55 protein-coding genes and 1 tRNA gene (1 of these 56 running past the window's edge) are annotated in these 57150 nt (G+C 58.7%); 45 read left to right on the top strand and 11 right to left on the bottom strand.

Annotation, left to right across the window (positions count from 1 at the left end):
- Positions 1–258 precede the first annotated feature (258 nt).
- A tRNA-Arg gene (locus D3Z90_RS19460) sits at positions 259–335 on the top strand.
- A gap of 185 nt (positions 336–520) precedes the next feature.
- Here the strand turns inward: D3Z90_RS19460 and D3Z90_RS19455 are convergent.
- Positions 521–2062 carry an FGGY-family carbohydrate kinase gene (locus D3Z90_RS19455; RefSeq protein ID WP_136477561.1) on the bottom strand — a complete coding sequence of 514 codons (1542 nt, stop codon included), beginning with the start codon at positions 2060–2062 and terminating at the stop codon, positions 521–523.
- Between the two features lie 326 nt (positions 2063–2388).
- Between D3Z90_RS19455 and D3Z90_RS19450 the strand changes: the two genes are divergently transcribed.
- The 4 genes from D3Z90_RS19450 (at position 2389) to D3Z90_RS19435 (ending at position 7169) form a co-directional block, all read left to right on the top strand.
- Positions 2389–3387: a LacI family DNA-binding transcriptional regulator gene (locus D3Z90_RS19450; protein ID WP_136477560.1), complete on the top strand. Its 999-nt coding sequence runs from the start codon at positions 2389–2391 to the stop codon at positions 3385–3387.
- 189 nt (positions 3388–3576) lie between these two features.
- Positions 3577–4305: an SDR family oxidoreductase gene (locus tag D3Z90_RS19445; protein ID WP_136477559.1), complete on the top strand. Its 729-nt coding sequence runs from the start codon at positions 3577–3579 to the stop codon at positions 4303–4305.
- Positions 4306–4444: 139 nt separating this feature from the next.
- Entirely contained in the window at positions 4445–6103 is a 1659-nt protein-coding gene (locus D3Z90_RS19440; RefSeq protein ID WP_136477558.1) for a phosphoethanolamine transferase, read from the top strand.
- A 52-nt stretch (positions 6104–6155) separates the two neighbouring features.
- Positions 6156–7169, top strand: coding sequence for a diguanylate cyclase domain-containing protein (locus D3Z90_RS19435; RefSeq protein WP_136477557.1), 1014 nt, complete (start codon positions 6156–6158; stop codon positions 7167–7169).
- Positions 7170–7204: 35 nt separating this feature from the next.
- On the opposite strand, the gene D3Z90_RS19430 is transcribed toward D3Z90_RS19435, so the two are convergent.
- Positions 7205–8248 (bottom strand): LLM class oxidoreductase, encoded by a 1044-nt coding sequence (locus tag D3Z90_RS19430; protein ID WP_136477556.1) that lies wholly within the window; start codon positions 8246–8248, stop codon positions 7205–7207.
- 22 nt (positions 8249–8270) lie between these two features.
- Positions 8271–8906, bottom strand: coding sequence for a glutathione S-transferase family protein (locus D3Z90_RS19425; RefSeq protein WP_136477555.1), 636 nt, complete (start codon positions 8904–8906; stop codon positions 8271–8273).
- 128 nt (positions 8907–9034) lie between these two features.
- Between D3Z90_RS19425 and D3Z90_RS19420 the strand changes: the two genes are divergently transcribed.
- On the top strand, positions 9035–9931 hold the full coding sequence (locus tag D3Z90_RS19420; RefSeq protein ID WP_136477554.1) for a LysR substrate-binding domain-containing protein: 897 nt from the start codon (positions 9035–9037) through the stop codon (positions 9929–9931).
- A 92-nt stretch (positions 9932–10023) separates the two neighbouring features.
- On the opposite strand, the gene lpdA is transcribed toward D3Z90_RS19420, so the two are convergent.
- The 4 genes from lpdA to D3Z90_RS19400 are packed head-to-tail and all read right to left on the bottom strand — an operon-like array spanning position 10024 to position 14985.
- The gene (gene lpdA / locus D3Z90_RS19415) at positions 10024–11409 is read right to left on the bottom strand and encodes a dihydrolipoyl dehydrogenase (RefSeq protein WP_136477553.1); all 1386 of its coding nucleotides are present in this window, start codon (positions 11407–11409) and stop codon (positions 10024–10026) included.
- A gap of 2 nt (positions 11410–11411) precedes the next feature.
- Positions 11412–12692, bottom strand: a complete 1281-nt coding sequence (locus D3Z90_RS19410) for a dihydrolipoamide acetyltransferase family protein (RefSeq protein WP_136477552.1) — start codon at positions 12690–12692, stop codon at positions 11412–11414.
- Positions 12693–13751 (bottom strand): alpha-ketoacid dehydrogenase subunit beta, encoded by a 1059-nt coding sequence (locus D3Z90_RS19405; RefSeq protein ID WP_136477551.1) that lies wholly within the window; start codon positions 13749–13751, stop codon positions 12693–12695.
- A 1-nt stretch (position 13752) separates the two neighbouring features.
- On the bottom strand, positions 13753–14985 hold the full coding sequence (locus D3Z90_RS19400; protein WP_136477550.1) for a 3-methyl-2-oxobutanoate dehydrogenase (2-methylpropanoyl-transferring) subunit alpha: 1233 nt from the start codon (positions 14983–14985) through the stop codon (positions 13753–13755).
- Between the two features lie 202 nt (positions 14986–15187).
- Between D3Z90_RS19400 and bkdR the strand changes: the two genes are divergently transcribed.
- The 3 genes from bkdR to D3Z90_RS19385 all read left to right on the top strand — a co-directional run bounded on the left by bkdR (position 15188) and on the right by D3Z90_RS19385 (position 18617).
- A complete protein-coding gene (bkdR, locus tag D3Z90_RS19395; RefSeq protein ID WP_045189126.1) occupies positions 15188–15673 on the top strand; it encodes a Bkd operon transcriptional regulator BkdR in 486 nt (161 codons plus the stop codon).
- 262 nt (positions 15674–15935) lie between these two features.
- Complete coding sequence (locus tag D3Z90_RS19390; protein ID WP_178084220.1) at positions 15936–17177, top strand: glutamine synthetase family protein; 1242 nt, start codon at positions 15936–15938, stop codon at positions 17175–17177.
- A gap of 93 nt (positions 17178–17270) precedes the next feature.
- Positions 17271–18617, top strand: coding sequence for an MFS transporter (locus D3Z90_RS19385; RefSeq protein WP_136479001.1), 1347 nt, complete (start codon positions 17271–17273; stop codon positions 18615–18617).
- Between the two features lie 64 nt (positions 18618–18681).
- On the opposite strand, the gene D3Z90_RS19380 is transcribed toward D3Z90_RS19385, so the two are convergent.
- From D3Z90_RS19380 to flgA, 4 genes are all read right to left on the bottom strand, one after another.
- Positions 18682–19425: a flagellar brake protein gene (locus D3Z90_RS19380; protein WP_136477548.1), complete on the bottom strand. Its 744-nt coding sequence runs from the start codon at positions 19423–19425 to the stop codon at positions 18682–18684.
- 79 nt (positions 19426–19504) lie between these two features.
- Positions 19505–19972, bottom strand: a complete 468-nt coding sequence (locus D3Z90_RS19375) for a flagella synthesis protein FlgN (RefSeq protein ID WP_136477547.1) — start codon at positions 19970–19972, stop codon at positions 19505–19507.
- A gap of 45 nt (positions 19973–20017) precedes the next feature.
- A complete protein-coding gene (gene flgM / locus D3Z90_RS19370) occupies positions 20018–20329 on the bottom strand; it encodes a flagellar biosynthesis anti-sigma factor FlgM (protein ID WP_136477546.1) in 312 nt (103 codons plus the stop codon).
- Positions 20330–20497: 168 nt separating this feature from the next.
- Positions 20498–21250, bottom strand: a complete 753-nt coding sequence (gene flgA / locus D3Z90_RS19365; protein WP_136477545.1) for a flagellar basal body P-ring formation chaperone FlgA — start codon at positions 21248–21250, stop codon at positions 20498–20500.
- A gap of 70 nt (positions 21251–21320) precedes the next feature.
- On the opposite strand from flgA, the gene D3Z90_RS19360 reads away from it, so the two are divergent.
- From D3Z90_RS19360 to fliN, 36 genes are all read left to right on the top strand, one after another.
- Positions 21321–22250: a chemotaxis protein CheV gene (locus D3Z90_RS19360; protein WP_136477544.1), complete on the top strand. Its 930-nt coding sequence runs from the start codon at positions 21321–21323 to the stop codon at positions 22248–22250.
- Between the two features lie 51 nt (positions 22251–22301).
- On the top strand, positions 22302–23129 hold the full coding sequence (cheR, locus tag D3Z90_RS19355; protein ID WP_136477543.1) for a protein-glutamate O-methyltransferase CheR: 828 nt from the start codon (positions 22302–22304) through the stop codon (positions 23127–23129).
- Positions 23130–23311: 182 nt separating this feature from the next.
- On the top strand, positions 23312–23719 hold the full coding sequence (flgB, locus tag D3Z90_RS19350) for a flagellar basal body rod protein FlgB (protein WP_136477542.1): 408 nt from the start codon (positions 23312–23314) through the stop codon (positions 23717–23719).
- Positions 23720–23722: 3 nt separating this feature from the next.
- On the top strand, positions 23723–24166 hold the full coding sequence (flgC, locus tag D3Z90_RS19345; RefSeq protein WP_136477541.1) for a flagellar basal body rod protein FlgC: 444 nt from the start codon (positions 23723–23725) through the stop codon (positions 24164–24166).
- 13 nt (positions 24167–24179) lie between these two features.
- On the top strand, positions 24180–24881 hold the full coding sequence (locus D3Z90_RS19340) for a flagellar hook assembly protein FlgD (protein WP_136477540.1): 702 nt from the start codon (positions 24180–24182) through the stop codon (positions 24879–24881).
- A gap of 27 nt (positions 24882–24908) precedes the next feature.
- Complete coding sequence (gene flgE, locus D3Z90_RS19335) at positions 24909–26228, top strand: flagellar hook protein FlgE (protein WP_136477539.1); 1320 nt, start codon at positions 24909–24911, stop codon at positions 26226–26228.
- Between the two features lie 73 nt (positions 26229–26301).
- Positions 26302–26496, top strand: a complete 195-nt coding sequence (locus D3Z90_RS19330; protein ID WP_136477538.1) for a hypothetical protein — start codon at positions 26302–26304, stop codon at positions 26494–26496.
- 166 nt (positions 26497–26662) lie between these two features.
- Complete coding sequence (locus tag D3Z90_RS19325; RefSeq protein WP_136477537.1) at positions 26663–27403, top strand: flagellar basal body rod protein FlgF; 741 nt, start codon at positions 26663–26665, stop codon at positions 27401–27403.
- A 45-nt stretch (positions 27404–27448) separates the two neighbouring features.
- Positions 27449–28234, top strand: a complete 786-nt coding sequence (gene flgG / locus D3Z90_RS19320) for a flagellar basal-body rod protein FlgG (RefSeq protein WP_136477536.1) — start codon at positions 27449–27451, stop codon at positions 28232–28234.
- A 54-nt stretch (positions 28235–28288) separates the two neighbouring features.
- Complete coding sequence (flgH, locus tag D3Z90_RS19315) at positions 28289–28984, top strand: flagellar basal body L-ring protein FlgH (RefSeq protein WP_136477535.1); 696 nt, start codon at positions 28289–28291, stop codon at positions 28982–28984.
- 12 nt (positions 28985–28996) lie between these two features.
- The gene (locus tag D3Z90_RS19310; protein WP_136477534.1) at positions 28997–30106 is read left to right on the top strand and encodes a flagellar basal body P-ring protein FlgI; all 1110 of its coding nucleotides are present in this window, start codon (positions 28997–28999) and stop codon (positions 30104–30106) included.
- Positions 30107–30116: 10 nt separating this feature from the next.
- A complete protein-coding gene (gene flgJ / locus D3Z90_RS19305; protein WP_136477533.1) occupies positions 30117–31313 on the top strand; it encodes a flagellar assembly peptidoglycan hydrolase FlgJ in 1197 nt (398 codons plus the stop codon).
- 10 nt (positions 31314–31323) lie between these two features.
- Entirely contained in the window at positions 31324–33366 is a 2043-nt protein-coding gene (flgK, locus tag D3Z90_RS19300) for a flagellar hook-associated protein FlgK (RefSeq protein ID WP_136477532.1), read from the top strand.
- Positions 33367–33379: 13 nt separating this feature from the next.
- The gene (locus tag D3Z90_RS19295; RefSeq protein ID WP_136477531.1) at positions 33380–34945 is read left to right on the top strand and encodes a flagellar hook-associated protein 3; all 1566 of its coding nucleotides are present in this window, start codon (positions 33380–33382) and stop codon (positions 34943–34945) included.
- A gap of 290 nt (positions 34946–35235) precedes the next feature.
- Entirely contained in the window at positions 35236–36177 is a 942-nt protein-coding gene (locus D3Z90_RS19290; RefSeq protein ID WP_136477530.1) for a ketoacyl-ACP synthase III, read from the top strand.
- A gap of 265 nt (positions 36178–36442) precedes the next feature.
- Positions 36443–38167: a flagellin gene (locus D3Z90_RS19285; RefSeq protein WP_136477529.1), complete on the top strand. Its 1725-nt coding sequence runs from the start codon at positions 36443–36445 to the stop codon at positions 38165–38167.
- 74 nt (positions 38168–38241) lie between these two features.
- A complete protein-coding gene (locus tag D3Z90_RS19280) occupies positions 38242–38586 on the top strand; it encodes a flagellar protein FlaG (RefSeq protein ID WP_136477528.1) in 345 nt (114 codons plus the stop codon).
- A 77-nt stretch (positions 38587–38663) separates the two neighbouring features.
- Positions 38664–40028, top strand: a complete 1365-nt coding sequence (gene fliD / locus D3Z90_RS19275) for a flagellar filament capping protein FliD (protein WP_136477527.1) — start codon at positions 38664–38666, stop codon at positions 40026–40028.
- A 119-nt stretch (positions 40029–40147) separates the two neighbouring features.
- Entirely contained in the window at positions 40148–40537 is a 390-nt protein-coding gene (gene fliS, locus D3Z90_RS19270; RefSeq protein WP_136477526.1) for a flagellar export chaperone FliS, read from the top strand.
- 25 nt (positions 40538–40562) lie between these two features.
- Positions 40563–40859 (top strand): flagellar protein FliT, encoded by a 297-nt coding sequence (gene fliT, locus D3Z90_RS19265; RefSeq protein ID WP_136477525.1) that lies wholly within the window; start codon positions 40563–40565, stop codon positions 40857–40859.
- 170 nt (positions 40860–41029) lie between these two features.
- The gene (locus D3Z90_RS19260) at positions 41030–42505 is read left to right on the top strand and encodes a sigma-54 dependent transcriptional regulator (protein WP_136477524.1); all 1476 of its coding nucleotides are present in this window, start codon (positions 41030–41032) and stop codon (positions 42503–42505) included.
- A gap of 204 nt (positions 42506–42709) precedes the next feature.
- Complete coding sequence (locus tag D3Z90_RS19255; RefSeq protein WP_136477523.1) at positions 42710–43903, top strand: PAS domain-containing sensor histidine kinase; 1194 nt, start codon at positions 42710–42712, stop codon at positions 43901–43903.
- A complete protein-coding gene (locus D3Z90_RS19250) occupies positions 43900–45282 on the top strand; it encodes a sigma-54 dependent transcriptional regulator (protein WP_136477522.1) in 1383 nt (460 codons plus the stop codon). Before D3Z90_RS19255 ends, D3Z90_RS19250 begins: the two co-directional genes overlap by 4 nt.
- Before the next feature lie 119 nt (positions 45283–45401).
- Entirely contained in the window at positions 45402–45728 is a 327-nt protein-coding gene (gene fliE, locus D3Z90_RS19245; protein ID WP_010224994.1) for a flagellar hook-basal body complex protein FliE, read from the top strand.
- Between the two features lie 15 nt (positions 45729–45743).
- Entirely contained in the window at positions 45744–47525 is a 1782-nt protein-coding gene (fliF, locus tag D3Z90_RS19240) for a flagellar basal-body MS-ring/collar protein FliF (protein ID WP_136477521.1), read from the top strand.
- Positions 47518–48537 carry a flagellar motor switch protein FliG gene (gene fliG, locus D3Z90_RS19235; RefSeq protein ID WP_038613367.1) on the top strand — a complete coding sequence of 340 codons (1020 nt, stop codon included), beginning with the start codon at positions 47518–47520 and terminating at the stop codon, positions 48535–48537. The genes fliF and fliG overlap by 8 nt, the downstream gene beginning before the upstream one ends.
- Before the next feature lie 35 nt (positions 48538–48572).
- Complete coding sequence (gene fliH / locus D3Z90_RS19230) at positions 48573–49340, top strand: flagellar assembly protein FliH (RefSeq protein WP_136477520.1); 768 nt, start codon at positions 48573–48575, stop codon at positions 49338–49340.
- Entirely contained in the window at positions 49330–50697 is a 1368-nt protein-coding gene (gene fliI / locus D3Z90_RS19225) for a flagellar protein export ATPase FliI (protein ID WP_136477519.1), read from the top strand. Before fliH ends, fliI begins: the two co-directional genes overlap by 11 nt.
- 6 nt (positions 50698–50703) lie before the next feature.
- The gene (gene fliJ / locus D3Z90_RS19220) at positions 50704–51156 is read left to right on the top strand and encodes a flagellar export protein FliJ (RefSeq protein ID WP_136477518.1); all 453 of its coding nucleotides are present in this window, start codon (positions 50704–50706) and stop codon (positions 51154–51156) included.
- An 83-nt stretch (positions 51157–51239) separates the two neighbouring features.
- Positions 51240–51542, top strand: coding sequence for an STAS domain-containing protein (locus D3Z90_RS19215; protein WP_136477517.1), 303 nt, complete (start codon positions 51240–51242; stop codon positions 51540–51542).
- A gap of 8 nt (positions 51543–51550) precedes the next feature.
- Entirely contained in the window at positions 51551–53254 is a 1704-nt protein-coding gene (locus tag D3Z90_RS19210) for a fused response regulator/phosphatase (RefSeq protein ID WP_136477516.1), read from the top strand.
- A 25-nt stretch (positions 53255–53279) separates the two neighbouring features.
- On the top strand, positions 53280–53624 hold the full coding sequence (locus D3Z90_RS19205; protein WP_136477515.1) for an Hpt domain-containing protein: 345 nt from the start codon (positions 53280–53282) through the stop codon (positions 53622–53624).
- Between the two features lie 81 nt (positions 53625–53705).
- Positions 53706–54998 carry a flagellar hook-length control protein FliK gene (locus tag D3Z90_RS19200; protein WP_136477514.1) on the top strand — a complete coding sequence of 431 codons (1293 nt, stop codon included), beginning with the start codon at positions 53706–53708 and terminating at the stop codon, positions 54996–54998.
- Between the two features lie 165 nt (positions 54999–55163).
- On the top strand, positions 55164–55661 hold the full coding sequence (fliL, locus tag D3Z90_RS19195) for a flagellar basal body-associated protein FliL (RefSeq protein WP_136477513.1): 498 nt from the start codon (positions 55164–55166) through the stop codon (positions 55659–55661).
- Positions 55662–55670: 9 nt separating this feature from the next.
- Positions 55671–56639: a flagellar motor switch protein FliM gene (gene fliM, locus D3Z90_RS19190; protein WP_136477512.1), complete on the top strand. Its 969-nt coding sequence runs from the start codon at positions 55671–55673 to the stop codon at positions 56637–56639.
- Positions 56640–56687: 48 nt separating this feature from the next.
- Positions 56688–57150, top strand: the 5' portion of a protein-coding gene (gene fliN, locus D3Z90_RS19185; protein WP_136477511.1) for a flagellar motor switch protein FliN. Its footprint extends 5 nt past the window's final position; 463 of the gene's 468 nt are visible here — the first part of the coding sequence; the start codon lies at positions 56688–56690; the stop codon falls past the right edge of the window.

Genomic DNA, 57150 nt, shown 5'->3' with positions numbered 1-57150 from the left:
GAGAAGAAACTGCACACCACATGCCAGTGTTGTTTTGGATTATTTTCCTTAAAATTCAATGTCTTACATATGTTTTTGTTTGGCGCTTTCATGCAATCTGCAATAAGGGCCTACTGCCTTGTTGCAAAATGCCCGATTCTTTCCACGAAGAGAGCAAAGACCATTGGCAAAAAGCCCCACGGATGACATGACAAACGCCGGCCTGCTGGTTAACATGCACGCCGTCCTTTGTCGCGCAGCGCTCGTTGCCGGCTCTATGTCTCAGTAGCTCAATTGGATAGAGCATCCCCCTCCTAAGGGGAAGGTTGGCAGTTCGAACCTGCCCTGGGACACCATATTTTTCCTATTCCAACGCCACCGCCTAGCGGCCTCAGTGATACACGAAGGGCAAGCCCGCTCGATCTTCGATCTGCGCTCATGGCCTGTACCACAGTGCCGTCTTTTTCCCCTCTAGCTCTTCGAGAGTGAGGGGTTGATGGTTTCAAGCGATCACAAGCAGGCCAGTGCCAGGACTTCTATGTCATTCGCTCAACAGCGCCAAGGCATGCATGCTTGGTTTCAGGGCCAGGTAGATGTTGCAATATTGCTCGAACATAAGGTCATACATGCGCTTGTTTTCAGGGTTGGGCTGAGCGCGCGGGCGAAGCGTTCGCCAGTCCCGAACCTGCGCCAGCGTGTCGATGGCACCGATCGCCAAGGCCGCCAGCATGGCACCACCCAAGGGTGCTTCAACTTCCTCTTCAATGGTTATAACGGGATAACCCGTGACGTCGGCAATGATTTGCATCCAGAGGTCGGATCCAGATGCGCCACCTACCACGATCAGTTCGGGGTCCAATCGCCCAGATCCTCGTTGCCCGCACTCCATGTTGTGACGAAGGGCAAAGGCCAGTCCTTCAAGAACAGCCCGATACATATGTGCCTTGGTATGGAACAGCGAAAGCCCAACGTACGATCCGGAGGCTTGCGCATCCCAGACCGGACTGCGTTCGCCCATCAGGTAGGGAAGGAAGATCAGGCCGTTTGAGCCCGCTGGCGTTCCGATTGCTTCTAGTTCCATCAGATCGTGCACATCGACATTGGGCAGTAGGGCCGCCGCTTGTTTTTCCTGGGCGCAAAACTGATCCCTGAACCAACTGACCGATGCGCCGGCAGCAATAGCGCCGCCAAAAATGTAGAGGTCTCCGGCTGGATTGTGTACCGAGGGCATGCTGATCAGGCCGAAGTCAGCGTCGGTATTCTGATTGATAAAGCCCCAGCACATGCTGGTACCCATCATCGCCACGTGGTTGCCAGGTTGGACGACCCCGGCAGCTAATGTCGCCATCGCTGCATCGACCCCGCCTGCGACCACGGGCGTTCCTGCGGCGAGTCCTAGCTTGGTTGCGGCCTCGGGAAGCAGATGACCTACGATATCGCTGGATTCCACGAGCCGTTGCGGCATGAATTTCACGTCAATGCCGAGCGCTTCGAGCATGGGTACTGACCAGGTTCTCGCCTTGATGTCGTAGACGCCGCCAATGTTTCCGGCGGAGCTGTGATCGACGCTCAGCGCTCCGGTGAGGTGGTATTGCACATAGCTGTTGGGCGGAAGCAGATATCGCGTTCTAGCCCAAACCTCCGGTTTGTGGCGTTTGAGCCAAAGGATCTTGGTAAAACCGTAATAGCTGTCGATGCCATTCCCGCTTATTTGCTTGAGCTGTTGCTCATTGATGTTCTGGCGAACCCATTCCACTTCTGCCTGAGCTCGTCTATCCATCCATATCAGACACGGATGTAGCGCCCTGATGTTCTCATCTACTGCAATCCCTGACCCGCCGTACAAGCTGCTCACGCAGATGGCTTTAATCTCACTGACAGGCACCGAGCTCCTGGATACAGCGCTCGCTACCGACTCATACACCGCAGCGAGCCATACCTCCGGCCACTGCTGAGCCCAGAGAGGTCGCGGTTGCTCAATTTTGTAGGCAACTGACGCTTGGGAAATGATTGCGCCTTCGGTAGACATCAGCAGCGCTTTGGTGCTCTGAGTACCTATATCAACTCCAATCACGTAACTCATAATCCGCTTCATCGCATGGTGACCTTTACGTCGGGCGGGACTCATCTTTACTGCGCTTTTTCAAAAGGCAGGAATGATGAGAGGAAGGGTATTTGCTAATGACTAATGTAGACGTTTACATTTTTTGACTTAAAAAAACGCCAGTTAAAGTTCGAACCGTGTTGAAAGGCATGTTGATCCCGCACGGGAGTGAAATGTTAACGTGTACATTGGTTTCAAGCTAGCATAGGCATTTTGGCTTTACAATAGTTCTACCTTCCGCTTCCGGTACCATGGCAAAGCACTGAAAAAGGTCGTCAATGAACGTGAGTGTGGACAGTAATTTCATGAAAAAACCGAGCAAAGCTACAATCACTGACATCGCAAAACGGGTCAATATGACGACTGTCACTGTCTCCCGTGCATTGAACAGGCCCGAGAAGGTTAAGAAGGAGACCCTTGCGCAAATTTTGGAAGTGGCGCGTGAACTCAACTACGTACCTAACGCTTTTGCCCGAAACCTCAAAAGCCGGGAGAGCCGACTGTTCGGGTTGGTGACTGCAAGCCTGGACAACCCCTTTTACGGGGAGGTCATCAAAGCGATCACCCGTGAGGCGAAAAGGAGAGACTTTTCCCTGATGCTCTTTGACACAGACGGCTCGGCAGAGCTTGAGGCCAGAGCGATCGATACCTTGCTGAGTTATCAGGTCGCCGGAATCATTCTGTCAGTGGTCTCGGACGAGGATGACTACCATCCAAGCTACCTGCCCAAGCTTGAAATGGCTGGCATCCCCGTCGTTCAAATTGACCGAAAACTCGCGGATGCGCCTTTTGCTGGCGTTTATCTGGACAATCAGGAGAGCGGATACCGGGGGATCAGCGCATTGCTCGAACAGGGGCATCGTCACTTCCTGGTGGTGGGCGGCCCCGAGCGATCAAATATCACCTTGTCTCGCCTGGCAGGTATTCGCCGAGCACTGGATCAGTATCCAGAGCACACGTCATTGGATGTTCTGCACGGCGATTACACCCAGGGGCCTGCCCGTGAAGCGGTGAGTGAATACCTGGCACGCGGCAAGCGCCCGGATGCCATTTTTGGCCTGAATCTTTTGATCACCCTGGGTTCACTCGAAGCCATGCGCCAGCACGGGGTATCCCGGAATGACATTCAGCTATTCAGCATTGATCAGGTGCCTTACGCCCATCTCTACGGAGAGCCGATCCCTTGCATCAGTCATGACACCTACGCGCTTGGATTGAGCGCGATAAACATGCTGCTGAAAAAAATCGACGACCCTCAACACGTTCCGGCAGATGCGGTCGTGAAGGGGCAACTGCAGCCCTAGCGCTCTTTAGCGATTTTGCTGAAAGATGTTTCCTGTGGCTAATCGCTACAATGTTAACGTTGACATCGCGGAATACTGCCCCCTACATTCTCCCTCCAGACGTTTTGCAGTCTGAAAATGTAAACGTCAACATTACTCCCACAACAACAACGGTGCCTCGCCCAAGCGGGGGCCAAAAGGAGATTTCTGATGGCTAACGAACTCGTTGGCAAAGTCGCAGGCGTTACAGGGGCAGCATCGGGTATTGGCTTGGCGACTGTCGAAGCCATGATTACCGCCGGAGCTCGCGTGGTGTTGATTGATCGTGATGAGCCTGCACTGCAGCGCGCTTGTGACCGTCTCGGCAAAGCGGCTATTCCACTGGTGATTGACCTGTTGAATCCGCAGAGCTGTGCTTCTCTTCTGAGCGGCGTTTTGGATAAGGCAGGTCAGCTTGATATTTTCTATGCCAACGCCGGCAGCTACATTGGCGGTGATCTCATCGAGGCAGATGATGTCGGCATAGATCGTATGCTCAATCTCAACATAAACGCGGTCATGAAAAACATCCGTGATGTACTCCCCCACATGATCGAACGAGGGACTGGAGACATCGTCGTCACCGGTTCAGTGGCAGGTCACTTCCCCGTCTCTTGGGAGCCTGTATATGCTGCCTCCAAATGGGCTATCAATTGTTTTGTGCAGACGGTTCGGCGCCAGGTCAACAAACATGGCATTCGCGTTTCTGCGGTGTCGCCAGGGCCTGTGCTCAGCGCGCTACTCGCCGATTGGCCTGAAGAAAACCTGAAAAAAGCAAAAGAGAGTGGAAGTATTATCAACCCCTGTGAAGTGGCCGACGCAGTGATGTATATCCTGACCCGACCCCGTCATGTGACCATCCGCGACATGATCGTTCTGCCTTCTGCCTTCGACATGTAAAGACAGTGTTTGCAAGGTACCCGGTGCTGGACGCACCGGGTCATTTCTCGTTTACCTCGCCCCAACCCCCGTGGCATCGCGTGCAAACTGAAGCTACGCTTGGGGCAGCGAGCAGGTAATCCATGAGAATAATTAAAAGATGAAAACCTCAGCCAATGTGTTCGGTTTTGCAGTGAAAGTATTCAAGGCAGAGTGGCAAAACTTAGTGTTATGGGCGTACTTGCTATCGCCCTTGATCATTAGGCTGATTACAAATTATCAGTACTCACAAATTGATTTGCTGGCTTTTTATACCATGGGCATTTCATTGCTCTGGTTGTTGGCTATCAGGTTCGCCCCGGTCAGTCAGTTCAAACTTCATCTTGTTCTGCTGCCGTTTTACCTGCTGGCCGCCGTCGATTTGTTTCTGGTGCTGAATTTCAATTCAAGACTGACGGCTGCCTATCTTTTTATCGGTATGACCAACTACCGGGAGGCGGACGATTTCTTGCCGACCTATTGGCAGCCCATCAGCTTCGTGCTTGTCACCTTTTTAATTTGCTACGGGGCCGGGCTGATAGGGCTGTACAAGCGTGATCAGTATACAAATAAAGGTATTTTTGTTTTGACCCTTTGTGCCTTGGTGTTGGGCTATGGGGCGTACTTTTACAAGACCGTGAAGGTCAACTCTCTGGGAGCACACGCGGTGCTTGATCTGGTTGCCAAGGATCAAAGCACGCCGGTAGGTTACTTGTCCCAGGCAGGCCTGACTGCGCATATATACGGTGAATCCAAAAAACTGATCAAGCAACGGCAGGCATCGGAAGTAAAGTTGATGACTGTGCCGACCAAGCCACCCATAGAAACCCTGGTCTTCGTGATCGGTGAATCGTCGCGACCGCATAATTGGTCGTTGTACGGCTACGACAAAAAAACTACACCAAACCTGGATAAGCAAACAGGCATCTTCAAGTTCAATCGTATGTGTACGACCGCCCCCTACACAGCCGTGGCGGTACCCTCGATGCTCAGCCTGGAGCCCATCTCGGATTGGGATTCGATTGCCTCGACCAAATCGCTGGTGGGTATCTATCGTGCAGCCGGGTACAAAACCTATTGGTTGTCGGTACAGGAGGTCGATAGCTTCGGCGGTATCATTCCGCAAATAGCTGCAGAGGCCAACCACCGTCAATACTTTGAAAGAAGCTTCGATGGTGCATTGATTCCTGCGTACGAGAAAATCCTGAGCAACGGGGCGGGAGAGAAGCAGGCCATATTCATTCACGTGAAAGGCAGTCATTTCGACTACTCGCGCCGATACCCGGATGACTTCAAGCTGTTCACGCCATCCTCCAATAGTGCCAAGGAAAAAATTACCGCAGAGTATGACAATACGGTGCTGTACACCGATTGGCTGCTAGGGACAATTATCGACAGGCTCAAACGTAGCGAGAAGCCCTCACTATTGTTCTATTCCTCGGATCATGGCGAAAACTTGTTGGACGATAACCGCGAGTTGTTAGGCCACGGCATGGGTAATGAGTATGATCTGCTGGTCTCGGCATTCATTTGGGCATCGGACAATGTCAGGAGTCAGCCGTCACTTAACCTTATGAAGCTGAAGGATAGAGAACATCAGAAAATCAGCATATCGTCGTTGTCTCATACGCTGCTCGGCGCTACCGGGGTTCTGACCGATAAGTACAAAAGCTCACATGATCTGTTGAGTGATGATTTTGTCACCTCGAGTTGTCCGCACTTACTCGCTGGCGTCTATGTGCCCAAATTTGATTTTGAACTGTTGAACAGTGCCCGGTGAACGTTGCGCGGGCGGACTGGGGCGAAGTCGTCCAGGACAAGGGAGAGGGTCCATGAGTCAAGCACCTGAATCGGCAGTACCGAATGTTCCATCCGTTGCGTTTGAAGGCGCTCAACTGCAAACCTTGCTGGATTTGATCAGTGACGGTATCTGGGATTGGAATGCCAATACGGGCTATGTCTATCGCAACCCTGGTTGGTACAAGATGCTTGGGTATTCCAGCCACTCCTTGGATAACTCGGTGTTCACCTGGGAGAGTGTGATTCATCCTGAAGACTACCCACGGGTGATGGAGCATTTCGAGGCTTATATCACGCAGCGCGCTGAGCAGTACAAGGTGCAATACCGCTGTAAATGCCGGGATGGCAGTTACCTATGGATCGAAGACAGCGGTCATATTATTGCGCGCAATGCCGACGGTTCAGTTGCGCGGATGCTCGGGGCTCATCGCAACATTGATGCCAGCAAGCGCCTGGTTCAGCAGTTGGAGCATCAGAACTCCTCGCTAGAGGCATTGGTGGCGGAGCGCACGCGCGAGTTGTCCTGGGTCAATCAACAATTGCAGCGTCAGCTGGACGAGAATCGTGACCTGGCTGAGCGTGATGCGCTGACCTTGATCGCCAACCGCTATCGCCTGGAGAAAGTCCTGCAGCAGGAATGTGAACGCGCGCGGCGTTTTCGCCAGCCGTTGTCGCTGATTGTGATGGATGTGGATGATTTCAAGCCAATCAACGACCGTTACGGCCATGGCCGTGGCGACAGTGCGTTGATCGATATCGTCGGGCGAGTTCGAGAATGCCTGCACAGCACCGACCTGTTGGCCCGTTGGGGAGGGGATGAGTTTGTTGTGGTGATGGTCGACTCCTCGCTCGAGCAGGCCCGGCGATTGGCCGCCACCATTCGTCAGGCATTGGAACAGGCGCCCTCCGTGGGCGAGTACCCATTGACCATGAGCTATGGCGTGGTACAGCTTCAGGAGGGGGAAGACCACGCGCAAATACTGACACGCGCGGACCAAGCCTTGTACCGGGCAAAAGCGGCCGGCAAAAACAGGGTGTGTGAGTAGTTTCACCGCGATGTGCACAGGATTCCAGGCTGTGCCTACCAGTTCTGGTTCAGAGGTAAAGGTCCGGTGTGCGCGGGAAACAACGGCAGCACTTCTTCGCCCAGCTCCTGGATTATTTCTTGCGCGGGACGCTGGGCCAGGTGAATGCCTAGCGCTGCATGGTTCACACCGGCATCGCGCCATTCACCGAGCAATTCAATCAAGCCCTTGCGTCCGGTGCGCAGCACATATCCACCGCGTAGTGGTGTACGTGGGAAGTTCGCGTCTTCATCCAGATCGATCCATTCATTGGTAACGTGAGGGCGAAAGCCCTGGTCCGGAATCTGGCTGCGCCAGGCCTGAATTTTTTCTGCAAGTTGCCGTGGACCCGAAGCTGAGTGGGTGGCTTGGGGGTAGGTCAGCCAACCGTCGGCATGCTCGGCCAGCCACGGCATTGATTGACGGGATGAGCCGGTGACAAGCAAGGGAATGTTGCCAGTAGCAGGCCTGGGTAGTAGCTGCGCGGCGCTGAGGTTGCCCAGTGATGAGGCGATGTTCGTTTGGGTGCCTTGCAGCAGTTGCCGAAAGTAATCCACCGCGTCGGCGAAACGTTCGCCGCGCTCGCTGTGCTCCAAACCATACGCGGGAAACTCCACGGGACGGTCGCCCGAGGCGATGCCCATGACCAGGCGCCCACCGCTGAGTTGGTCGATGGTCGACGCGGCCTTGGCCAGGTCGATAGGGTGGCGCAGGGAAAAGATCGCGCTGCCAGTGGCCAGGGCGATTCGTTTGGTCTTCGCGGCCAGGTAGGCCAGGTAGGTGAAGGGGTCAAAAACTTGCCCGGCATCGCCGAAGGACGGATCGTACAGCGGAACGTCCCGTACCCAGACGGCAGCGAACCCAAGGCGGTCGATTTCGCCGACAAGATCGGCCTGGCCCGCAAGTACGCTCAGGTCGCCCTGATAAAAGCGTAATGGCAGAAACATGCCCAGGGTCAGTTCACCTGCAGCGAACATTCGCTGGTAGCCAGGGTGCGCAACAAATGCCGAAGCGCTGGCGCCGCTGGTAGCCGGGGTATTGCCAATTACAGTGTGGTTCATGTCGATGCTCTCCAGATGAATGTCACGGACCGGTTGCCGGTAGCGGCAAGCTGATGCCGCGCTGCACGGCGGGCCGTAGCTCCATGCGCTCATACCAGGCGTTCAGGTGTTTGAAACGACTGAAGTCGAAGTCGATGATGTGTGCGATGTGCATCCATCCGAAGGTGGCAATGTCGGCGATGCTGTACTCCTGGCCGGCCAGCCAGCGGTTGTGCTCCAACTGGTCGTTCAGGGTGGCGAAGGTCTCTTCCGTGAGGTGTCGATAGCGTTCGATAGCGGACTGGTGGGGAGGGTGCTCGAACAATTCGAAATGCACGCGTTGACCGAGAATCGGCCCCATGCTCGAGGCGTGGAACATCAGCCATTTGATAGCCGCCCAGCGCGAGGTCGGATCGCTTGGCAGCAGTCGACCGGTTTTTTCTGCCAGGTACAGCAGGATCGCCGCGGACTCGAAAAGGGTGATGCCCGAGTGCTGGTCCACCAGCACGGGAATGCGCGCATGCGGATTGAGTTGAAGAAACGCAGGGTCATGATGCTCGCCCTGATCGATGTGGACATGCTTGAGTGCGTAGGGCAAGCCGAGTTCTTCAAGGGCGATGGTGATTTTGAAGCCATTAGGTGAGCTATCGGTGTAAAGCGTCAGTGTGGGGTCGTTCATCGTTCGCTTCCTGCGCTGCATGGGCTATTCAGTTGATGTCGTGGCCTCTATCCTAGTGAGCAGCGGTAGGCTTGAAAAACGATGATTTCTCTTCTGTGGATTTAGAATTTCTAACCTGAGGTTGGCCTGTGGGAGCCGTTTTACCGTTGTTGGCATTGCGTGCCTTTACCGAAACCGGACGGCTGGGCAGCCTGAAGGCGGCGGCCGAACGTTTGGGCGTGACCCCAGGAGCGATCAGCCAGCAGATACGTTTGCTGGAGGAACGCGTCGGGGTTGTGCTGTTTGTGCGTGGCCATCACGGCGTCCATCTCACCGAGGCAGGAGCGCGGGTGCACGCCAGTCTGCTGCGTGGTTTTGATCTGATTGAGAAGTCCTACTCGACGCTGGAAAACTTCTCGTTAGAAAAAACGCTGACCATCAGCACAGTGCCTTCGTTTGCAGCGTCCTGGCTGGTGCCGAGGATCGGCGCTTTCAGTACCCAGCATCCGCACATTGAGGTGCGTGTCGAAGCTTCGGCCAAGCTTGTGGACTTCAATCGCGACCGCGTTGATATCGCTCTGCGTCACGGCCTTGGCAGCTACGCAGGGCTTGAGTCGATTCGGCTGATGGCGCCGGTACTCTTGCCGGTGGCAAGTCCACAATTGCTGGCCCAGGGCCCGGCTATCAAGGAGCCGGTTGATTGTCTGGATTACCCACTACTGCAAGACAGTGATCGTGCCGATTGGCCGCTGTGGTTGCAGGCCCATGGTGCGCAGGCAGGCGACGAGGCGCAGCGCGGGATGAGCTTCGAAGACGACTTGCTGCTGTTGCGCGCGGCGGCGGCCGGCCAGGGCATTGCGCTGGTCCAGGATACGCATGCTCAGGACGATATCGACTCCGGCAGGTTGATCGTCGCCCTGGACAAGCCCTGGCCCTCGCGCTTCGCCTACTACCTGGTCAGTCGTCCCGACATTATGCAGCGCCCTGAAGTGCAGGCATTCATCAACTGGATCAAGGCTGAAGCGCAACGTCTGCCGGTGCGTTGAACCACGGTAGTGGCGGGTAACGGCAAAAAAATACCCGCTGCGCGCTCGCACAGCGGGTCAAATCGGCCTTGGCCGCTTCAGTGTGTTACAGGTTACAGATGCAGGGCGTGACCAAGCGCCCGCAATGCCGCTTCCTGGACGGCTTCGCCCAGGGTTGGGTGGGCATGGATAGTGCCCGCCACGTCTTCCAGGCGTGCGCCCATTTCCAGTGATTGCGCAAAGGCCGTCGACAACTCCGAGACGCCGACACCGACAGCTTGCCAGCCCAGGATCAAATGATTGTCACGACGGGCGACGACACGGACGAAGCCACTTTTCGATTCCAGGGTCATGGCTCGGCCGTTGGCGGCAAAGGGGAATTGCGCGACGATGCAGTCCAGGCCTTCCTCTTCGACAGCGTTCGGGGTCTTGCCGACCACCACCAGTTCTGGGTCGGTGAAGCACACGGCGGCAATCGCAGTGGGTTCGAAGCGACGGGCTTTTCCGGCGATGATCTCGGCAACCATTTCGCCCTGGGCCATGGCGCGATGAGCAAGCATCGGTTCACCGCTCAGGTCACCGATGGCCCAGACGTTACGCATGCTGGTCTGGCAACGTTCATCGACGGCGACCGCTGCACCGTTCATTTTCAGCCCCAGGTTTTCCAAATTGAAACCTTGGGTACGAGGCTTGCGACCCACGGCGACCAACACCTGATCGGTTGCAATCTGCAGCATCGCCCCCGCTGGATCACGCACTTGCAGCAGCTTGTTGTCGGCGTCGAAGCCTTCAACACTGTGCTTGAGGTAAAGGGTGATGCCGAGTTTCTTGATCGACTCGGCGACCGGCGCCGTCAGCTCGCTGTCGTAGGTTGGCAAAATACGCTCGCGGGCTTCGACCACACTGACGTCCACGCCGAGTTTGCTGTAGGCGATTCCCAGTTCCAGGCCAATGTAGCCGCCGCCAACCACCGTCAGGCGTTGGGGCAAGGCGTTGGGAGCCAGCGCTTCGGTAGATGAGATAACCGCGCCACCCAAAGGCAGCATCGGCAATTCGACCGTGCTGGAGCCGGTTGCCAGCAACATGTGCTCGCACTGGATACGTTGGCCATCGACCTCAACACTTTTGCCATCAAGGATTTTTGCCCAGCCGTGGATCACCTTGACCCCGTGCTTTTTCAGCAGGGCAGCAACACCGCTGGTAAGACGATCGACAATGCCGTCTTTCCAGGCCACGCTCTGAGCGATGTCCAGGCTAGGCGGCGCAACCTTGATGCCCAGGTTCGAATGCTGGCTGTGCTGGCGAGTCTGGTGGAACTGCTCGGCAACGTGGATCAGCGCCTTGGAGGGAATGCAGCCCACGTTCAGGCAAGTACCGCCAAGGGCCTGACCCTCGACCAGAATGGTCGGAATGCCCAGTTGGCCTGCGCGGATGGCTGCGACGTAGCCGCCGGGACCGCCACCGATGATCAGCAACGTGGTGTTTTGAGTCTGTTGCATGGTTACTCCACAAACAGGCTGGCAGGTTGTTCGAGCAGGCCGCGAATGGCCTGGATGAAGAGTGCCGCGTCCATGCCATCGACCACGCGGTGATCGAACGAACTGGAGAGGTTCATCATCTTGCGAATAACGATCTGGCCGTTAATCACCATTGGCCGCTCGACCATGCGGTTGACGCCGACAATGGCGACCTCGGGGGTGTTGACCACGGGGGTGGAAACAATACCGCCCAAGGCACCCAGGCTGGTCAGGGTAATGGTCGAACCCGACAGCTCTTCTCGGCTGGCCTTGTTGCCGCGAGCCGCGTTGGCCAGGCGCACGATTTCACCTGCGTTGTTCCACAGGCTGCCGGCCTCGGCATTGCGTAGCACCGGCACCATCAGGCCGTTGTCGCCCTGAGTGGCAATACCGACATGCACCGCGCCGTGGCGGGTGATGACCTGGGCTTCGTCGTCGTAGGTGGCGTTGATCTGCGGGAATTCACGCAAGGCCACGACCATCGCGCGCACCAGGAACGGCAGCAGGGTCAGTTTGCCGCGGCTGTCGCCCCATTTCTTGTTCAGGTGTACACGCAGCTCTTCGAGTGCGGTGACGTCGATCTCTTCGACATAACTGAAATGCGCAACGCGGCGCTTGGCATCCTGCATGCGCTGGGCGATTTTGCGGCGCAGGCCGATGACCGGGATCTGTTCGCTGTCGGTGCGTTTGCTGTAGCCGGCAGATGCACCTTGGGTACTCTGGGTCGGCTTGGTCAGGAACGCGTCGAGGTCTTCATGCAGGATACGTCCGGCCGGGCCGCTGCCGTGGACGAAGCGCAGTTCGATACCGGCATCCAAGGCACGCTTGCGGATGGCGGGGGAGGCCAATGGGCGCTCGCCGGCCGCGCGCGGGACGATCGGGCTGGGCTGATGTGCCGAAGGGGCGGGTGGTGTGGGCTTGCTGGCTTCTTCGCGGGGCAAGCTTGCGCCCACAGGTTCTGCAACAGGTGGTGCAGGTGTGGGTTCAGCAGCTTTGCTGGCGCCTTCCTGGTGATTGCCGGCGCCTTCTACCTCGATGCGGATCAGCTCGCTGCCGACGGCCATGACCTCGCCGGGCTGACCGCCCAGGGCCAGTACCTTACCGCTTACCGGCGAGGGAATTTCCACCGTGGCTTTGTCGGTCATGACATCGGCCACGACCTGATCTTCGGTGACGGTATCACCGACCTTGACGAACCATTCCACCAGCTCGACCTGTGCGATGCCTTCACCGATATCCGGCATCTTGATGACGTGTGTGCCCATTCAGACCTCCATTACCCGTTTCAATGCCGCGCCTACCCGTGAAGGGCCTGGGAAATACGCCCATTCCTGCGCGTGCGGGTAGGGGGTGTCCCAACCGGTCACGCGTTCGATCGGGGCTTCTAGATGATGGAAGCAGTGTTCCTGGACCAGCGAGATCAACTCGGCGCCAAAACCGCAGGTGCGGGTGGCTTCGTGCACGACTACGCAGCGACCGGTCTTTTTCACCGAGGCAACGATGGTCTCCAGATCCAGCGGCCACAGGCTGCGCAGATCGATGACTTCAGCGTCGACGCCGCTTTCTTCGGCAGCCACTTGTGAGACGTACACGGTGGTGCCATAGGTCAGGACAGTTACATCGTTGCCGGGGCGAGTGATGGCCGCCTTGTCCAGCGGAACGGTGTAATAGCCATCAGGAACGGCGGCGGCAGGGTGTTTTGACCATGGCGTTACCGGGCGGTCGTGGTGGCCGTCGAAAGGGCCGTTGTACAGGCGCTTGGGCTCCAGGAAAATCACCGGATCGTCATTCTCGATCGAGGCGATCAACAGACCTTTGGCGTCGTAGGGATTCGAAGGCATCACTGTGCGCAGGCCGCAGACCTGGGTGAACATTGCCTCGGGACTCTGGCTGTGGGTCTGGCCGCCATAAATACCGCCGCCGCAAGGCATGCGCAACGTCAGCGGGGCGATGAACTCGCCAGCCGAGCGATAACGCAGGCGCGCCATTTCCGAGACGATCTGGTCGGAGGCGGGGTAGAAGTAGTCGGCGAATTGAATCTCGACCACCGGGCGCAGGCCATAGGCACCCATGCCCACGGCGGTGCCGACGATGCCGCTCTCGGAGATCGGTGCGTCGAACACCCGCGACTTGCCATATTTGCTCTGCAGGCCTTCGGTGCAGCGGAACACGCCGCCAAAGTAGCCTACGTCCTGGCCGTAGACGACCACGTTGTCATCGCGCTCAAGCATGATGTCCATGGCCGAGCGCAGGGCCTGGATCATGGTCATGGTAGTCGTCGCCATGGCGGTTTCCAACTGGATGGTGGTGTTGTGATCGTTCATGTCAGATCCCCAGTTCCTGGCGCTGCCGGCGCAGGTGCTCCGGCATCTCCTTGTAGACGTCTTCGAACATGGAGGCAGGGCTTGGCATCTGGCCGCCGGCCAGGGTGCCGTATTGCTCGGCTTCTTTCTGCGCCTTGATGATCTCGGCCTCGAGCTCGGCGGTAACCGCCTGGTGCTCTTCCTCGGACCAGTGGCCGATGGCGATCAGGTGCTGTTTGAGCCGGACAATCGGGTCGCCCAGCGGGAAGTGGTTCCAGTCGTCTGCCGGGCGATACTTGGACGGATCGTCCGAGGTCGAGTGTGGACCGGCACGGTAGGTGACCCACTCGATCAGGCTTGGGCCCAGGCCGCGTCGGGCGCGTTCGGCAGCCCAGCGCGAAGCGGCGTAGACGGCGATGAAGTCGTTGCCGTCGACCCGTAGCGAAGCAATGCCACAACCGACGCCACGACCGGCGAAAGTGGTCGATTCGCCACCGGCGATGGCCTGGAAGGTGGAGATTGCCCACTGGTTGTTGACCACGTTGAGGATCACCGGCGCGCGGTAGACGTGGGCGAACGTCAAGGCAGTGTGGAAGTCGGATTCGGCGGTTGCGCCGTCACCGATCCAGGCCGAGGCAATCTTGGTGTCACCTTTGATCGCCGAGGCCATGGCCCAACCCACAGCTTGTACGAACTGGGTGGCCAGGTTGCCGCTGATGCTGAAGAAACCAGCTTCGCGGACCGAATACATGATCGGCAATTGACGGCCCTTGAGCGGATCACGCTCGTTGGACAGCAATTGGCAGATCATCTCGACCAGCGACACATCGCGGGCCATGAGAATGCTTTGTTGACGGTAGGTGGGGAAGCACATGTCCGTACGGTTGAGGGCCATGGCCTGACCGCTGCCGATGGCTTCCTCACCCAGGCTCTGCATGTAGAAGGACATTTTCTTCTGGCGCTGGGCAACCACCATGCGGCTGTCGAACAGCCGGGTCTTGAGCATGTTGCGCATGCCCTGACGCAGGATTTGCGGGCTGATGTCCTCGGCCCACGGGCCCAGGGCATTGCCTTTGTCGTCCAGTACCCGGATCAGGCTATAGGCGATATCCGCGGTTTCGGCCGCGTCTACATCGACGGGAGGTTTACGGACCTTGCCGGCATCGTTCAGACGCAGGTAGGAGAAATCAGTCTGGCAGCCTGGCCGGCCGGTAGGCTCGGGCACATGCAGACGCAGGGGGGCGTACTCGTTCATGCTTTTTTACGCTCGCTCTGTCTTGTGTTTTTGTTGAGCTTTGAAGCGGTCGCTACTGAAACCCCGGCTTGTGACTAGGGAGTCAGTCTTGTCCTACATCATATTCGGGCGCCTGAAGAATATTTCTCTCAAGTTCATTGCCTTTGTTCCAGCTTGCGGATAAACATTCCTTATAAAGACAAAAAACAGGTGAAATTGTCTCATGCGTAAACTGGATCGCACTGATATCGGTATTCTCAACAGTCTTCAGGAAAATGCCCGGATCACTAACGCCGAACTCGCGCGCTCGGTAAACCTGTCGCCCACCCCGTGCTTCAACCGGGTAAAGGCCATGGAAGAACTGGGTGTCATTCGTCAGCAAGTGACCCTGCTGGCGCCGGAAGTGTTGGGTCTGGACGTTAATGTGTTTATTCATGTCAGCCTCGAAAAGCAGGTGGAGCAATCACTGCATCGCTTTGAAGAAGAAATTGCCGAGCGTCCGGAGGTCATGGAGTGCTATCTGATGACAGGTGATCCGGATTACCTGTTGCGGGTGCTGCTGCCGAGTATTCAGGCCCTGGAGCGCTTTCTGGATTACCTGACGCGCTTGCCTGGGGTAGCCAATATTCGCTCCAGCTTTGCCTTGAAGCAGGTGCGCTACAAAACCGCGCTGCCATTGCCGGCCAATGGCCTGACCTTGCCGGGGTGATTGCAAAGGCTATCGCCGGGCAAGCGCGCTGCTGCTGGTGCTGCTGTGCCTGTAGGAAATTTCGATCAGCCCCGTTCTGAGTGCTTGAAATTCCGAACGCAGCGCGCCTATGTTGTAGTCATCGCCTTTACCGGCATGCGACAACATTAAGGATAGTGTCATGACGACCAGTGGCCAGTGCTCCCTCGCCGAACGATTGACGGGCATTGATGAAATCGAGTGCATCACGCCGGATCTCAACGGTGTGCCCCGCGGCAAGGTAATGACGGCTGAAGGTTTTCTCGAGGGACGCCGATTGCAGATGGCCCGTGGCGTGCTGCTGCAGTGCATCATGGGTGGCTACCCGCCGGCACGTTTCTACGGCAGCGACGATGGTGACCTGGCGCTGGTTGCCGATGATCGCCACATTCATCGCTTGCCCTGGAGTGACGAGCCCCGCGCCTTGGCGATCTGTGATGCGGTGGAGCTGACCGGCGCCAGTTCCGGGTTGTCTACACGGGGTCTGCTCAAGGCGGTGATCGCCCGTTATGCTGCCCTTGGGCTGGCACCGGTGGTAGCGACTGAGCTCGAATTCTTTGTTTTCGCCCCCAACAGTGATCCTGACCAGGCGTTTCTCCCGCCGCTGGGCAAGGACGGTCGTCGCGAAGAAGGGCAGTCGGCCTTCAGTGTCAGTTCCAACAATGGCCTGCGTCCGTTCTTCAATGAGGTGTATCGCTGCATGGAAGCGCTGGGCCTGCCGCGCGATACTTTCATGCATGAAATGGGCGTCAGTCAGTTCGAGATCAACCTGTTGCACGGTGATCCCCTGCTGCTGGCCGACCAGACGCTGCTGTTCAAGCATCTGCTCAAGGAGGTTGCGCTCAAGCATGGCCTGATCGTGGTGTGCATGGCCAAACCCCTGGCGCATACGCCGGGAAGCTCCATGCATATTCACCAGAGTCTGGTGCAGATCAGCGATGGTCATAATGTGTTCAGCGATGCCGACGGTGCGCCGACCGCCACCTTCCGACATTTCATCGGTGGTTTGCAGGCCTGTATGGCGGACTTCACCGCGTTGTTCGCGCCCAACGTCAATTCCTATCAGCGCCTCTGCCATCCCTACGCCTCACCCAACAATGCCTGCTGGTCAGAGGACAATCGCGCTGCCGGTTTGCGTATCCCGGCCAGCTCGCCGGTGGCGCGACGGGTGGAAAACCGCTTGCCCGGTGCCGACACCAACCCTTACCTGGCCATTGCTGCCAGTCTTGCTGCCGGCCTGCATGGCATCGAACAGCAGCTTGAACCTACTGCGGCGATCCAGGGTGAGTTCGAGGTGCCGGATCATTTGAGCCTGCCATGTACCTTACATGCGGCCCTTGAGCGTCTGAAGCGCAGTGAGCTCGCTCGGGAAATGTTCGGCAACGAATTCATCGACGGCTACATCGCTACCAAGAGCATGGAGCTGACCAGTTTCTTTGATGAAATTACCCCGTGGGAGCGTCGAGTGCTGGCGGCACAGGCGTAGGTTTTTTTCGTTCCCGGGGCCTGCAGTACCGCTATTTTCACTTATGCTTTCATGCAGTTTTTCCACCTGCTCAAGGGGCCGTTCGGGACGCTGATGCGACAGATCTGGAAGTCTTTTCGCGCGCTGTATTTCGCTGCGCTGATGATGTTGATTGGTTCCGGCTTGTTGAGTACCTACCTGGCCCTGCGCCTGGCTGCCGACCATGTCGACAGTCTTTGGGTGGGTGCGTTAATGGCGGCCAACTATTTTGGCCTGGCCCTGGGTGGCAAGATCGGTCACCGCCTGATTGCCCGGGTCGGGCATATACGCGCGTACGCTACCTGTGCCGGTATCGTCGGCGCGGCAGTGCTTGGCCATGGCCTGGTCAGTTGGTTGCCGGCATGGCTGTTCCTGCGGGTTATCGTCGGCCTCGGTATGATGTGCCAGTACATGGTCATCGAAAGCTGGCTTAACGAGCAGGCCGATGCCAAGCAGCGGGGCGCAGTGTTCAGTGGCTACATGATTGCTTCGTACCTGGGGCTGGTGCTCGGCCAACTGATACTGGTTGCCCACCCGCAACTGGGACCAGAGCTGTTGATGCTGGTAGCGATGTGCTTTGCCTTGTGCCTGGTGCCGGTGGCGATGACTCGCCGCATTCACCCGGCACCTTTGCGCCCTGCGCCAATGGAGCCGCGCTTCTTTATCAAACGGGTGCCTCAATCCTTGAGTACGGTGCTCGGCTCGGGCCTGATCGTCGGTTCGTTCTACGGTCTTGCACCGTTGTACGCGGCCAAGCAGGGGTTGAGCACTGAATACATCGGTCTGTTTATGGGCTGCTGTATTTTCGCCGGTCTGCTGGTGCAGTGGCCTTTGGGTTGGTTGTCCGATCGCTATGACCGTGCCGTATTGATCCGCAGCGTGGCGGTGGGCCTGGCGATTGCGGCATTGCCCCTGGCGATCATGCCGACCGTGCCAATCGTGGTGCTGTTTGCTGCCGGCTTTATCGTGTCGTTGCTGCAGTTTTGCCTGTATCCCCTGGCGGTGGCTTTTTCCAACGACCATGTGGAAAGCGAGCGGCGCGTTTCGCTGACCGCCATGCTCTTGGTGACCTATGGCGTTGGCGCCAGTATTGGGCCGCTGGCAGCGGGGGTGATGATGAAGATGTTCGGCACCCAGATGCTCTATGCCTTCTTTGTCTTTTTTGCCCTGGTGCTGGTATGGCGGATCCGGCCTAAGGCGGTTACAGGTTTGCATCAGGTCGACGATGCACCGCTCAATCACGTGGCCATGCCGGCAGCCGGCTCGCCGCTATCGGCGGCGCTCGACCCGCGGGTCGATGAGCAAGTGGTGCAGGATCAGATGCAGGCGCCGGTGGCGGCTGAAGATACTGAACAGGAAGACGCCAGCGTCGAGGCAGACGATGTCGCAGGCGGGGGAGTGGGGAAGCCGGCGTCGCTATGAAGTCTTGCGTGGGACAAGCCGTCTCTACCGGATCCGGTAGGCGCGGACTTGCCCCGCGATACACTCAGTAATCGTCTTTATCGAACCGACGCGCTTCGCGCTGTAGCTGGTAGACGAAGGTTTCGATCTTGCGCTGCATCTGCCCGTTCAGGTTGTGAAAGCGCACACCGGCGAACGTGGTGTTGAAACGCTCTTCAAAATGCAGGTGGCGCAGTTCGACTTCCACCTGGGACAAGCCCAGCGGAGCGCCGGAAGCGAATTTTTCGTACACCTGACCCAGTTGCAGGCGTTCTTCGACATTGCCTTCAAAGCGCAGCTTGCAACCTGTGGCGGAAATATCCAGCAGTTTGCCACGCAACTCGCCATTGCCCTTGAGCTTGTCACCATCGAGCTTGATGTCGACCAGTTGCGACAGCTTCAAGGCGGCACGGAAGGCATTGCGACGTTGGTGATAGGCCACTTCGGTGGGCAGTTCACCGTGGTAGCAACGATGACCGTTGGCTTCGCTGATGCTCAATGGGGTGTTGCATTCCCAGGCAATGCGCACGCCTTCATGAAAACCCTCGATCCGGAACGGTTCGCCGTTTTCAAGGTAGCGCTCACCGTCGCGGGGGACCATCTCATCGAGTCCCAGACGGTTGTTTTCGCGGTCGACTTCGACGACATAGCTCTGGAAACGCTGGCTACGTTCGTGGAAGGTGATGATCAGCGGGTCATGGCTCTCTTGCAGCGACCGCAAGTTGGCGGCAATTTCCAAAGGCGTGCGAAGTACCTTTGGAGGCTGCGGAGCTTCTGCTTCATTGAACACGGGTAATCAATCTCCAGGCAAGACGGCACACGCAAGTAACAGCATTTTGCCAGTATGTTCTGTACCTTGATACAGGGAATTAAACCTGGCTGAGCGCCCGCGGCTTGGCGAGGGGCGAGGTCGACCCACGGGCGTTGTACAGCGAAGGTGATTCGCCGCCCATGAGGATTCTGATCTGATTGGCTGTGCTGCTCTGCTGAAGCTGGATCGAGCGGCCGTTGCGCTCGTTGACTGCCTGACAGTCGGCAAGCAGCTTGCCCAGTGTATCCAGTTGCTGCAACAGGCGTTCGCCAAGGTGGGACTGGCTGGCCAGTTGCGCAACACCTTCGCGGTCCTGACTCAAGCCAAGGCTGGCAAGCAGCTCACTGCGGCGTCGACCTTGCTGATCGAGAAGGATCACCAACGATTGCTTGCGTGCCAGAAGGTTTTCCAGCAGCGGCATATCGCGGCCGAGCAGGGCAATTGCTTCTGTCTCCAGCAACTCCAGCAGTTGTTGCGCTGGAGCAAGGTCGTCTTCGATCAATTGCAGCAAGGTAGTGTCGTGCATGGCTGGCTCTTTGGTTCAAGCGTCCTGAAGTCAGCGCGCCAGAGGCTAGCGCTGGGCTTCGAAATTAAGCAGTTTGCTGGCGACGCGGTTGCTGTCGACCTGGTAGCTGCCGTCGGCGATAGCCTGCTTCAACTCCGCCACGCGGGCGCTGTTGACAACCGGCTGGTCGCGCAGCTTGTCGCTGACCTTCTGCAACTGCTGGGCCTCATGGCTCAGGTGTACGGTTTCCCCGCTGGTGCTGCTGGTGGCGACAGGGTCGGCCTTGGCTGCTGCGGCGCCGGTGCTTTCCTGGCTGTTGCCAGGACGCGCGCCGGTAACCGACGGGGAATTATTCAAACGACTGAAGTCGATGACCATGATCAGAAAACCTCTGGGTATATGGACGCTTGCCTTGTTTTCGGCCGACCCGGAAAAAACTTTAGGCGCAATTGTTCCACATCATGCGCAATGCATTTTGGGCACCCAATGGGACACAGTTTAGGAAAAGCAGTTCCTGATCGCCAGCGTTAGTCGTTGTTTGCTCGCTTACATCGCTACTTCGACCTGGCCCGGCCCGGTAACCCTGGCCTTGACCACCCGTTTGGAATTCAGATTGCGTACTCGGATCTGTTCGCTCTGCCCGCCCTTGCTCAGGGCTTCGCCCGGCATACGTACACTCAAGGTACCACTGCGCGCGGTAATAACCACTTGGTCACCTTTGCGAACCACTTCTGCCTGTTCCAGATGTTGAGGCGTCAGCACCTGATCCATGACCGTTGGTCGGATTACCTTGAGACCGATGGCCTGATCCAGACTGCTCAAGAAACCCTGGTTGAGCAGCCCTACGTCGCGTTCGCGCAGGTTGACGTCCTGCTCACTGACGATGCTTTCGCGCTTCAGCGGTCGCACTACCGTCACTACATGACGAAAAAGACGTACCTGGGCGGGCACGAACACCGTCCAAGGTGAGCTACCTTCGCAACGAACCCTGATCGTCACGCGACCTATGGGCTGCGCCGGGCTTTCCAGGCTGGCATCCAGCTGGCGGTCGCACAGCGGCATGCGCAGGCGCGGGTCGAGGTTGTTGACCTGGATCTCGTAGCGTCCTTCGGTCTGGCTGCTGGCCAGGTAGTCTTCCACGGTGAATTCAAGAAACCCTTGGGTGACGCCGATAAGTTGTTCAGGCAGGGTGAAAGTGTCAGCCAGGAGTCGACCGCCAGGTGCCAGCAGGCACAGCGCAGCCAAATAGCTTGGCAGCAGGCGAGTCAGGCGTCGGGAAAATGGCGTTTTCATATTCATACGATTGAAATAGCAAAGCGCGTGCCGAGACTGGGTACGAAGTTCGAAGCGTTTGGTGAAGGAGTCTGGCATGGCTGGTGTAATGGATTCGGTGAACCAGCGCACGCAACTGGTGGGGCAGAATCGCCTGGAGCTGCTGTTGTTTCGCCTCAATGGCGAGCAGCTCTACGGGATCAACGTGTTCAAGGTGCGGGAGGTGTTGCAATGCCCACCCCTGACGGTGATGCCCAAGTCCAATCCGGTGGTGCGCGGTGTAGCGAATATTCGCGGGGCAACCATCCCGATCCTCGATCTGGCGATGGCGACCGGTATGCCCGGTCTGAGTGAAGATGTCAGCAAGAGCTTCGTTATCATCACGGAGTACAACACCAAGACCCAGGGTTTCCTGGTGCACTCGGTGGAGCGCATCGTCAATATGAACTGGGAAGAGATTCATCCGCCACCCAAGGGCACCGGTCGCGACCATTACCTGACCGCGGTGACACGGGTCGACAACAAAATGGTCGAGATCATCGACGTGGAGAAAATCCTCGCCGAAGTGGCGCCGACCTCCGAGTCCATCTCGGCTGGCGTGGTCGATGCCGAGGTGCAGGACAAGGCCGTATTGCTGCGCGTGTTGACGGTCGACGATTCGTCGGTTGCGCGCAAGCAGGTCAGTCGCTGCCTGCAGACGGTCGGCGTGGAAGTGGTAGCGCTCAACGATGGTCGCCAGGCGCTGCAGTACCTGCGCAATCTGGTGGAGGAGGGCAAGCGTCCGGAAGAAGAATTCTTGATGATGATTTCCGATATCGAGATGCCGGAGATGGACGGTTACACCCTGACAGCCGAGATTCGCAGCGACCCGCGCATGCAAAAACTGCACATCATCCTGCATACTTCGCTTTCCGGCGTGTTCAACCAGGCGATGGTCAAGAAGGTCGGGGCCGATGATTTCCTGGCCAAGTTCAAGCCGGACGACCTCGCCCAGCGCGTCGTCGATCGCATCAAGGCCACGCACTAACGGTCGGGGGTTCAGCCCCTGGCGGTTCACACGATTTAAGAGGCTGTACCATTGTCTACGGGTAATTTGGATTTCGAACAGTTCCGGGTCTTCCTGGAAAAAGCCTGTGGCATCCTGCTGGGCGAAAATAAGCAGTACCTGGTCTCCAGCCGTCTCAACAAGCTGATGGAGCAGCAGGGCATCAAGTCCCTGACCGAGCTGGTACAGCGTATTCAGAGCCAGCCGCGCAGTGGTTTGCGCGAGCAGGTGGTAGATGCCATGACCACCAACGAGACCCTGTGGTTTCGCGACACCTATCCCTTCGAAGTGCTGAAGAACAAGGTGCTGCCTGAGCAGATCAAGGCCAACCCCGGGCAGCGTCTGCGCATCTGGTCGGCTGCCTGTTCCTCGGGCCAGGAGCCGTATTCCATTTCGATGGCGATCGATGAGTTCGAGCGCAGCAACATTGGTCAGTTGAAGATGGGCGCGCAAATCGTTGCCACCGACCTGTCCGGAACCATGCTCACCAACTGCAAGTCAGGTGAGTACGACAGCCTGGCCATTGCCCGCGGTTTGTCCCAGGAGCGCCTGCAGCGCTACTTCGACGTCAAGGCACCCGGTCGCTGGGCGGTGAAGGCGCCGATTCGTAGTCGCGTGGAGTTCCGTTCGTTCAACTTGCTCGACAGCTACGCGAGCCTGGGCAAGTTCGACATCGTGTTCTGCCGCAACGTGTTGATCTATTTCTCGGCACAGGTCAAAAAAGACATCCTGCTGCGTATCCACAGCACGCTCAAGCCGGGCGGCTACTTGTTCCTTGGCGCCTCGGAAGCACTCAACGGCTTGCCGGATCACTATCAGATGGTCCAGTGCAGTCCTGGCATCATTTACCAAGCCAAATAAACACCTCCCCTGCGGAGGTAGGCATTGCCGCTTTGCTGGCGCCCGGCGGTAATCCTTTGCCGCTTTTCTGGCATTGCCGCCAGCGGCAAAGCGCTAAAAGCCCCGTATTTACGGGGTTTTGTTTTTTGGCATGGCTCTTGCTCTAGCTCAGTCAACGAAAAACCTTCGAAGGTTTCCCCGACATGAGCATCAGTTTCGATAAAGCGCTCGGCATTCACGAAAAGGCATTGGGCTTTCGCGCCCAGCGTGCCGAAGTGCTGGCCAACAATATCGCCAACGCCGACACGCCAAACTACAAGGCGCGCGACCTGGACTTCGCATCGGTCCTCGCCGCCCAGGCCGAGAAGACCAGCAAAGGCCACTTCGCACTGGATCGTACCAACACCCGTCATATCGAGGCTGAAGGCCTGAGCATGGGTGACGAGACGCTGCAGTACCGCACGCCGATGCAGCCCTCGATCGATCAGAACACCGTCGATGCCCAGCTCGAGCAGTCGAGCTATGCGGAAAATGCCGTGGGTTTCCAGGCCAGCTTCACGCTGCTCAACAGTAAATTCAAAGGGCTGGTATCAGCCCTGCGCGGAGAGTAAGTCATGTCCCTCGCCAGTGTATTCAACATTGCCGGTAGCGGCATGAGTGCCCAGACCACGCGTCTGAATACCGTCGCTTCGAACATTGCCAACGCCGAGACGGTCTCTTCGAGCATCGATCAGACCTACCGTGCCCGTCATCCGGTTTTTGCCACCACCTTCCAGCAAGCGCAGGGCGGTGTGGGTCAGTCGCTGTTCCAGGATCAGGGCGAGGCCGGTCAAGGTGTTCAGGTGCTCGGCGTGGTGGAGGATCAAAGCAACCTTGAAGCGCGCTACGAGCCGAACCATCCGGCGGCGAACAAGGACGGTTACGTGTACTACCCGAACGTCAACGTGGTCGAGGAAATGGCGGACATGATCTCTGCCAGTCGCTCGTTCCAGACCAATGCCGAGCTGATGAATACGGCCAAGTCCATGATGCAGAAGGTCCTGACCCTGGGTCAGTGACAGGAGTAGCCGTATGACCACCACCAATTCCACCGCCGGTGTCAGCAACGCGGTACTGCAGTCGCTGCAAAAGCCTGAAGCCAACAGCAATGCCAAGACCGGCAATGCTGGCAGCGCGCTGGGCAAAGATGCGTTCCTGCAGTTGCTGGTTACCCAGATGAAGCACCAGAACCCGCTCGATCCTCAAGAGAACGGCGAGTTCGTTGCGCAGTTGGCGCAGTTCAGCAGCCTGGAAGGCATGCAGACGCTCAACGATTCGGTCGCCACCATCGGCGGCGCCTTTCTCTCCTCCATTGCCCTGCAGGCGTCTTCGCTGGTGGGTCGCAATGTTGTGGTTGAAACCGACAAGTCGGTCGTCGATACCAGCAAAGAGATGAAGGGTTCGATCAACCTGACCTCATCCAGCACGCTCACCACTGTCGGTATCTACGACAGCGAGGGCGAGCTGGTGCGCACCCTGGATCTGGGCAGCCAGAAGGGTGGCAAAGTGGACTTCACCTGGGACGGCAAGGATAGCGACGGTGAGATTGCTCCTGCTGGTACCTACACCTTCAAAGCCTCGGGCACCATCGATGGAACCGCCAAAGCCATGACGACCAATCTGCCGGCCTCGGTCAGCAGCGTGACCATGGGTGGCAATGGTTCGGAGATGATGCTGAATCTGGCGGGGCTGGGCAGCATCGCGCTGTCGAAAATTCAATCTATTGGAATCTAGGGCCGATAACGCGGCAGGAGTGAGCACATGTCTTTCAATATCGGCCTTAGCGGTCTTTATGCAGCAAACAAGGCCCTCGGCGTAACCGGCAACAACATTGCCAACGTTGCCACCACTGGCTTCAAATCGTCGCGTGCCGAATTCGCCGACCAGTATTCCTCGTCGATTCGTGGCACCAGTAGCCGTACCGCCGTGGGCAGTGGTGTGACCACAGCCGCGGTATCGCAAATGTTCACCCAAGGTAACTTCAGTGGCACCGGTCAAAGCCTGGACCTGGCGATCGACGGCAACGGCTTTTTCGCCATGAGCGACAACGGCTCGAAGATCTACACCCGTGCCGGTGCGTTCTACAGCGACAAGGCTGGCTACATCGTCAATGCCCAGGGTTCCAACCTGCAGGGTTATGCCGTCGACGGCGACGGTAAAGTGATCAAAGGTGTGCTCACCGATCTGAAGATCGATACGTCCAACCTTGCGCCGAACCCTACCGGACGCATCACTGAAACCCTCAACCTGAACTCCAGTGCCACGGCACCGAAGATCGCTCCGTTCGATCCTACCGAAGTGGGTAGCTACAACTACACCTTCAACACTGACGTCTACGACAGTCAGGGTAATGCCCACCAGATGAACCAGTATTTCGTCAAGGATGCGGGTACCAACTCCTGGACCATGTACACCACTGTCGATGGTCGCAATCCGGCCGACCCGACACTGACCACGCCGCTGGTGAACAAACTGCCGTTCAAGTCCGATGGCAGCCTGGATACTGCAGCCATGACGCCAGGCGCAGTAGCTGGTGGCTTGACCATTACCGACACCAAGACCTTCCAGCTCTCGGGCTGGAAGCCAGCCGAGAAAAACGCGGCAGGCAACTGGGTAGAGAACGGCGCCACTGCCAAGGTTGGTGGTATCTCCCTGGATATGTTGGCCACCACCCAGTACAACGCGGCCTCGGCCACGACTGCCAAGAACCAGGATGGCTACGCCACCGGCGAGCTCAGCGGCTTGACGGTCGACCAGAGCGGTAACCTGTTCGCCAACTTCACCAATGGCCAGGACAAAGTGATCGGTCAGGTGGCAATTGCCAACTTTGCCAACGTCCAGGGCTTGACTCCGGTCGGCGGGACCAGCTGGAAAGAGTCCTATGCTTCGGGCGTGCCTATCGTCGGTGAGCCTGATAGCGGCACCCTGGGCAAGATCGTTGGCGGCTCGCTGGAAGACTCCAACGTCGACCTGACCGGCGAGTTGGTCAACCTGATCAAGGCGCAGAGCAACTATCAGGCGAACGCCAAGACCATCTCCACCGAAAGCACCATCATGCAAACCATCATTCAAATGACTTGATAGTTAGCGTTGTGCTCAGCCCCTGCTCGCAGGGGCTTTTTTTCGTCGCACGTTCAGCGAAGAGGGGGTTGGGGTGAGGAAGCGGGTGTTGATGGTCGGGGTGTTGCTGATGGGGGCCATGCAGTATTCGGTCATGGCGGCGCCGGCGCCCTGGTATCAATGGCAGAGCCTGGCTACCGGGCGCTACATGTGCTCGCAGGTCAACCCGGGTGAGGGTTGGGTGCGGCATTCGGGGCCTTATAACAATGCCGGTTGCCGCACCTACTGAAATTACCCTTGCCGCAGGCGGCAAGAGTTCGCCGACAAACTGACGGCGCTTTGCCTGCACTTACTCTTGAAGCCCCGTAATACGGGGCTTTCGTTAGTCTGGTTCGATAATTGCTTAAAGCTAGCCAAGGTGGCAGCGCGACGACGGTTCGCGCAGAGGAGATCCTGTGGACAAGATGCTTTACGTGGCCATGACCGGCGCCAGCCAGAACGCGCTGGCGCAGAAGGCCCATGCCAACAACCTGGCGAACATTTCTACCAACGGTTTTCAGCGTGACCTGGAGCAGGCGCGCTCGATGCCGGTATTCGGTGACAGCTTTCCGGCGCGCGCCTATGCGATGACCGAACGCCCTGCGACCGACTTCACTCCAGGCTCGTTGCTGGAGACTGGCCGTGATCTCGATGTGGCCATTGGTGGCGATGGTTTCATTGCCGTGCAAGCGCCTGATGGTAGCGAAGCATATGTGCGCACCGCATCGATGAACATCGATGCCCTGGGTGTGTTGCGTGCCGGTAACGGCATGCCGGTAATGGGCAACGGTGGACCCATCGCCGTGCCGCCGGAGCAGAAGATCGAGGTGGGCGAAGACGGCACCATCTCCATCCGTGCCATGGGTGAAGGGCCGCGCGTAATGGCTGAGGTCGACCGGATCAAGATGGTCAACCCTGACCTCAAGACCATGACCAAGGGCCCGGACGGTTTGATTCACACCACCACCGGACAACCTGCCGTGGCAGATGCCAACGTCAAGCTGGTGTCGGGTTTCCTTGAAAACAGCAACGTCAACGCGGTCGAGGAAATGACTTCGGTGCTGGCGCTGTCCCGTCAATTTGAACTGCACATCAAGATGATGACCACAGCCAAAGAAGGCGATGAAGCCATGGCTCGGGTTTTGCAGATCGGCTAATTACACAGACGTAGCGCCGTAAAACAGGCGCGCGAGGAGAACAGCATGCTTCCGGCTCTTTGGGTCAGTAAAACCGGTCTGTCCGCCCAGGACATGAATTTGACCACCATTTCCAACAACCTGGCCAACGTCTCGACCACCGGCTTCAAGCGTGATCGTGCCGAATTCCAGGACCTGTTGTACCAGACCCGTCGCCAGCCAGGCGCGCAATCGACCCAGGACAGCGAGCTGCCTTCGGGCCTGCAATTGGGTACGGGTGTGCGCATTGTCGGCACGCAGAAAAGCTTCACCGCCGGTAGCCTGCAGACCACCGAAAACCCGTTGGACATGGCGGTCGATGGCCGTGGTTTCTTCCAGATCCTGCAGCCAGATGGCACCGTTTCCTATACCCGTGACGGTACCTTTCACCTGAACTCCGACGGCCAGATCGTTACCGCCAGCGGCTTTGCCCTGGAGCCTGCGGTAGTTGTACCGCCTGAGGCGCAGACGTTCACCGTGGGTCGTGATGGCACAGTTTCGATCACCACTGCCGGCAACCCGGCAGCCCAGGTCATCGGCAACATCCAGACTGCCGACTTCATCAACCCGGCCGGCTTGCAAGCGGTGGGCGGCAACCTGTTCCTGGAAACCGCGGCCAGCGGCGCGCCACAGGTGGGTACCCCAGGTCTGAACGGTTTTGGCGTGGTCCAGCAGCAGACCCTGGAAAACTCCAACGTCAGCACGGTGGAAGAACTGGTCAACATGATCACCACCCAGCGCGCCTACGAAATGAACTCCAAAGTCATTTCCACCGCCGACCAGATGCTCTCGTTCGTTACCCAGAACCTGTAAGTAAAGTCTTCGAGGTCGCTTCAACAGCGCCTGTTACACCGTGAGGTCAGAGTCATGAGTCGTTTGTTCTACGTACTTGCCCTAAGTGGGATCAGCGTGCTGGCCGGCTGCGTTGCGCCGACGCCCAAGCCCAATGATCCGTACTACGCGCCGGTACTGCCGCGTACGCCTTTGCCGGCAGCGGCCAACAACGGCTCTATCTACCAGGCCGGTTTCGACCAGAACCTGTACAGCGATCGCAAGGCCTTCAGGGTCGGTGACATCATCACCATCACGCTCAACGAGCGGACCCAGGCCAGCAAGAACGCCAACTCGCAGATCGCCAAGAACAGCAAGGCCGATATCGGCCTGACGTCGTTGTTCGGCTCCTCGATGACCACCAACAACCCGTTCAGTGATGGCGACCTGAGCCTGAGCGCCGGCTACAGTGGCGACCGTGCAACCAAGGGCGACAGTAAGGCCGGGCAGGGCAACAGCCTGACCGGTTCGATCACGGTCACCGTTGCCGATGTGCTGCCCAACGGCATTATTTCAGTGCGCGGTGAAAAGTGGCTGACCCTCAATACCGGTGACGAACTGGTGCGGATCGCCGGCATGGTGCGTGCCGATGATATCGCCACCGACAACACCGTACCCTCGACTCGTGTAGCCGATGCGCGCATTACCTACTCCGGTACCGGTTCGTTTGCCGATGCCAGCCAACCGGGGTGGCTCGACCGTTTCTTTATCAGCCCGCTTTGGCCTTTCTAGGTTCGGATGACCATGTTCAACTTCAAGCAGCTGATCTGCTCCGCGCTTTTGCTGTTCGTTGCGTTCGCCGCACAGGCGGAGCGCCTGAAAGACATCGCCAGCATTTCCGGCGTGCGTTCCAACCAGTTGATCGGTTACGGCCTGGTCGTCGGTCTTAACGGTACGGGTGATCAGACCACCCAGACACCGTTCACCCTGCAGACCTTCAACAACATGCTTTCGCAGTTCGGTATCAAGGTGCCGGCAGGCTCGGGCAACGTGCAGCTCAAGAACGTTGCCGCCGTTTCCGTGCATGCTGATCTGCCGGCATTCGCCAAGCCGGGGCAGGTGGTGGATATCACGGTGTCATCGATTGGTAACTCCAAGAGTCTGCGCGGCGGCAGTTTGTTGATGACGCCGCTCAAGGGTATCGATGGCAATGTCTACGCCATTGCCCAGGGCAACCTGGTGGTGGGCGGCTTTGACGCCGAGGGTCGTGATGGTTCGAAGATCACTGTCAACGTGCCGTCGGCTGGACGTATTCCAGGGGGCGCATCGGTTGAGCGGGCAGTGCCAAGTGGTTTCAATCAGGGCAACAGCCTGACCTTGAACCTCAATCGCCCGGACTTCACGACCGCCAAGCGCATCGTCGACAAGGTCAACGAACTGCTCGGTCCGGGTGTGGCCCAGGCCCTGGATGGGGGTTCGGTACGGGTCACCGCACCGCTCGATCCAAGCCAGCGAGTCGACTACCTGTCGATTCTGGAAAACCTAGAGATCGATCCGGGGCAGGCAGTGGCCAAGGTCATTATCAACTCGCGCACCGGTACCATTGTCATTGGCCAGAACGTCAAGGTATCGCCAGCGGCGGTCACCCACGGCAGCCTGACCGTGACCATCACCGAAGACCCGATTGTCAGCCAGCCTGGCCCGTTCTCCAATGGCCAGACTGCAGTGGTGCCTCGCTCGCGGGTGAACGCCGAGCAGGAAGCCAAGCCGATGTTCAAGTTCGGCCCGGGCACCACCCTGGATGAAATTGTCCGCGCCGTGAATCAGGTGGGCGCAGCGCCCAGTGATTTGATGGCGATTCTCGAAGCCTTGAAGCAGGCCGGCGCGCTACAAGCCGACCTGATCGTGATCTGAGGACTGGCGCATGGATATGCCGAAAAGCGCACTGGCCTCGATGTCTGACAGCGGTGCCTATACCGACCTCAACCGCCTCAACTCGCTGAAGGTCGGCGACCGCGACAGTGAGGCCAACCTACGCAAGGTGGCGCAGGAGTTCGAGTCGCTGTTTCTCAACGAAATGCTCAAGTCGATGCGCTCGGCCAGCGATGTGATCGCCAAGGACAACCCGCTCAACACCGAAACCACCAAGCAGTACCAGCAGATGTACGACCAGCAGTTGGCGGTGAGTATGTCTCGCGAAGGTGGCGGTATTGGTTTGCAGGATGTGCTGATGCGGCAGCTGGCCAAGCAGAAGGTGGCATCGGTAAACAACAGTCCGTTCCCGCGCTTTGATGTTCAGCCGCGCGCCCTCGGTGCTACTGCAGTGGGGGTGGCCGAGCGCAGCGCTGAAGCCGGCACGCGCAATGATGTCGCCGCGCTGAACTCCCGGCGCCTGGCATTGCCGGGCAAGCTCACGGATCGCTTGCTGGCCGGGTTGGTGCCGTCGGTAGGGGCTGCGCCAGCGACGACCAATACCGCACCTATTCCTGGGCGCAGCGCTGTGGTCGGCGATGCGCTGGTCAAGGGCGACTGGCAGCCGGCCCGAGCTTTTGCTGCGCCGAGCGAGTTGCGAATTTACGGTCGTGTTGTGGCTCAGCCGCCATTGGCGCCGGCCAAGCGCGCCTTCAGTTCTTCCGACGATTTTGTCGCCACCATGCTGCCGATGGCCGAGCAGGCCGCCAAGCGTATCGGCATCGATCCGCGCTACCTGGTGGCCCAGGCCGCATTGGAAACCGGCTGGGGCAAGTCGGTCATGCGCCAGAGCGATGGCAGCAGCAGTCACAACTTGTTCGGCATCAAGGCCACCGGCAATTGGCAGGGTGGCGAGGCACGGGCGATCACCAGCGAGTTTCGCGATGGCCAGTTCGTCAAGGAAACGGCGGCGTTCCGTTCCTACGACTCCTACCAGGACAGCTTCCATGACCTGGTGAGTCTGCTGCAGAACAACTCTCGCTATAAAGATGCGGTCGGTGCTGCCGATAACCCGGAACAGTTTGCCAAAGAGCTGCAAAAGGCCGGCTATGCCACCGACCCTGACTACGCGCGCAAGATCATCAGCATTGCCCGGCAGTTGCAGCCAACCCCGCAATACGCCTTGGCTGGCGGTACCACGAATCTATAAGGACTGAAGTATGTCGAATCTGATCTCGATCGGGCTGAGTGGCCTGAATGCCAGCCAGGCAGCGTTAGCGGTTACCTCCAATAACATCGCCAACGCCGCAACCTCTGGGTATTCGCGTCAGCAGACCGTGCAGAGCGCGGGTAGCATGCAGAATATCGGGGTTGGCTTTATCGGCACCGGTACCACGCTGTCGGATGTTCGCCGCATCTATAACAGCTACCTGGACAATCAACTGCAAACGGCCACTTCGCTCAACTCCGATGCGGTGGCGTTTCAGGATCAGATCACCAGCGTCGACAAGCTGCTGGCTGACCGTGACACCGGTATCAGTTCGGTGCTCACCGCCTTTTTCTCCGCCCTGCAGACAGCCTCGGCGTCGCCTTCGGATGTGGCTTCGCGGCAGTTGCTGCTGACCCAGGCGCAAACCTTGAGCAACCGCTTCAACGCCATCTCATCGCAGATGAGCCAGCAGAACGACAACATCAATTCCCAGCTTGATACCTTGAGTGGCCAGGTCAACAAACTGTCCGCCAGTATCGCTGAGTACAACAAGCAGATCACCCAGCTATCGGCCTCGGGCAACACCCCGAACAACCTCATTGATGCACGCAACGATGCCGTGCGCTCGCTCAATGAATTGGTGGGTGTCACCGTGCAGGAGCGCGATGGCAGTCTTGATGTATACCTGGGTACCGGGCAGTCGCTGGTTACCGGTAACCACGCCAATACCCTGTCGGTGGGGCCAAGCGCCAACGACAAGAGTCAGTACAGCCTGAGCATCAACTACCAGACTTTCAGCTCCGACGTTACCTCGGTCGTTACCGGTGGCCAGATTGGCGGGCTGCTGCGTTATCGCGATGAGGTGCTTAACCCGTCGATCAATGAGTTGGGTCGTGTTGCGCTGGTGGTTTCCGACAGCATCAACAGCCAGCTGGGGCAGGGCCTGGATGCCAATGCGCAGTTCGGCAGTGCGTTGTTCTCCAGCATCAACAGCGCTACCGCGATCAGTCAGCGCAGCCTGGCAGCGTCGGGCAACAGTGCTGGTTCGGGTAATCTCGACGTGACCATCACTGACAGTGGCGCGTTGACCACCTATGACTATGAAGTGAAGTTCACCAGCGACAAGAACTACACCGTCCGCCGCTCCGATGGTACCGAGATGGGCACCTTTGCCCTGGACCAGGACCCGGCACCGGTCATCGATGGCTTCACCCTCTCGCTCAAAGGCGGTGGCCTGGCGGCAGGCGACAGCTTCAAGGTTATTCCGACGCGCGCTGCAGCGGGCAGTATCAACACCGTACTGACCGATGCCAACAAGCTGGCTTTCGCCGGTCCGATCAGCGCCACCGCCGGTAGCGGCAATGGCGGCACGGGCACCATCACCCAGCCAAGCCTGAGTGAGCGCCTGGATATCTACGGTGGCGCCGATCTTGCCCTGATGCAGGACTCGATCAAGCACTCCATGCCGGTGCGTGTGGTATTTGATGAAGCGTCTGGCGGTACTCAAGGCTACAAGCTGTTTGACGCCAACGGCAAAGACATCGGCTCCGGCAGCATCATTCCGGGCCAGGACAACAAGCTGCAGATCAATGTGCCGATGCGCGATGCGTCAGGTGCACCGATTCTCGATGGCAGTGGTAATCCGCGTACCTTCAGCGTTGAAACATCCATCGGTGGCACCCCGGCGGCCAATGACAGTTTCAGCCTGTCGTTCAACGCCGAAGGCAAGTCCGATAACCGCAACGCCAAGTCGCTGCTTGATTTGCAGACCCAGTCTACCGTCGGCACCGGCGCTGGCGCCGGCACCAGCTTTACCTCGGCATACGCCTCGCTGGTCGAGCGCGTCGGTGCCAAGGCTGCCCAGGCCAAGATCGACACCACCGCCAGCGGCGCCGTGCTCGACTCGGCCAAAGCCGGTCGCGCCGCGGTGTCCGGGGTCAACCTGGATGACGAGGCCGCCGGCCTGGTCAAGTTCCAGCATTACTACACGGCGTCGTCTCAGATCATCAAGACCGCGCAAGAAACCTTCAGCACCTTGATCAACGCCCTGTAAGGAGGAGCCGAACGTGCGTATTTCCACCGCTCAGTTCTATGAGACCAGCGCCAGCAGCTACTCGAAGAATTTCTCCGACACGGCCAAGACCTCGCAGCAAGTGTCGTCCGGAATTCGTATCCAGACAGCAGCGGACGATCCAGTCGGTGCCGCGCGCCTGTTGCTGTTGCAACAGCAGAGCGCCTTGCTCGGTCAGTACGATGCCAACCTGACCACCGTGAATAATGCCCTGTTGCAGGAAGAGAGTGTGCTCTCGACCATCAACGATGCCCTGCAGCGCGCTGTCGAGCTGACCCTCAAGGCCGGTGATGGTGGTTTGAGCAACTCCGACCGCGCCTCGATCAGCAGTGAGATCAAGGAGATCGAAGCCAACGTCTTCGGTCTGCTCAACTCCCGCGATGCCAATGGCAACTACCTGTTTGGTGGCTCCAAGACCTCGGAGCCACCGTACATCCGCAACAGCGATGGCACCTACAGCTATCAAGGTGACCAGACTCAGCTCAGCCTGCAGGTGTCCGATACCTTGCACCTGGCGACCAACGACAGCGGCTACAGCGTTTTTGACCAGGCCATCAACAACAGTCGCACGCAGACCAGTCTGCAGGCGCCGCTGCCCAATGATGGTCGGGTAAACCTGTCCCAGGGTTTGCTGACTTCGGTCAACACCTACAACAGCGACTTTGGCAAAGGCCAGCCGTATACCATCACCTTCACCAGTGCCACGCAGTACAGCGTCACCGATGCCAACGGCAACGACATTACCAGCGAGACGCCTACCAATGGTGCGTTCGATCGTAATGCTGAAGGTGGCAATATGATTTCCCTGCGTGGGGTCGAGTTCGAGATCAATATCGCCCTGAAAGACGGCGATGACCCTGACGCGGCGGTGGCCGGGCATGCGTTCACCGTGGGTGCGCGCCCGGATACCGTGAACGTTAGCCGCAGTGCCGGCAACCCGTCGATGGCTCAGGTAACCAGCAGCAGCGTCACGGACAACGATGCCTATCGCAGCACCTTCCCAAGTGGTGGGGCAGTACTCAAGTTCACCAGCGACACCGACTACGAGCTTTACGCTCAGCCGTACACCGCCGACAGCAGGCCGGTTGCAAGCGGTGTTATCGGTGCGGGCAATGAGCTTACCGTGGCCGGTGTTACCTACAAATTCGACGGTCCGCCTAAAGCCGGCGATCAGTTTGGTGCCACGGCCAACACCCACAAGACCCAGAACGTGCTCGATACCTTGAGCCAGCTGCGCGCTGCGCTGGACAAACCGGTCACCGATGGCGAGTCATCGATTGCCCTCAAGCAAGCCGTGGACTCGGCGATCTCGAACATCGCCAGTGCTCGTGAGCGAATTGACATCACGCGCGGTTCGATTGGTGCGCGGGGAAATTCTCTGGAAATCCAGAAGCAGGAAAACATCAGCCTGGACCTGGCGAACAAGAGCACGCAGAACGCCATCGGCAACACCGACATGTCCACTGCTGCCATCGCTCTGACCCTGCAACAAGCCATGCTAGAGGCCTCGCAGTTGGCCTTTGCGCGTTTGTCGCAGTTGAGCCTGTTCAACAAGCTCTGAGTCAATCGACACAAGAACCCCGGTTGGCGTTGTGCCTGCCGGGGTTTTTTTATGCCTGTATGGATGCTGGCGATCCTCGACTTGCGGTAATTGAGTGTGACCAATGAGTCAAATCGGGCATCTTCCCTGTATCCTATCGGTGGCGTTTGCACGAATTTGTTGCCGGTTATTATTTTGCAGGTTCAGGCAACATCGCTGCCGTGTGCCGCCCGAGGGTGGTGCAGGCCCGGTTTTTGGCGCCCTCATTTTTGCGAGCGGCGGTCTTTGGCTGTTTTGATTGGGAAGCCAGAATGATTGGCATAAAAAGTATCGCGAGTTACGTGCCCACCGCTGGCCTGGACAACTATGCCCAGGGTGCGAAATTCGGCAAGGATGAAACATTCATCTTCGGCAAGATCGGTTCGACCTTTCTGCCGCGCAAGGCTGACGAGCAAGAAACCTCCGACCTCTGCGTCGAAGCGGCCAAGGCGCTGTTTGCCAACAATCCGGATCTTGATCCGCAAGCAATCGACGCCCTGATCGTGGTCACTCAGAACGGTGACGAAGAGGGCTTGCCGCACACCGCAGCCATCGTCCAGGACAAGCTCGGCCTGTCGACCCGTGTGGCGGCGTTCGACGTGTCGCTGGGGTGCTCGGGTTATGTTTATGGCTTGTATGCGATCAAAGGCTTCATGGAGGCTGCGGGGCTGAAGAATGGCCTGCTGATCACGGCCGACCCTTACTCGAAGATTGTCGACCCGGAAGATCGCAACACCACGATGTTGTTCGGTGATGCCGCTACCGCCACCTGGATGGGTGAGGACGCCACCTGGCAACTGGGGCAGGCGCGTTTTGGCACCGACGGTTCCGGTGCCGCGCACCTGAAGGTCACCGATGGCAATTTCTTCATGAATGGCCGTCAGGTGTTCAACTTCGCCTTGATCAAGGTGCCTGCGCACCTGAACGAGTTGCTCGATGCTTCCGGGCTGACGGCGGCGGATATCGACGCGTTCTGCATTCACCAGGGCAGCGCGGCAATTGTTGATGCCGTCGCCCGGCGTTTTGATGAAGATCCCGATTCGACGGTGAAGGACAAGTTCGTCAAGGACATGCTCGAAACCGGCAATACCGTTTCGTCCAGCATTCCGCTGCTGCTGGAAAAGCACATGCTCGACGGCAAGTGGAAGCGTGTCGCTATCAGTGGTTTTGGCGTGGGTCTGTCCTGGGGGTCGGCGATTATCCATCGCCCATAAGCCCAGGCTGCAGCTGCACGTAAAACGCCCATGGCCGTGAAGGTCATGGGCGTTTTTTATTGGCGCCATTTTTTGCGCGCCGGGCTGTTGTGGGCGGCGGCTAAAGCCTTGAATTGCAAGGGGTGGCACGGTGCTAGTAAAAAAAATCAAAAAACCGCTCAAGCAACCTGCTTTCACGACGATAACTATTACGAAGGTTCTCTAGGCCACACCCGGCGGTTGCCAGGGCCGGAAGCCGCAGTATCCATCCAACGAGGATTTCGTAATGGCATTATCAGTAAACACCAACATCACTTCCCTGGGTGTCCAGAAGAACCTGAACAAAGCTTCCGACGCTCTGAGCCAGTCGATGAACCGTCTGTCCTCCGGCCTGAAAATCAACAGCGCCAAAGACGACGCTGCCGGCATGCAGATCGCCAACCGTCTGAACAACCAGGTCAAAGGCCTGAACGTTGCCATCGCTAACGCCAACAACGGTGTTTCGATCGCCCAGACCGCTGAAGGCGCCATGCAGGAATCCACCAACACCCTGCAGCGTCTGCGTGAACTCGCCCTGCAAGCGGCGAACGGTGATAAATCCGACGCTGACCGTGTTTCCCTGCAACAAGAATTCACCGCTAAAGTCGGCGAACTGAACCGTATCGCCAGCACCACCACCTTCGGTGGTCGTAACCTGCTGGACGGCTCGTTCAGCAACGTTGCTTTCCAGATCGGCGCCAACGCCAACGAAACCATCTCGTTCGGCATGACCGACATCAGCTCGACTGCGCTGAAGGGTACTTACAGCGAAGCTTCGGTTGACGGCACTGCACCTAAAGGTCTGGCTGCTACCACCACCGGTGCAGTGTTGGGTGACGTCGCTAAGAAGGTCGGCGGTGCAGCTGCCGGCGCTACTCTTGCTACCGATGAACTGGTTATCAACGGTGTGACGGTCAAGCTGGCCGCTGCTGCCGCTGGTACTGCCGCTGCTAACTCTGCTGTAACTGAAATCAACAAAAAGACTGCTGAAACTGGCGTTACGGCGAGCGCCGATGGCGCCGGTATCGTGACTTTGACGTCGAGCAACGATATCACCCTTGGCACCAACCCTGGTCCTGCAACCAACGGTTTGGCATCGCTCGGTCTGGGTGCCGCTGGTACTACCGCAGCCGTAGCTCGAACCACTGCCAGCACCATGGACACTACTGGTTCCATTTCTGTCAATGGCACCGCTGTTTCCTGGACTGCAACCAGCACCATGGCTACCGTGCTGACCGCCATGGAAAACGCCGTTGGCGGCGCAGCTAACGGTGCCAAGGCTGAGTTCGTCGATGGTCGTGTCAAGCTGACCTCGGGCAACGGTGCTGACATCAAGCTGGCCAACGCTTCCAATGGCTCGCTGTCGCAACTGGGCCTGTCGGCTGGTACCACCCAGGCCAAAATGACTGCTGACACTTCCATCGACCTGAATGGCGTTGAAGTCAAGTTCAAGAAAGGCGACACCATTGATGCTGTTGTTGGTTCGATCAACAGCGCCAGCACCGGCGTCATGGCCAGCAAGAACACTGACGGCACCCTGAACCTGTTCGCCGACAAAGACATCACTGTCAAAGACGGCAGCGCTGGCACCGGCTTGGCTGCTCTGGGTCTGACTGCTGTCGCCGCTGCTGGCACCAAAGCTGCCACCACTATGGAAACCAGCGTTTCCGACCTGAACATCCTGTCGGCTGCCGCTTCGCAGCAGGCCATTCAGGCGCTGGACGACGCCATGCAGCAGATCGACAGCCAGCGTTCGCAGCTGGGTGCGGTGCAAAACCGTTTCGCCAGCACCGTGGCCAACCTGCAGAGCATTTCGCAGAACTCCTCGGCCGCCAAAGGCCGTGTAGAAGACGCTGACTTCGCTTCTGAAGCGGCCGAGCTGACCAAGCAACAAACCCTGCAACAGGCTTCCACTGCGATCCTGTCCCAGGCCAACCAACTGCCATCGTCTGTTCTGAAGCTGCTTCAGTAATAGCCTTTAGCGGTTAGTTAACGGAAGGGCGCGTATACGTGCCCTTTCGTTTTTTTCAGTTTTGAGGTGATGACATGGACATGAGTGTCAAGCTGAGCGCGACTTACCCGGCTGCTGCAACCCAGGCCGCCGGCGCGTCTGGTGCCCAGGCCAATCTGGCGCAGAAGACTGAACCGGCCTCGACCGAAGAGCCGCAGCGCGCAGCGCTGGAAAAAGCGGTAACCGATATTCGCGACTTTGTGCAGGCTACCCACCGTAACCTGGACTTTTCCATCGATGAAGCCACCGGCATTGTGGTGGTCAAGGTGATCGCCACCGACAGCGGTGAAGTGATTCGCCAGCTTCCATCAGAGACCGCGCTGAAGTTGGCGCAGAATCTGAGCGATGCCAGCAGCCTGTTGTTCAACACCAAGGCTTGAGTTGGCACGAAACCTGTTTCAGATTGCCGCCTAGGCGTTTTGCGCCAATAAAGCGGCAGCCGCAAGGAGAGTAGCAAATGGCTAGTTCAACGATTTCCGGCCCAGGTTCGGGCTATGACACGCAAGGTATCGTCAAGGCGCTGGTAGGGGCTGAAAAGGCACCCAAGCAGGCGCAAATCACCGCCCAGCAAAAAGACGCGACGATCAAGTTGTCGGCCGTCGGCTCGGTGAAGACGGCGCTCGAAGCGTTCCAGGCGGCGATCACCAAGTTGAACAATGCCGCCGCGTTCAACGGTCTGGCTGCTACTACTTCTGAAGAAAAAAACGTCAAGGTTACCCTGGGTGAGGGGGCGTCCAGCGGCAAGTACACGGTTCAGGTTGACGAATTGGCGACTTCCTCGAAGGTCACCAGCAAGGTCTTTGCTGATGGCGCTTCCGGCAAGGCCAACAGCAGTGACGAACCGCAGACGCTGACCATTACCCAGTCGGGCAAAAGCTACGATGTGATCATTCCGGGTGGCGCGACCCTGAAAGAGACCCGTGAGCAGATCAATACCCAGCTTTCAGCGCAAGGCATCAGTGCTAACGTCCTGACGGACGCCAGCGGTGCGCGTCTGGTTATTGGTTCGACCACCACCGGTGAAGGCACCGACATTACCCTCAGTGGTGATTCGGACTTGGCCAGCGGATATACCGCTGGTGAGGCGGCGAAAAATGCCAAGTACTCCATCGACGGTATCGCCATGGAGTCCACCACCAACAAGATTGACTCCGCTATCAGTGGTGTGACCCTTGATCTGATCGCCGCTGACGATAAAAAGCCGATCACCATCACCGTGGCCAGCAACACCGACACGCTGAAAACCTCGGTACAGTCGTTCATCACCGCCTACAACGCGCTGATGACTTCCATCAACGCGCAAACCAAGGTCACTGCCACCGGCGACGCTGCGACCACCACCGCAGGTGCCTTGACCGGTGATGCGTCGATGCGTCAGTTGGTGTCGAGCCTGCGCGGTGAGCTGGTCAACGGCAAGGGCGCGGGCAGCATCAGCAGCCTGGCGCAGATGGGCATCACCACCGACCAGAAAACCGGCCTGCTGAGCCTGGATGACAAGGCGTGGGACAAGGCAGTGGTCAAGGGTGCTGGCGATATCGCCAAACTGTTCACCGGCGACACCGGCCTGATCACGCGCATGAACAAGGCCACCTCCAGTTATGTCGGTACCACCGGTTCGCTGGCGACCCGGGCCACTGACCTCAACAACAAGCTGACCGACCTGACCACGGAACAGGCAGATCTGGATCGGCGGATGGAAGCCCTGCAGGACTCGCTGACCAAGAAGTACACGGCGATGGACACCATGATTGCGCAGCTCAACGCCAGCAGCTCAAGCATGATGACCACCCTCAATTCGCTGAACAATCCGAAGTCGAATTGATGGACGGCGCGCCCGCGCTTCCTTGAGGGGCGCAGGCGCTGGATTAAAGTTTTGATCGAAACAGTCGAAATGCTGGTTAGAGCAACCTATTTGACTGTGGCCTGTAACGAGGTAGCAACATGAACCCTATGAGAGCCCTTCGCCAATACCAGAAGGTCAATTCCCACGCGCAGATCTCTGAAGCCAGCCCGCACCGTCTGGTGCAGATGCTGATGGAAGGGGGGCTGGATCGCATGGCTCAGGCCAAGGGCGCATTGGCCCGTGGCGACATCGCGCAAAAAGGCCTGATGCTGGGCAAGGCAATCGACATCATCACCGGCCTGCGTGATGGCTTGGATGCGGAAAAGGCTGAAGACCCGGCAGCGGTGCATCAGCTGGACGCCCTGTATGCCTACATGGCCAACCGTCTGGTCGAAGCCAACAGTGCCAATGATACCGACATGATCGACGAAGTTGCGCGTCTGCTGATCACTGTGAAATCCGGCTGGGATGCCATCGCTCCACAATAAGGCCATCGGCCTTGAGGTACTTATCATGAGCCAAGCACTGCAACGGATCGAGGAAACCCGCGAAGCTTTGTTGGGCGCCTTGAACAGTCGTGACTGGGAGGCGATCAGCGAACTCGATGTCAGTTGCCGGTCGTGTGTCGATGAAGTGCTGGCCGAAGCCTCGGTCAACGAAGATGTGTTGCGCAGCAGTCTGGAGGAGTTGCTCGGTGTCTACCGACAACTAATTGAGGTTGCAAGTGACGAGCGTCAATCAATAGTCGATGAGATGACGCAGATCCGGCATGCCAAGAACGCGGCAAAGGTATACCATTTGTTCAGCTGAAGCTGGGCAAAACCATAAACAGGGCGCCATAAATTTGACTCTGTGCGGTTTTTTGACTTAACTAGTAGCTGTTTTCAAATTTCAGACGTCCGAACACTGACCGTTCAGTCGGAATGATGTCGAGCTTGCCCTCAATAGGGCGCCGAGATGACTAGGGAAGTTGCTATTGCATGTGGCGTGAAACCAAAATTCTGCTGATCGATGACGATAGCGTTCGCCGCCGCGATTTGGCGGTGGTTCTGAATTTTCTGGGCGAAGAAAATCTCACCTGCTCGAGCCAAGACTGGCAGCAGGCGGTTGAGTCGCTGTCATCGAGTCGCGAAGTGCTTTGTGTGCTGATTGGCGCTGTTAGTGCTCCGGCAAGTCTGATGAGTTTGCTTAAGACCGTGGCTGGGTGGGATGAGTTCCTTCCGGTGATGCTTTTAGGTGAAATTTCTTCGGCTGATCTGCCGGAAGAGCTGCGTCGCCGTGTTCTTTCCAACCTTGAAGTACCGCCGAGCTATAGCAAGCTGCTCGATTCGCTGCACCGTGCCCAGGTCTATCGCGAGATGTACGACCAGGCCCGCGAGCGTGGTCGCCAGCGTGAGCCGAATCTGTTCCGCAGCCTGGTCGGTACCAGTCGCGCCATCCAGCATGTGCGCCAGATGATGCAGCAGGTAGCCGACACTGACGCTAGCGTGCTGATCCTCGGCGAGTCGGGTACAGGCAAGGAAGTGGTTGCGCGTAACCTGCATTACCATTCCAAACGCCGGGAAGCCCCATTCGTACCGGTCAACTGTGGCGCAATCCCTGCCGAATTGCTCGAGAGCGAGTTGTTCGGACATGAGAAGGGCGCGTTTACCGGTGCCATTACCAGTCGCGCCGGTCGCTTCGAGCTGGCCAACGGCGGCACCCTGTTTCTTGATGAAATCGGCGACATGCCGCTGCCCATGCAGGTCAAGTTGTTGCGCGTGCTGCAAGAGCGGACATTCGAGCGGGTGGGCAGCAACAAGACCCAGGGTATCGACGTGCGCATTATCGCCGCGACCCACAAGAACCTCGAAAGCATGATCGAAGCGGGCACCTTCCGCGAAGACCTGTATTATCGCCTTAACGTATTCCCCATCGAGATGGCTCCGTTGCGTGAGCGCGTCGAGGATATCCCGCTGCTGATGAACGAGTTGATTTCGCGCATGGAGCACGAAAAGCGTGGCTCGATTCGCTTCAATTCGGCAGCGATCATGTCCCTGTGCCGCCACGGCTGGCCGGGCAACGTTCGCGAACTTGCCAACCTGGTCGAGCGCATGGCGATCATGCATCCCTATGGCGTGATTGGGGTTTCGGAACTGCCGAAGAAATTCCGCTACGTCGATGATGAAGACGAGCAACTGGTCGATAGCATGCGTTCGGACCTGGAAGAGCGGGTGGCCATCAATGGCAGCGTGCCGGGTTACACCAGTCATGCCATGTTGCCGCCGGAAGGGCTGGACCTGAAAGACTATCTGGGTGGCCTGGAGCAGGGTCTGATCCAGCAGGCGCTGGACGACGCCAATGGTATCGTTGCTCGCGCTGCCGAACGCCTGCGCATTCGTCGCACTACCCTGGTGGAAAAGATGCGCAAGTACGGCATGAGCCGTCGAGACGGAGAAGAGCAGGCGGAGGATTGACGCTTGCTTGATCATAACGGGGCGCCTTGGCGCCCCGTTGTCTTTTATATCCCTACCATTTGCAAGGCTGTAGCCCCCGTCTCGTCGGCCTTTACCGGGTTGCCACGGCTGCGGTTGCACCTCCCTGGCCGATATCCGGCACGTCTATTGCTATATCGCTGGCAACATACCGTTTTATGACGGTCAGTCACGCGAGAGAGCACGATGCCCCAGGCTGCCCCCATCTCCTGTGCCCCCACTTCGAAGGGCCGCAACGCCGAGCAGGAAAGTCGCCTAGGCCTGTTCGACCAGGTTTCCAGTCAGTTGAGCGCGTCCTTCAACCTGCTCGAGGCGCGGGTAACCGAGCTCAAGGGTGAGCTGGCGGTCGTCAGTGATCAGCGCATGGCCGAGCTGGCTGAAAAAGAACGTTTGGCCAATCGCCTGCAGAACTTGCTCGACCTGCTGCCGGGTGGGGTCATTGTCATCGACGCCCAGGGGCGTGTGCGCGAAGCCAACCCGGCCGCCTGCGATTTGCTTGGCGAGCCGCTGGTGGGGGAGTTGTGGCGCGTGGTCATTGCTCGCAGCTTTGCGCCGCGAGAAGACGACGGGCACGAGGTCTCATTGCGAGATGGTCGGCGCCTGTCGATTGCCACTCGTTCGCTGGATGCCGAGCCTGGGCAGTTGGTGCTGCTCAATGACCTGACCGAAACCCGTCATCTGCAGGGCGAGCTGGCGCGTCATGAGCGCTTGTCGTCCCTGGGGCGGATGGTCGCCTCGCTGGCGCACCAGATTCGTACGCCGTTATCGGCGGCGTTGCTCTACGCCAGCCATCTGGCCGAACACGACCTGCCGCTGCAGACCCGTCAACGCTTTGCCGGCAACCTCAAGGAGCGCCTGCACGAGCTGGAGCACCAGGTGCGCGACATGCTGGTGTTCGCCCGTGGCGAGCTGCCACTGACTGACCGGTTGACCCCCAAGGCATTGTTTCAGGCCTTGCAGCAGGCAGCTCAGCCTCATGTCCAGGGGCACGCAGTACGCTGGCAGTGCGACAGCCACCTGGGGGAGTTGCTGTGCAATCGTGACACCCTGGTCGGCGCGTTGCTCAACTTGATTGAAAACGCTCTACAGGCGGGTAGCGAGCCTGCCCGCCTGAAAGTTCACTTGTACCGCCGCGGGCAATTGCTGCGCCTGTGCGTCAGTGATGCCGGTGCCGGCATCGACAGCGCGTTGCTCGAGCGTCTTGGGGAGCCATTCCTTACCACCAAAGCCACTGGTACGGGGCTCGGGCTGGCGGTGGTCAAGGCTGTGGCGCGCGCGCACCAGGGCAGTTTGCAGTTGCGTTCGCGGCCGGGGCGCGGCACCTGTGCGCTGGTGACGTTGCCGTTGATCGATGCGCTGAATAGGGAGAACAAGCAATGAAGGCAATCAAGGTGCTTTTGGTCGAAGATGATCGGGCACTGCGTCAGGCCTTGGGCGATACCCTGGAATTGGGCGGCTTTGATTATCGTGCCGTCGGCTCGGCCGAAGATGCGCTGGAGGCGGTGGCGGCAGAAGCCTTCAGCCTGGTGGTCAGCGACGTCAATATGCCCGGCATGGATGGGCATCAATTGCTCACCTTCTTGCGCTCGCGGCAGCCGCAATTACCCGTATTGTTGATGACTGCCCATGCTGCAGTGGAACGTGCGGTCGACGCCATGCGCCAAGGGGCGGTGGACTACCTGGTCAAGCCCTTCGAGCCCCGTGCCTTGCTCGATCTGGTTGCGCGTCATGCACTTGGCGTGGTCGCCGGTGGGGCTGATGACGGGCCGGTCGCCTGCGAGCCGGCCAGTGCCCAATTGCTGGAGTTGGCGGCGCGAGTGGCGCGCAGCGAATCGACGGTATTGATTTCTGGTGAGTCGGGTACCGGCAAGGAAGTCCTTGCGCGTTTTATCCATCAGCAGTCCACGCGTAACGGCCAGCCGTTCGTGGCGATCAACTGTGCAGCGATTCCCGACAACATGCTCGAGGCCACGCTGTTCGGTCACGAGAAAGGTTCTTTTACCGGCGCTATTGCCGCTCAGCCTGGCAAGTTCGAGCAGGCCGATGGCGGCACCTTGTTGCTCGACGAAATTTCGGAAATGCCGCTCGGGCTGCAAGCCAAACTGCTGCGTGTGCTGCAAGAGCGGGAAGTGGAGCGGGTGGGCGGGCGCAAGCCGATCGCCCTGGATATCCGTGTCGTGGCCACCACCAACCGTGACCTGGCGGGGGAAGTGGCTGCAGGACGTTTCCGTGAGGACTTGTTCTATCGCCTGTCAGTGTTTCCGCTGGCTTGGCGACCCTTGCGCGAGCGTAGCGCCGATATTCTGCCGCTGGCTGAGCGATTGCTGGCGCGACACGTCAATAAAATGAAGCATGCCCCGGTTCGCCTGTCGTCTGAGGCCAAGACCTGTCTGCAGCAATACGCTTGGCCAGGTAACGTGCGTGAGCTGGACAACGCCTTGCAACGGGCGCTGATCCTGCAGCAGGGCGGTGTGATCGAGGCGGCGGATTTCTGTCTGGCGGGTGCCATGCCGATGTTTGCGCCCGCGCCACCGGTTGTAGCGCCGCAGGCGCCTGCTATGGGCGAGGCGGCAAACGCTTTGGGCGACGATATGCGTCGTCACGAATTCCAGATGATCATCGACACCCTGCGCTCCGAGCGTGGACGGCGCAAAGAGGCCGCAGAGCGTCTGGGCATCAGCCCGCGCACCCTGCGCTACAAGCTGGCGCAAATGCGTGACGCCGGGATGGATGTCGAGGCCAGTCTGTACGCCACCTGAAGGCGTGATTATTCGCGGTTTTGTAAGGTCTGCAGGTAGAGCTGGCACTCTTGTTGCTAAGTCCTGCCTATCCGCTGCGTGAGTGTCAAAAAAATGCGGGCCGTCGGAGAGAGAAGTCCATGAGTCAAGGTGTTGAATTTAATCGATTGATGTTGGACATGCGGGCCATGCAGATGGACGCCATGTCGATGCCCAAGGCGGCAGCAGCGCCCGAGCTCGGCTCGAGTAATTTTGCCGATATGCTGGGGCAGGCCATCAATAAGGTCAGCGACACCCAGCAGGCTTCCACGCAGCTCGCCAATGCATTTGAAATTGGTAAGAGCGGTGTTGATCTGACCGACGTGATGATTGCCTCGCAGAAGGCCTCCGTATCGTTTCAAGCCTTGACCCAAGTGCGTAACAAGCTGGTCCAGGCCTATCAAGACATCATGCAGATGCCGGTATAAGGGCGAAATTGAGTCATGGCCGAATCAGTCGTCGATAACGTGCCCGCGAAAAGCGGCGCAACAGCGCCCAAGCCGCCGTTGTTCGGCATGTCGTTTCTGGAAAATATCTCGCAGATGCCAATGCTGCGTCAGGTTGGCCTGCTGGTCGGTCTGGCTGCCAGCGTGGCCATCGGTTTTGCCGTGGTGCTCTGGTCGCAGCAACCGGACTACCGGCCGCTGTACGGCAGCCTTGCCGGCATGGATACCAAGCAGGTCATGGACACCCTGGCCGCTGCGGATATCCCTTACAACGTCGAACCCAACTCCGGTGCCTTGCTGGTCAAGGCCGATGACCTTTCCCGTGCGCGCCTGAAGTTGGCCGCGGCCGGCGTAGCGCCGGGGGATGGCAATGTCGGATTCGAGATTCTCGACAAGGAACAAGGCCTGGGCACCAGCCAGTTCATGGAGGCCACCCGTTATCGTCGTGGCCTCGAGGGCGAGCTGGCGCGTACGGTTTCAAGCCTGAACAACGTCAAGGCCGCACGCGTGCACCTGGCGATTCCGAAAAGCTCGGTATTTGTACGCGACGAACGCCGTCCGAGTGCTTCGGTACTGGTTGAGCTCTACCCCGGTCGAGGGTTGGAAGCCGGTCAGGTGATGGCCATCGTCAACCTGGTGGCAACCAGCGTGCCGGAACTGGACAAGTCCCAGGTCACTGTCGTCGACCAGAAGGGCAATCTGCTGTCCGAGCAGCTCGGCAACTCCGAGCTGACCATGGCAGGCAAGCAGTTCGACTACAGTCGCCGCATGGAAGGCATGCTCACCCAGCGTGTGCATAACATACTGCAGCCGGTGCTGGGCAACGATCGCTACAAGGCCGAAGTGTCGGCCGATGTCGACTTCAGCGCCGTTGAATCGACTTCCGAGCAGTTCAATCCGGACCAGCCGGCGCTGCGCAGCGAACAGTCGGTCAATGAACAGCGCTCCAGTAGCATGGGGCCTCAAGGTGTGCCGGGTGCGTTGAGCAACCAGCCTCCAGGCCCGGCATCGGCGCCGCAAACAACCGGTGGAGCGCCCGGAGCGACTGCTGCCATCCAGCCAGGCCAGCCGCTGCTCGATGCCAACGGCCAGCAGATCATGGACCCGGCCACTGGCCAACCAATGCTCGCGCCGTACCCTGCGGACAAACGCCAGCAATCGACCAAGAACTTCGAACTTGATCGTTCCATCAGCCATACCCGCCAGCAGCAGGGCCGTTTGAATCGGCTGTCGGTCGCGGTGGTGGTCGATGACCAGGTCAAGGTCGACCCGGCAACCGGCGACACCACCCGTGCGCCATGGGCTGCTGAAGACCTGGCGCGCTTTACTCGCCTGGTCCAGGATGCGGTGGGCTTCGACGCCAGCCGCGGCGACAGCGTCAGCGTAATCAACGTGCCATTCGCTGCTGACCGCGGTGAAGTGATCAGCGAAATTCCGTTCTACTCGCAGCCGTGGTTCTGGGACATCATCAAGCAGGTCATGGGTGTGCTGTTCATCCTCGTGCTGGTGTTCGGCGTGCTGCGTCCGGTACTTAACAACATCACTGGCAATGGGAAGCAAAGCGCCGGTGCCGATGGCGACATGGAACTGGGCGGTATGCTCGGTCTGGATGGCGAATTGGCCAACGACCGCGTAAGCCTGGGTGGTCCGCAAAGCATTCTGCTGCCGAGCCCGAGCGAGGGCTACGACGCACAGCTCAATGCAATCAAGAGCCTGGTGGCCGAAGACCCGGGTCGTGTGGCCCAGGTCGTGAAAGAGTGGATCAACGCCGATGAGTGATAACCGAGCCCTAACCGCGAAACTGACCCGGGTCGACAAGGCGGCAATCCTGCTCTTGTCCTTGGGTGAAACCGATGCTGCCCAAGTGTTGCGGCACATGGGGCCCAAGGAAGTACAGCGGGTCGGCGTTGCCATGGCGCAGATGGGCAACGTCCATCGCGAGCAGGTCGAGCAGGTCATGAGCGAGTTCGTCGAGATTGTCGGCGACCAGACCAGCCTGGGTGTCGGCTCCGACGGCTACATTCGCAAGATGCTTACCCAGGCCTTGGGTGAAGACAAGGCCAACGGCCTTATCGACCGCATCCTGCTCGGTGGTAACACCAGCGGCCTGGACAGCCTCAAGTGGATGGAACCACGAGCCGTAGCCGACGTCATTCGCTACGAGCACCCGCAGATCCAGGCCATTGTCGTGGCTTACCTGGACCCCGATCAGGCTGGTGAAGTGCTGGGCAACTTCGACCACAAGGTGCGCCTGGACATCATCCTGCGTGTCTCTTCGCTCAACACCGTGCAGCCGGCGGCGCTCAAGGAACTCAACCAGATCCTCGAGAAACAGTTCTCCGGGAACTCCAACGCGGCGCGTACCACCCTGGGTGGTATCAAGCGTGCTGCCGATATCATGAACTTCCTCGACAGCTCGGTGGAAGGCCAGTTGATGGATGCGATTCGCGACATCGACGGCGACCTCTCCGAGCAGATCGAAGACCTGATGTTCGTCTTCAACAACCTTGCCGATGTTGATGACCGTGGCATCCAGGCGCTGTTGCGCGAAGTGTCCTCCGATGTGCTGGTGGTGTCGCTCAAGGGCGCCGACGAGAAGGTCAAGGACAAGATTTTCAAGAACATGTCCAAGCGTGCCTCGGAATTGCTGCGCGACGACCTGGAGGCCAAAGGGCCGGTGCGGGTCAGCGACGTCGAGACGGCACAAAAGGAAATCCTCACCATCGCCCGCCGTATGGCCGAAGCCGGAGAAATCGTACTCGGTGGCAAGGGCGGCGAAGAGATGATCTAAAGCCTGTCCCGCGATTTTTTTGAGTGCGTGCAATCATGTCAACCAACGAGCACCTGAGTGAGCTGATTCGCGCCAATGAGGTCGAGGGCTTCGATCGCTGGGCGTTGCCCAGTTTCGACCCGGAACCGGAACCTGAGCCCGAGCCGGAACCTGAGCCTGAAGTGGTTCAGGACGAAGTCGAGGAAGTGCCGCTGGAAGAAGTCCAGCCGCTGACCCTCGAAGAGCTCGAAAGCATTCGTCAGGAAGCCTACAACGAAGGCTTCGCCACCGGTGAGCGCGAAGGGTTCCATAGCACCCAGCTCAAGGTACGCCAAGAAGCTGAAACCGCTCTCAAGGCCAAGCTTGCCAGCCTCGAACGGCTGATGAGCAATTTGCTCGAGCCTATCGCCGAACAGGACAGCCAGATCGAGAAAGCGCTGGTGAGCCTGGTTGCGCACACGGCCCGAGAAGTTATTGGTCGTGAGTTGCGCAGCGACTCCAGCCAGATCGCTCAGGTATTGCGCGAAGCCCTGAAGTTGCTGCCCATGGGTGCGGAAAATATCCGTATTCACATCAATCCCCAGGACTTCGAGCAAGCCAAGGCCTTGCGTGAGCGCCACGAAGAACGCTGGAAGCTACTGGAAGACGAGACCCTGCTGCCCGGTGGTTGCCGCATCGAGACCGATTACAGCCGAATCGACGCGAGCATGGAAACGCGCATCGAAAAAGCCCTGGCGCAGTTGTTCGATCAGTTGCACGACCAGGGCCTGCATCCTGCGGCGCCAGACTTGAGCATCGATCTGGACGTTGCCGATGCGCCTTGATCGCACCAGCTTCGGCAAGCGCCTGCAAGGTTATGCCGACACGGTCAAGCTGCCCGCCCAACCTATCGTCGAGGGACGCCTGCTGCGCATGGTCGGTTTGACCCTCGAAGCCGAAGGCTTGCGTGCATCGATTGGAAGTCGCTGTGTGGTGATCAACGACGACAGCCACCATCCGGTGCAGGTCGAGGCCGAGGTCATGGGCTTTTCCGGGAGCAAGGTGTTCCTCATGCCAGTTGGCAGCGTGGTCGGAATCGCCCCGGGCGCGCGGGTGGTTCCGCTGGCCGACAATGGCCGCCTGCCCATGGGCATGAGCATGCTTGGGCGGGTGCTCGACGGTGCCGGCCGTGCGCTCGATGGCAAGGGCGGCATGAAGGCCGAAGACTGGGTGCCGATGGACGGCCCGACCATCAACCCGCTCAATCGTGACCCGATCAGTGTGCCGCTGGACGTCGGTATTCGCAGCATCAACGGCTTGTTGACCGTCGGCCGTGGCCAGCGTCTGGGTCTGTTTGCCGGTACCGGGGTCGGTAAGAGTGTGCTGCTGGGCATGATGACCCGCTTTACCGAGGCTGACATCATTGTGGTCGGCCTGATCGGTGAGCGGGGGCGGGAGGTCAAGGAATTCATCGAGCATATTCTGGGTGTCGAAGGCATCAAGCGTTCGGTGGTCGTGGCATCCCCGGCCGACGATGCGCCGCTGATGCGCTTGCGCGCGGCCATGTACTGCACGCGTATCGCCGAATATTTTCGCGACAAGGGCAAGAACGTCCTGTTGCTGATGGACTCGCTGACACGTTTCGCCCAGGCCCAGCGGGAAATTGCCCTGGCAATCGGTGAGCCGCCAGCGACCAAGGGTTATCCGCCGTCAGTGTTCGCCAAGTTGCCCAAGCTGGTGGAACGTGCCGGTAACGGTGAGGCGGGCGGTGGTTCGATCACCGCGTTCTACACCGTGTTGTCCGAGGGCGACGACCAGCAGGACCCGATTGCCGACTCGGCGCGGGGTGTGCTCGACGGGCATATCGTGCTGTCGCGACGGCTGGCTGAAGAAGGGCACTACCCGGCCATCGACATCGAAGCGTCGATCAGTCGGGTGATGCCGCAAGTGGTCAGCCCCGACCATCTGCGCGAAGCCCAGCAGTTCAAGCAGCTGTGGTCGCGTCTGTCGCAGAGCCGCGATCTGATCAGTGTCGGCGCTTATGTGGCCGGCGGTGATGCCGAAACCGACCTGGCCATTGCCTTGCAGCCAAAACTGGTGCACTACCTGCGCCAGGGCCTCAACGACAACGTCAGCATGCAACAGAGTCGCGAACACCTGGAAAGCGTATTTGCCCAGCCCAACCCCGGCGCGGGCGGCTAGTAGGCCATGTCTCGAACCAGTCGTGCGTCGCGCCTGGCACCGGTCGTGGAAATGGCCGAGAACGCCGAGCGCCAGGCCGCCCAGCGTTTGGGGCAATTCCAGCAGCAGGTGAACCTGGCCCAGGCCAAGCTTGCCGAGCTCGACCGCTTTCGCGAAGACTATCAACTGCAGTGGATCAACCGTGGTGGGCAGGGCGTGTCTGGCAGTTGGCTGGTCAATTACCAGCGCTTTCTCGGACAGTTGGAAAGCGCCATGACCCAGCAGCGCCAGAGCCTGACCTGGCACCAGAACAACCTCAACAATGCCCGGGGCACCTGGCAACAGGCTTATGCGCGGGTCGAAGGGTTGCGCAAGTTGGTGCAGCGGTACGTCGAGGAGGCGCGCATGATCGAAGACAAGCGCGAGCAGAAACTGCTCGATGAATTGTCCCAGCGCCTACCGCGTCACGAGCGCTATTGAGAGCGGTTTTAGTTGTTGTTGGGCGCCAAGGCTGCTAAACCTTCACGGTGTCTGCAATCGTCGTTATCGAAGGAATCGCCAACATGGCAGTTGATACTGAGGTTTCCCAGGATGGGGAAAAATTGACGATCAAGGTTAAAGGGCGCTTTGACTTTGGCAAGCATCTGGAATTTCGCAACGCCTATGAACACCAGCGCTGTGCCTCATCGGTGGTGGTTGATCTGCGCGAAGCGACCTACCTGGACAGCTCCGCGTTGGGGATGCTGTTGATGTTGCGTGATCACGTCGGTGGCGACGAGGCGGATGTGCGGGTGATCAATACCAACCCGGATGTGCGCAAGATTCTCGCCATCGCCAACTTCGACAAACTGTTCGATATCAGTTGATCCAGCCCATGCCCGAGTCGCGCCTGACCGTGCTCATCGCCGAAGATGGCGCGGCGGATCGCCTGTTGCTTGCGCGCATCGTCAGTAAGCAAGGCCACGATGTGCTGACTGCTGAAAACGGTGAGCAGGCGGTGGCGTTATTTGCTCAGCAGCGCCCGCAGTTGGTCCTGCTCGATGCGCTGATGCCGGTAATGGATGGCTTTGAAGCGGCGCGGCAAATAAAGGCGCTGGCAGGCGAGGCGTTGGTGCCGATTATTTTCCTGACGTCGCTGAGTGAGGAAGAAGCCCTGGTGCAGTGTCTGGAGGCCGGCGGTGACGACTTTCTGGCAAAGCCGTACCGGCCGGTAATCCTGGCGGCCAAGATCAAGGCCATGGACCGTCTGCGCAGGTTGCAGGCTACGGTGCTCGAGCAGCGCGACCAGATCGCCCGCCATCATCACCATTTGCTCAATGAGCAGCGGGTGGCCAAGGCTGTGTTCGACAAAGTGGCGCACGCGGGCTGCCTGAGTGCCCCGAACATCCGCTACCTGCAATCACCCTACGCGCTGTTCAATGGTGACCTGTTGTTGGCTGCGTACACCCCCTGCGGTGACATGCATGTGTTGCTCGGCGACTTCACCGGGCATGGCCTGCCGGCGGCGGTGGGGGCGATGCCGTTGGCAGAAATATTCTATGGCATGACTGCCAAAGGCTATGGCCTGGCGCAGACGTTGCGCGAGATGAACGCCAAGCTCAAACGCATCCTGCCTGTGGATATGTTCTGTTGCGCGCTGATGCTTAACCTGAGTTTGCAGCGCCGCATGGTCGAATTCTGGAACGGTGGCATGCCGGACGCCTATCTGCTGTCCGCTACTGGCGACGCTGATCCGTTGCCCATGGTGTCACGCCATTTGCCGTTGGGGGTGCTGGCGGCGGAACGCTTCGATGACTCGACTCAGGTGCTGCCGCTAGCGCTGGGCGAGCGCCTGTTGCTGTTGTCGGATGGGGTGGTCGATACCAGTGACGACAACGATCAATTGTTCGGTGTCGAGCGGCTGCTGCAGGTACTGGGCAATAACCACCAACCCGAGCTACTGTTTGCAGAGGTGCAGCAGGCGCTGGATGCCTTTCGTGGGCGCTCCCGTGATGATGTGAGCCTGCTGGAAATTACGGTGGTCGAAGCGGATGCCTTGTTGCCGCGTCCGCTGATCTATTCTGACAGTGGGCAATCCGCGCCGCTGGACTGGTCGTCGCAGTTCGAATTTCGCGCCGAAACGCTCAAGCGCTTCAATCCATTGCCGTTTCTGTTGCAGCTGTTGCAGGAAATCCATGGCTTGCGGGCCCAGAGTGGCGCATTGCATTGCGTGTTGAACGAGCTGTACTCCAACGCCCTGGAACATGGGGTGCTGGGACTGGATTCCGGTCTCAAGCGCGATGCCCAGGGTTTTGCCGAATACTACCGCCAGCGCAACGAGCGCTTGCAAGCGTTGTGCAGTGGCTATATCCGGGTAGGGTTGCGTATTGAACCTCAAGGCCAGGATGGCCGTCTGATCATTGAGGTTGAAGACAGTGGCAAAGGTTTCGATGTGAGCAACGTACTGGCGCGTCCGCTGGTTGAGCAAGGGTTGCACGGGCGCGGGTTGAATCTTGTACGCCGACTCAGTCGACGTGCCGAATGGGGTGACCAGGGGCGCCGAGTATGCGTGGAGTTCGCTTGGGAGGCTCTGGCATAATCCAACTTGATCAAGGAGTGAGCAAGTGTCCGATATTCATATAGATCACGAGGTGTTGAGCGGTCTCCAGGAAGTCATGGAGCATGATTATGCGCAGTTGATCAGAACCTTTCTCCTGGACTCCGAAGTCCGTCTTAACCTGTTGCACCAGGCCACAACTGCACAACAGCTTGGCCATGCTGCGCACAGCTTCAAGGGCAGCAGCAGCAACATGGGCGCCACAGCCCTGGCGGCGTTGTGTCAGCAATTGGAGGAGCGCGTCAAACAGCCTCCGCTCACCGATATTGAAAACCTGATCAATCAGATTCATCGCGAGTATGACGTGGTCCGGGTCCTGTATATCGAAGAGTGCGAGCGAGTTTCCGGTTGACCTGATATCGATGGGCTTGGCGCGAGTCTTGCAGAGTCTCTGCTAATTAACATTGATCCCCTCTGTCGCGGAGACTCCCACATGCCGGTCGCTTCCAACCCATTGCTGCAGGTCGGTACCGCAACAAAGGCTTCGCGCGCTGCCGGCAACCAGCCGGACAAGGCGCTGCAGGCGACGAACGACAAGGCCTCGGGCTTTTCCAACGTGTATGCCCAGCAGTCACGGGACAAACCGTCGAACCCAGCTGATGTGCAAAGCCGCGGCAAGACCGAGCCCGCTAGCAAGGATGTTGCAAGCGGCAAGGGCACCGCCACCGAGCAGAAGAAAGTTGCCGACAGCGGCAAAACCTTGCCTGAAGACCAGGACGGCGCGCCCGCAGCAGGCAGTGAGACGCCGGATCCTACGCTGATCGATCCCAATCTGGTTGCCGGCCAGGTCACCGACGCGCAACCCGGTGCCCAGTTGATTCAGGCCCAGGCCGAGACAGTGGCGCCGGTTGTTCAGGCTGCTCAGTTGCAGGCCCAGGTTGCGGCGCCAGTTGTGACAGAAGAGCCAGAATTCGACCCGCAAGCCGATCCACTGGATGATATGCCTGCCTTGCGCATGGCGTTGGAGCAAAGCGCCCACTCACAGGGGACCACCTCGGCGCACAGCGCCAGTAAAACGGCGACTGCACAGCCAGAAGCGACCACAGGGCAGGCGGTCGTCAATACCATGGCGGGAATGCTCGACAAGGCTGGGGCAGGAGGTGAGCAGGGCGAGGCGGGTGACAAGGCATTTTCCGGGCTTCTCGATGACGGCCTCAAAGACCTCAAGAGTGCTTCCAGTGACACGCGCGTAGACAATTTTGCCGAGCGCCTGAGTGCACTGACGCAAGCGGCAACAGCGAAAACCGCTAATGTTGTGCCGGCGGCGCCCGCGCCTCTACATCAGCCATTGGCGATGAACCAGGGTGGTTGGGCTGAAGGCTTGGTCAACCGCGTGATGTACTTGTCGAGTCAGAACCTCAAGTCTGCGGACATTCAGTTGGAGCCGGCAGAGTTGGGGCGCCTGGACATTCGCGTTAACCTCGCGCCTGAGCAGCAGGCGCAGATCACATTCACCAGTGGCCATGTCGGTGTCCGTGAAGCACTGGAAAACCAAGTGCACCGGCTCAAGGAGATGTTTGCCCAGCAGGGTCTTGGCCAGCCGGATGTGAATGTCGCCGACCAGTCGCGCGGTCAGCAACAACAAGGCCAGCCTGATTCGCCACGCCTCAGTGGTGTGGCGGCGCGGCGCAATGCGGCGGGCGAAAGCGCTGAGGTTGCTGCCAGTACTGCCCCTGTCGAGCAGCAGGCCGTGGTCGGCTCCAGCGCGGTCGACTATTACGCCTGACTTTCCCCGGGTGGGGGCGGGCTTGAGCCGCGATGCGATCGTGAAGAGCATTCGCTATCGCGGGGCAAGCCGGTTCCTACTGCCAATCGTTGCACCAGGTTGGCATAACACTTGCTCAACCCACGCCATGTGACTGAATTCTCCGATGAATGACGGAATATTGGCATGGCGAAGAGCGACGCAGTGAAAGACCCCGCCGCTAAAGGCAAACTCAAGATGATCCTGCTGCTGGTGCTGGCGTTGCTGCTGGCCATCGGCCTGTCGGTTGGCGCTACCTGGTTCGTCTTGCACAAGTCTGAAGACAAGCCAGCGGCCGATACGGCGCAGGTTGGCAGCCTCAAGCCAGCGGCCATTTACGAGCCGTTGACCCCAGCGTTTGTGGTCAATTTCAACCAGAACGGTCGCCAGCGCTATATGCAGGTAAGTATCACCCTGCAGGGGCGAGACCAGGCTGCGCTTGATGCGTTGAAGGTGCATATGCCGGTTATCCGCAACAATCTGGTGATGATGTTCTCCGGGCAAGGCTTCGACACCCTGGCAAGTCCTGTCGGTCAGGAAATGTTGCGCCAGAAGGCAACCGCCAGCGTGCAGGAAGTTGCCCAGAAGGAAGTCGGCAAACCGGTCGTAGACCAATTGCTGTTCACCAATTTCGTATTGCAGTAGGAGCCACCGATGGCCGTGCAGGACCTGCTGTCCCAGGATGAAATCGATGCCTTGTTGCATGGCGTCGACGATGGGCTGGTGCAAACCGAGACCAATGCCGAACCTGGCAGCGTCAAGAGCTATGACCTGACCAGTCAGGATCGCATCGTTCGTGGACGCATGCCGACCCTGGAAATGATCAACGAGCGCTTTGCGCGTTACACCCGAATCAGCATGTTCAACCTGTTGCGTCGCTCCGCCGACGTTGCGGTGGGGGGTGTGCAGGTGATGAAGTTCGGTGAGTACGTGCATTCGCTGTATGTGCCAACCAGCTTGAACCTGGTGAAAATCAAGCCGCTGCGCGGTACTTCGCTGTTCATTCTCGACGCCAAACTGGTGTTCAAGCTTGTGGACAACTTCTTTGGTGGCGACGGACGGCACGCCAAGATCGAAGGCCGGGAGTTCACCCCCACCGAGCTGCGTGTGGTGCGCATGGTGCTGGACCAGGCCTTCGTCGATCTCAAGGAAGCCTGGCAGGCGATCATGCCGGTCAACTTCGAGTACATCAACTCGGAGGTCAACCCGGCCATGGCCAACATTGTCGGGCCGAGTGAGGCGGTGGTGGTCTCCACCTTCCACATCGAGCTCGATGGTGGCGGCGGCGATCTGCACGTGACCATGCCGTACTCGATGATCGAGCCTGTGCGCGAAATGCTCGATGCCGGTTTCCAGTCAGACCTGGACGATCAGGATGAGCGCTGGATCAAGGCCCTGCGTGAAGACGTCCTGGATGTCAGTGTGCCGCTAAGTGCCACCGTGGCCCGGCGCCAGCTGAAATTGCGCGACATCCTGCACATGCAGCCGGGTGATGTGATTCCGGTCGAATTACCTGATGAACTGGTTTTGCGAGCCAATGGCGTGCCGTCGTTCAAGGCCAAGCTGGGTTCGCACAAGGGGACTTTGGCCCTGCAGATTATTGATCCGATCGAGCGCCGTTGAGCGGCGCCGGTTGTTCCAACTCCGAATTGATTGCCCGTCGAGGACAAAATGGCTAACGAAAACGACATCACCTCTCCAGAGGAGCAGGCTCTGGCTGATGAGTGGGCTGCTGCCCTGGAAGAAACCGGCGATGCCGGCCAGGCCGATATCGATGCACTGCTGGCCGCTGACGTTGGCGGCGGCTCCTCTTCCAATCGCCTGCCAATGGAAGAATTCGGCAGTTCGCCGCGCAGCAACGAACCGGTAAGTCTGGAAGGTCCGAACCTGGACGTGATCCTGGATATTCCGGTGAGCATTTCCATGGAAGTGGGCAGCACCGAGATCAACATTCGCAACCTGCTGCAACTCAACCAGGGCTCGGTGATCGAGCTTGATCGCCTGGCCGGTGAGCCGCTCGATGTGCTGGTCAACGGCACCCTGATTGCCCACGGTGAAGTGGTGGTGGTCAACGAAAAGTTCGGCATTCGCCTGACGGACGTGATCAGTCCAAGCGAACGCATCAAGAAGCTGC

This window comes from Pseudomonas sp. DG56-2 (assembly GCF_004803755.1).
Taxonomy (GTDB): domain Bacteria; phylum Pseudomonadota; class Gammaproteobacteria; order Pseudomonadales; family Pseudomonadaceae; genus Aquipseudomonas; species Aquipseudomonas auratipiscis.
The sequence above is the reverse complement of the archived record's forward strand: the minus strand, read 5'-3'. Positions and strand labels throughout refer to the sequence as shown.

Coding starts and splice junctions, on each gene's coding strand:
- D3Z90_RS19250 (WP_136477522.1), top strand. CDS start 43,900: ATGAAGGCAATCAAGGTGCTTTTGGTCGAAGATGATCGGGCACTGCGT.
- D3Z90_RS19285 (WP_136477529.1), top strand. CDS start 36,443: ATGGCATTATCAGTAAACACCAACATCACTTCCCTGGGTGTCCAGAAG.
- D3Z90_RS19450 (WP_136477560.1), top strand. CDS start 2,389: ATGAAAAAACCGAGCAAAGCTACAATCACTGACATCGCAAAACGGGTC.
- fliD (WP_136477527.1), top strand. CDS start 38,664: ATGGCTAGTTCAACGATTTCCGGCCCAGGTTCGGGCTATGACACGCAA.
- D3Z90_RS19400 (WP_136477550.1), bottom strand. CDS start 14,985: ATGAACGAGTACGCCCCCCTGCGTCTGCATGTGCCCGAGCCTACCGGC.
- flgG (WP_136477536.1), top strand. CDS start 27,449: ATGCTTCCGGCTCTTTGGGTCAGTAAAACCGGTCTGTCCGCCCAGGAC.
- D3Z90_RS19210 (WP_136477516.1), top strand. CDS start 51,551: ATGCCCGAGTCGCGCCTGACCGTGCTCATCGCCGAAGATGGCGCGGCG.
- flgB (WP_136477542.1), top strand. CDS start 23,312: ATGAGCATCAGTTTCGATAAAGCGCTCGGCATTCACGAAAAGGCATTG.
- fliG (WP_038613367.1), top strand. CDS start 47,518: ATGAGTGATAACCGAGCCCTAACCGCGAAACTGACCCGGGTCGACAAG.
- D3Z90_RS19280 (WP_136477528.1), top strand. CDS start 38,242: ATGGACATGAGTGTCAAGCTGAGCGCGACTTACCCGGCTGCTGCAACC.
- flgM (WP_136477546.1), bottom strand. CDS start 20,329: ATGGTCATCGACTTCAGTCGTTTGAATAATTCCCCGTCGGTTACCGGC.
- lpdA (WP_136477553.1), bottom strand. CDS start 11,409: ATGCAACAGACTCAAAACACCACGTTGCTGATCATCGGTGGCGGTCCC.
- D3Z90_RS19310 (WP_136477534.1), top strand. CDS start 28,997: ATGTTCAACTTCAAGCAGCTGATCTGCTCCGCGCTTTTGCTGTTCGTT.
- D3Z90_RS19260 (WP_136477524.1), top strand. CDS start 41,030: ATGTGGCGTGAAACCAAAATTCTGCTGATCGATGACGATAGCGTTCGC.
- D3Z90_RS19430 (WP_136477556.1), bottom strand. CDS start 8,248: ATGAACCACACTGTAATTGGCAATACCCCGGCTACCAGCGGCGCCAGC.
- D3Z90_RS19375 (WP_136477547.1), bottom strand. CDS start 19,972: ATGCACGACACTACCTTGCTGCAATTGATCGAAGACGACCTTGCTCCA.
- D3Z90_RS19440 (WP_136477558.1), top strand. CDS start 4,445: ATGAAAACCTCAGCCAATGTGTTCGGTTTTGCAGTGAAAGTATTCAAG.
- fliM (WP_136477512.1), top strand. CDS start 55,671: ATGGCCGTGCAGGACCTGCTGTCCCAGGATGAAATCGATGCCTTGTTG.
- D3Z90_RS19200 (WP_136477514.1), top strand. CDS start 53,706: ATGCCGGTCGCTTCCAACCCATTGCTGCAGGTCGGTACCGCAACAAAG.
- flgK (WP_136477532.1), top strand. CDS start 31,324: ATGTCGAATCTGATCTCGATCGGGCTGAGTGGCCTGAATGCCAGCCAG.
- D3Z90_RS19340 (WP_136477540.1), top strand. CDS start 24,180: ATGACCACCACCAATTCCACCGCCGGTGTCAGCAACGCGGTACTGCAG.
- flgA (WP_136477545.1), bottom strand. CDS start 21,250: ATGAATATGAAAACGCCATTTTCCCGACGCCTGACTCGCCTGCTGCCA.
- fliS (WP_136477526.1), top strand. CDS start 40,148: ATGAACCCTATGAGAGCCCTTCGCCAATACCAGAAGGTCAATTCCCAC.
- fliJ (WP_136477518.1), top strand. CDS start 50,704: ATGTCTCGAACCAGTCGTGCGTCGCGCCTGGCACCGGTCGTGGAAATG.
- flgH (WP_136477535.1), top strand. CDS start 28,289: ATGAGTCGTTTGTTCTACGTACTTGCCCTAAGTGGGATCAGCGTGCTG.
- flgJ (WP_136477533.1), top strand. CDS start 30,117: ATGGATATGCCGAAAAGCGCACTGGCCTCGATGTCTGACAGCGGTGCC.
- D3Z90_RS19425 (WP_136477555.1), bottom strand. CDS start 8,906: ATGAACGACCCCACACTGACGCTTTACACCGATAGCTCACCTAATGGC.
- D3Z90_RS19290 (WP_136477530.1), top strand. CDS start 35,236: ATGATTGGCATAAAAAGTATCGCGAGTTACGTGCCCACCGCTGGCCTG.
- flgC (WP_136477541.1), top strand. CDS start 23,723: ATGTCCCTCGCCAGTGTATTCAACATTGCCGGTAGCGGCATGAGTGCC.
- D3Z90_RS19255 (WP_136477523.1), top strand. CDS start 42,710: ATGCCCCAGGCTGCCCCCATCTCCTGTGCCCCCACTTCGAAGGGCCGC.
- D3Z90_RS19455 (WP_136477561.1), bottom strand. CDS start 2,062: ATGAGTTACGTGATTGGAGTTGATATAGGTACTCAGAGCACCAAAGCG.
- bkdR (WP_045189126.1), top strand. CDS start 15,188: ATGCGTAAACTGGATCGCACTGATATCGGTATTCTCAACAGTCTTCAG.
- fliH (WP_136477520.1), top strand. CDS start 48,573: ATGTCAACCAACGAGCACCTGAGTGAGCTGATTCGCGCCAATGAGGTC.
- D3Z90_RS19385 (WP_136479001.1), top strand. CDS start 17,271: ATGCGACAGATCTGGAAGTCTTTTCGCGCGCTGTATTTCGCTGCGCTG.
- flgE (WP_136477539.1), top strand. CDS start 24,909: ATGTCTTTCAATATCGGCCTTAGCGGTCTTTATGCAGCAAACAAGGCC.
- D3Z90_RS19410 (WP_136477552.1), bottom strand. CDS start 12,692: ATGGGCACACACGTCATCAAGATGCCGGATATCGGTGAAGGCATCGCA.
- D3Z90_RS19445 (WP_136477559.1), top strand. CDS start 3,577: ATGGCTAACGAACTCGTTGGCAAAGTCGCAGGCGTTACAGGGGCAGCA.
- D3Z90_RS19405 (WP_136477551.1), bottom strand. CDS start 13,751: ATGAACGATCACAACACCACCATCCAGTTGGAAACCGCCATGGCGACG.
- fliI (WP_136477519.1), top strand. CDS start 49,330: ATGCGCCTTGATCGCACCAGCTTCGGCAAGCGCCTGCAAGGTTATGCC.
- D3Z90_RS19360 (WP_136477544.1), top strand. CDS start 21,321: ATGGCTGGTGTAATGGATTCGGTGAACCAGCGCACGCAACTGGTGGGG.
- D3Z90_RS19215 (WP_136477517.1), top strand. CDS start 51,240: ATGGCAGTTGATACTGAGGTTTCCCAGGATGGGGAAAAATTGACGATC.
- D3Z90_RS19435 (WP_136477557.1), top strand. CDS start 6,156: ATGAGTCAAGCACCTGAATCGGCAGTACCGAATGTTCCATCCGTTGCG.
- fliE (WP_010224994.1), top strand. CDS start 45,402: ATGAGTCAAGGTGTTGAATTTAATCGATTGATGTTGGACATGCGGGCC.
- fliF (WP_136477521.1), top strand. CDS start 45,744: ATGGCCGAATCAGTCGTCGATAACGTGCCCGCGAAAAGCGGCGCAACA.
- fliT (WP_136477525.1), top strand. CDS start 40,563: ATGAGCCAAGCACTGCAACGGATCGAGGAAACCCGCGAAGCTTTGTTG.
- D3Z90_RS19390 (WP_178084220.1), top strand. CDS start 15,936: ATGACGGCTGAAGGTTTTCTCGAGGGACGCCGATTGCAGATGGCCCGT.
- fliL (WP_136477513.1), top strand. CDS start 55,164: ATGGCGAAGAGCGACGCAGTGAAAGACCCCGCCGCTAAAGGCAAACTC.